Here is a 57,671-nt window from a genome sequence, read left to right as displayed (position 1 = left end):
ATTTCCTAGCTTCCACCACCTTCTCCAGCAAAGGTTACTATAAACCGATCGGCAGCCATGGCTGGCTGCTGCGTGATGGGCTGGCTGCACCCTATGATGAACAGCCCATTGAAGCCTGCGAGATGCTGCTGGCCTGCCGGGAAGCAGCTGTTGTTCTTGAGGACCCCGCCTATCTTGCGCAGGCAGAATTATGCTACAACTGGTATCTAGGGCATAATTCCTTGGCAATCCCTCTGATCGATCCGCAGACTGGTGCTTGTTATGACGGCATCCATGCCGCGGGGCTCAACCTGAACCAAGGCTCGGAGAGCATTATATCCTTCACAATTGCCCGGTTGGTGATGCATCATGAATAAATATGCTACGATCCTAGCCGGCGGGGGCGGAACACGGTTTTGGCCCCTGTCCAGACAAGAAATCCCAAAGCAGCTGCTGAATATTAGTGGCAACGACATTATGCTAAACGATACGATTGAACGCTTCAAAGGGATTATTCCTCAGGAGAATACAGTTATCGTTACTAATCGTACCCAAGCAGTATTGTTGGAGAGTATTATGCACAGCAGCGTTCTCAAAGCTAATATTCTAATTGAACCTGTGGCGCGAAATACAGCCGCTAGCATTCTTTTTGCAGCATTATCTATAGAGAAATCTCATGGCAATTCCTTAATGGTCGTCCTGCCTTCCGATCACTATATAACGGATGAGGAACAATTCCGTCTTACACTAGACGAAGCCTGTACTGTTGCCATGGAGTCAGACAAAATAGTAACCATCGGAATCAAGCCTACTTTCCCATCTACTGGCTACGGCTATATTGCCTTTGATAAGACGCCGATTGCGACAAGCCCAGTGGCTGTATATGATGTAGATGAATTTGTAGAGAAACCAAACTTTCAGAATGCACAGAGTTATCTGGCATCCGGTAATTATCTATGGAATAGTGGGATTTTTATTTGGCAGACCTCTGTCATTATTGATAATTTCAAACGTTATCTACCTCGACTCTACAAAACCATGCTGCCCATCAGTGATTGTTTGGGTACAGATCAGGAAGAGGAAGTTATTAATGCCATCTATCCAACGCTTCAGAATATTTCGATTGATTACGGCATTTTAGAACGCTCTGATGAAGTTGTCGTGCTTTCCGGGCAGTTTGGCTGGAATGATATTGGCAGCTGGGATGCACTGGGTTCAATCTTCCCTCCGGATGATGCAGGCAACATTATAAAAGCAAATCATGTGGGGATAGATACCCATAATTCAATCATCTATGGAAATGGCAGACTGATCACGACCATTGGTGTAGACGGGTTCATCATTGCGGATACTGGGGATGCACTATTAATCTGTCCCAAGGACAAAGCGCAGTCAGTCAAAGATATCGTGGAGCTTCTAAAGGAACAGGGAATGACCGAATATATCTAACTAACAAAGAATGTAAAAAGACGGGCCATTGCAGTACATGCATGGTCCGTTTTTTATCTCATTATATAAGTTGAACAGTTTATAAATTTTTTTAAGCGCGAAACCTAGGTCCAAGCCCACAAGAACCCGTCTCGATCCCAAGCAATTCTCCCGCCATGGAGTTTCCGGAAAGCTTTCTTCACTTCTTTGGAGAGTGAGGCATTGCCGTTCTCATTCACAAATACAAATTGTTCTCCAAAATTCTCTTTCACATATTCAATCGCCGCCGTCTGATGCAAGGTACCCGTAAAACGAATCTCCTTCACCATCCATTCTGCTACTTCTTGTGCGGTTATTTCCATATGGATGCGCCTCCTCTCTGTGCTTACTGCTAAAATGTGCCCTCATTATAACATGAATACAGCCCAACCGGACAAACGTCCGAATTGGGCTGTATTGAAGTCATTTTACATCATTGTGGATAGATATGGTTCGACGGATAACGGGACTTCTGTCCTCCACTCACCATCAACAGAATCCCAGTAATTAAGTGCAAGAACCAGCCCACAAAAGGAATCCATGCCAATAAAGAAGTTATAATTCCTAGCACTGAACCGTAGATAGACTCACGGTCTCTTGAAGATAAAATCAATGTAATCACATGTAGAATAAACATCAACCCCAGAACGGAATACCCCGTGCCAATAACAATAGCAGCACCCAGAATTGGAATTGCCAAAATAATTTCACAGGAACCCGTAATCCATTTCATAGCTTTAGAAGCGCTCAATAAACAACCTCCTAATTGGGTAAAATATATGATTTTTCTCGTGCTAATTATTTTATTTCATACCAACGGCAAAGGTTCTTCCACTTTGTCATGAGATTGCTTCTGCACAAGTGGAGGCAAGCCCTCCTTACTCATTGCTGCCGAAGGGGCCAGCCCCAAACAGTGGCACATTAAAGGAGCCATTCGCAGCTGTGGCAGCATTTCTTCCTCTTTTTCTGAAGATAATACATCTACCCCAAACGTATATAATGGCACATTTCGCTCGGAAGGGGTTATCCCGCCGTGGTACCCATTTGCGTTCATTCCGTGATCTGCCGTAATCATAATCTTATAGCCCTGTTCCATCCAAATAGGCAAAACAGTGGCCAGCAGACCGTCGGCATTACGCACTGAAAGCTCATATTCTTTACTCTCGCCGCCATAACGATGCCCGGCGTCATCTATATTCATGGAGTGAATGTATAGGAAATGCGGATCATAGGCACTCCGTAAATACACCGCGTCGGCAAACACATGACTGTCGGGATAGTGATCCTCGAAATAAAAGCTGCCATGCTGAATGGGCTTCATCACATTGTGCTGATGGCGATCAGCCAGCGGATCAAAAGGGGCCGAATTATAAAGCTCACTGACCCAATGATAGGCGACAGCAGCTGTACGCAAATTAGCGGTCACTGCCAGATGGAATACGCTCTCTTCATGGCTTGGTCTCACAATATGGTTAGCCGTAATTCCATTTTCGGTCACAGGTGTCCCCGTCAAGAGCACTTCATAAAGCGGGCGTGACAGACTAGGCAATTCCGACTTCACTCGGTGACATGATATTTTCCCCTGCTCCACCAAATGCTCCATATACCCCATATATTCACGTGCGGCCTCATATCTAAGTCCGTCCAACACTACCACAATAAGTTTATTGTTCATTTCAGTCATCTTATTACGCTCCCTCTCGTTCCAGATGCAGCAGCTCAGAAGGTTTCAGAGCCAAGGTGACGTTAGCCCCTTCCACCAGCCTCAGCCAGCGTCCGTCATTTAAAAGATCAACCGTTAAGCAAATGTCTTCTACCTCTACCGTACACCTAATAATATTGCCCAACACGGAGACAGATTTAATGATGCCATCCACCAGTTGCACTCCGGCAGCAACCTCGTGAAGTCCCGCACCCTCATGCAGCAGCGTAACCGCCTCAGGCCGAATAGCAAAGCGGTCCTTCGTGCTATCTATCCCCCGGAACAACGTCATCACTTCTGATCGGGTCAATACATTGTAACTGCCCATAAACCGGGCAACGAACTCTGTCCGTGGTGCGGAGTACAACCCCTCAGGTGTGCCATCCTGCACAATCCGGCCACCGTTCATAATACAGATGCGGTCAGAAAGAATCAGCGCTTCCTCCTGATCATGCGTCACGAATAGTGTCGTCATGTTAAACCTTTTTTGGATATCACGAATTTCTGCACGTAAATTCTTGCGTATCTTAGCATCTAGTGCGCTTAAGGGTTCATCCAGCAGCAATACTTTGGGCTGCACCGCTAGAGAACGAGCCAGCGCTACCCGCTGCTGCTGTCCACCGGAGAGGGACTGCGGATATACATCCCGTTTATCCTCCAGATCGACCAATGCCAGCAATTCCGCGCAGCGATGATGGCGGGCTGATTTCGATAATCCCCGCATTTTCATTCCATACTCGATATTTTGGCTCACCGTCAGATTGGGGAACAAGGCATAAGACTGAAACACCATTCCTACCTCGCGCTTACGGGGCGGCAAACTTCCCAGATCTTTATTTTCCAAAAGAATTCTGCCGCCATCCAGCTCTGAAAGACCGGCTATGCAGCGTAGCAATGTGCTTTTTCCACAACCGGAGGGGCCTAGCAGTGTCACAAGTTCACCTTCACGGATCTCCAAATCAACATCGTCTAACACACAGGTATTCCCAAACATTTTGCGTACAGCCTGCAGCTTTAGATAATCATTCATCCCTTAACGCCCCCTCCCATCTTTTTACCGAGCTTCATGAGTACCATCGAAAGAATTAGAATAAACAGAAAATAAGAGATCGCAATCGCGCTGGCTAAATGTCCACTTTCACCAACCCTTTGATATAGATATACCTGAATCGTCTGAATATGTCCGCCAACTAACATGTTCGTAAGGACAAATTCGCCGAATAGAACTGAAAATGATAACAGTGTAGAGACGATAACCCCAGGCCATATATTAGGCAAAATCACATTCACGAAGGCCGTTCTTCGGCGGGCACCAAGCAGCTCCGCAGCATGCAGCAGTTCAACGGCATTAACCGTTAACAGACTATTGCGAATGCCCTGATACATATAGGGAAGGATGACCACAAAATATGCCCCCACTAATAAATACGCTGTTCCAGCGATATCAAAGGGACCAGAGGAATAGGTACGAATAAGACCTACCGCAGCCACAACACCAGGCACCGCATAAGGCAAAACAACAATACCTTTCATAAAGCTCTCCCAACGCGGAAAATAGAGGGTGATGACAAAAACAGCTGGCAGCATCACGGCTAGACTCAGCACCACGCTGATCAGGCATAAATAAAGCGAGGTCCAAAGCGCCTCCAGAAAGCGAATATCCTCAAACATTTCCCCAAACCAATTCAGCGTCCAAGCTCGGGGCAGCAAGGTATTCTGCCAATCTTGTGCAAAAGCATAAATACCCGTTGCCAAAAGAGGAAGCAGCAAATACACCATGAGCAGCAGCATGAAGGTGCGTGGAGCAAAGCCTGCTTTACGTATATTCATTGCCCTGCCTCCTCACGAGCTGTCCATAAACGCCGGGAAGCTTTGATTTTCACATCCGGTTTACTGAGTGCTTTCGTTCCGAACCTCTCCGCACGCCGCACCATTAAATGGTTCAGATAAACCGCCAAAATCGTAGTCAGACCAAGCAGAACAGCAAGCGTACTCCCCATTTGTGGCTGTGTAACCACATCTCCGGCAACCAGTGAACCGATACGTACCGCCAACAGATTGTAATTTCCGCCAACCAATGCGTAAGCCGTGGCATAAGCCCCCATTGCATTAGCAAAAAGAATTCCAAGTGTGCCGAAGATCGCTGGAGTTAGAATAGGCAGGCCTATCGTCTTCCAGAACTGCCAAGGCCCAGCCCCCAGTAAGGACGCTGCCTCTCTCCACTGCTCACGAATTCCGTAAAAGGACGGGTACAAAAGCAGTAAGGCTAACGGAACCTGAAAGTATACATACACCAGTATTAGACCTGACCAGCTATATAGATCAAAATCGGCAAAAACACTCCAGCCCCACTGTTTAAATAAGAGTGTAAACACCCCATTATTTCCGAGCAAAATGATATAAGCAAAAGCCAGCGGAACACCTGCGAAGTTAGAGGTCATATTCGACAGCATCAGAAGTCTATCGCGTACTCTCGGGGTAAACCGGGTAATGCAATAAGCACAAAAAAGCCCGACAATGATCCCTATCAGACTTGAGATTATGGAGATTAGCAGACTGTTCTTAATCGCCTGCATGTAATAGGCACTTTGCAACGCATGCAGATAATTGCCTAACGTAAATCCCGTTCCGTCCGCTGTGCGAAAGCTTCCCGTCAGCATGGATAGTATAGGTACCAGTTGAAAGGCTAACACCATTAGTGCAAATGGAATAAGTGCCAGGATCACACCGCGGCTTCTTTGTTTCATCTTACTCGCTCCTTGTCGCGGGAATAGAACAAAGGCGCCTTACGGCATCATGACGAAGGCGCCCTGCTTCTTTTTTGGGGAGAAATGAATACTAATTCAAATGTACAAGCACACGTTCCTGCCACAATTGAGGAATGGTTTTTGCCGTCTCTTCCCATACCTTGTAATCACCAACAGGCTTAGCGTTAACATATTCCTCTTTTGGCAGTAGCTTAGCTGCAACATCATCCGGCAACGTTACACTGTCACGGATCGGACGAGCGTAACCTTTGGCAAGATTAATCTGTCCTTCATCGCTAAGGATGTATTGGCGTGTAAGCTTCGCCGCGTTAGGATGCGGCGCATATTTGTTGATGATCGTGGCATACCCGCTCACGACACTGCCTTCCTTCGGAATGGCTACCGCGAAGCCATCTTTGTTGATCTGGTCTCTATAGTTCAAAGCGTTGAAATCCCACAGCAGGGTAACTTCTACTTCCCCTTTTTCGATGTTGGCAAGGGAAGCTTCTGCATTGGAGAGACGTCCTTTTTTAGCTAAATCCTCGAAAAAAGCAATCCCCGGTTCAATGTTCGACTCGTCGCCACCAAAGGCAATTGCTGCGGCCAATACAGCCATCTGTGCTTGAGCAGCCTTGGTTACATCACCAACGATGATTTTGTAGTTACCGTTCTTCAGATCTTCCCAGCTCTTCGGTGGATTCGCCACGAGCTTAGTGTTAGTCAGAAAAGAAATGGTGCCTTGATAGCCGACGATCCAATTCCCGTCCTTATCCTTAGCCCAATCGGGGATTTCATCCCAGTAGGATGTTTTATAAGGCTGGGTTACCCCTTTATCCACGGCAACCGATCCAAACGCAATCCCCACATCTCCGATGTCGGCCGTTGGTTTGTCTTTTTCCGCATCAAACTTGGCAATTTCCTCCGCGCTCGACATATCGGTATCCGAATGTGTAAGACCATACTTACTGTTCATATCACTCCATGTATCTTTCCAGTTCGCCCAGGAATCCGGCATTCCTACACTGATGATACTGCCCTCTTCTTTAGCTTTACTCTCGATCTCAGTCAGACTTAATTCTTTGGTGCCAGCCTTTCCATTCGTTGTTTCTTCAGCCTTGGCCGAATTTCCACAAGCAGCAAGCAACAGGACGAGCAAGGATAACATTAGACCCATCGATAATTGATTGTTGATCCCTTTTTTCATGATTTCCCCTTCACTCCTATTTCTTATTTGCGGGCTCTTTATGCTCCAACTGTTAGGCACCCAATTGCAGTATAGGCGTGTACTATTTTCGCGGCATTAAGGAGAATAGGAATATTTGTAAATAAAAAGAAACGACCTGTCGTCTTTTTTAGATGACCGCCGTTTCCCTTAGAAATGTTTTTATGAAAATAATTACATTAATTACACTAAAATAGAACTTTACTGATGTATAGTAGTATTTATTCATAATAAGAAATGACCCTCAGAGGAGCTTGAAAAATGCTGTTTACAAAAATTCAGATGGTAACAGGTTTATTTCTATGTACTTTGCTTATCTCAGCTTGCAACAATGCAGCTACTCCTCCTAAAAATAACACGCCAGATACAAGTAATAAAATCATTCAAATAAACAGTGATCTTTACACCCTCCCATTACGTGATCAGAATACAGAACAATACAACTACGCTGTCAAAACCTCTGCCGGTATCGTATGGTTGCCAGCCCCAAAAATGAACATTGCCCCTGGAACAGAAGCAAATCCATTTTATTTTCCAACAGAGCCATTCACTTTCTATTTAAGTTCTCCTAATGAAAAATCACTAGCTGTAGAAAAGTCCAAGAAGCTATTGACGTTACCTTTAAATGATGGCGATGCTGTTCTGGTGGTTAGCGGCGTTTTTGGATTAGATGATTATATCCTCTATCATACCTTTTCCATTTTCACTGATGGAGCTCAGCCGATACGAGAACAAGCTTGGGTGATGAAGGTAGACGATCCAACATCTAATAAAGAAATTGCTCAATTCCATTCATCTGGAGGTAAATTTTATAGTTATGCAGTTGATGAAAAAGAAAAACTTTATCTATCGGTTTCCATACTTCCTGGAAATGCAGATGGTAGCTATAGTTACGAAGTTTATATTTATAATCTTCTGACTGGCAACAAAGAAAAAATAAATGATTATTCTCTTAATCCCTCATCACTGGATTCCATCCAATTTAATTACAATGACAAAAAATATTCGTATAAACTTCAGTCCAAGTAAAAAACTGCCCGACATTTCCAGGCAGTTTTACATGTATGAATATAACTACCGTCTACGCGCTGCCACACTGACAACACCGTATCTGTAAAGCACCTTCTTACCGAACCAGCCAAAAAGACGATCCGTAAAGAAGCCCATAAAGCCAAGGCAGAACAACCCGACAAAGATCCAATCCGTACGGAAAAACAACCGGGAATTCCAGATCAGATAACCTACACCTTCGTTCGAAGCAATCATTTCCGCGCCGATAATCGCCATATATGAGGTGCCCATCGCTAACCGGATACCCGTAAAAATATAAGGGATCGTCGCCGGAACAACCACATGAATCAGAATTTGCCACTCACTGGCGCCCATACTGCGGGCTGAGCGGATTTTGTCCTCTTCCACGGACATCACACCGGTTAAAGTATTCAGCACCACGATAAAAAAGGTGGCGTACATAATTAACGCAATCTTCGACTGCTCCCCAATACCAAACCATACTAAGAACAATGTAATGAATGCAATCGGCGGGATAAAACGGATAAAGTTCAGGAAAGGCTCCGCAAAAATACGGATCAAGTTCACCTTCCCAATGATTAGCCCTACGGGAATCGCCAGTAAACTACCGAGTACCCAACCAATGAGCACCCGGTAAAAGCTAATCCCGATATATTGCAGCAAGGTTCCGTCTTCCAGCAGCTCCCGTCCGCCCTTAAGTGTACTCCATGGTCCGGGGATCACATCGGGGCCATAGATTACAGCTCCAAGCTGCCAGACGCAGAACGTGGTAATCCATAGAAGGGTTACGGAAACCCACTTCTTCTCCACCCATTTTCTCATCTGTCTCACCCTATCCTATTCTTCGAAATGACCTTGAATTTGATTGTATAACGAGTAGAATTCCGGTGAGGTTACGTCCCGCGGATACGGCAGTGTATTATCATAAATATCCGTAATATTAGAAGACGGTCCTACGGACATAATGCCAATTCGTTCCCCCAGCAATAACGCCTCCTGAATATCATGAGTTACAAAAATCACCGTCTTATGTGTCTGGCGCCAAATGTTGACCAATTCCTTCTGCATCGTTCGGCGCGTCATCGCATCCAGCGCACCAAATGGCTCATCCATCAGCAGAATCGCTGGATCATTCGCCAGCACCCGAGCCAGCTGAACACGCTGCTTCATCCCCCCAGACAGCTCCTTCGGGAACTTCTCCTCATGCCCGTTTAGCCCAACAAGCCCGATGAACCTATCCGATATTGTGTGCCGTTCCCCCTTTGCGATTTTCTTCATCCGCAATCCGAACTCCACATTCTGACGGACGGTTAACCAAGGGAATAAGGAGGAATCCGCCTGCTGGAACACAACCGCCCGATCTCTGCCAGGCTTATTCACCTCTACATTATCCACCCGAAGATGCCCACCGGATTTGGAGACAAACCCGGCGATCATATTCAGCAGTGTTGATTTCCCGCAACCACTCGGCCCGAGTAGAACGAAGAATTGCCCACCTTTAATTACGAGATCTACATCTTTTATAATGTAGTGAACGTCCCCAGCAGTCGGTTCGCTGTAGCTTTTACGGAGCTGCTCAATATGAATGGTATGCTGCTTAGCAGGTAATGACATGCTGAACCCCCCTATTTCTTGTACGTAACCTCTTCTGGCAATGCCTTCGCCAGCGGCTCGAGATTCAGTTTACTATCCAGATCGAAATCCTTCTCAATGATTCCGTTGTCGACCATATATGTCTTCTGCTTGGTCAAACTGTCATACGCTGCTTGAGTAAATCCTAGTGCCCACGGATTATTCGGCAGATCTTTTATCGTTGATTCCTTAGGCTGCTTCACTTCCTTATACATCAGATCAGCAACCTCATCTGGGTGAGCCTGAGCATAGGCTCCGGCTTCATCCACCGCTGCTAGGAAATTCGCTATACCTTGCGGATTCTTAGCCGCAAAATCATTTCCCGTTACAATCCCCATCCCCAATCGAACCGTGGTTTTAGACATATCCGTCAGTTCATGAACACCTTTAAGTGCATAGAGCTTATCATTCAGAACCGAACCATAAAACCATGCTCCATCCACAGCACCTTGCTTCAAAGCGATATAAGCTTCATCAAAGGCACCCTGTCCTATTAACTCCACATCACCGAGAGCAGCATTATGCTCTTTCAAATATTCATCCCAAAGGTACGGAATGAAGGTGCCGCGTATGAAACTCAGCTTTTTCCCTTTCAAATCTTCAGCCTTCTGAATATCATCCTGTACGAACAATTTCCATTCAGTGGACGCTTCATCAGTCGCTAATCCCGCCGAGGCGATAATAGCATAATCGCCCTTCGCCACTGCGTTCAGCAAGGGGAAGTCTGCCCCGAAAGCCACATCCACCTGTTTAATAAAAAGGGCATTTACACCTTCCGCAGGGGAACCAAAGTTGACCAGTTCAGCGTCAATCCCGTGTTTGGCAAAGATGCCTTTATCTAGTGCCACCCGAAAAGTGGGATTCGTATTGATGTCAGCAATTTTTATCTTTAATGTCTCTGCTTTGCTATTCGCCGCTCCCTCTTTAGCGGCATTAGAGGCAGCCGCGTCGCCCTTGGAGCTGCAGCCCGATAAAAGGATAACCACTGATAAAGATAAGAGCAGAAAGCTTGAGCTGATCCATGATTTTTTCAACCGACCCATCTCCTCAAATTTGTTAATTTACCTTGCGGCTGCTGCCTTCATCCGTCGTCGCTACACAAGCAGCTCCTTCAACAAATGGCAGGGTTGTCGCCACACTTACCACAGAATCCGATCCTTTAGGTGCAGACCCCGGGACTCTGAACTGCGTTACGTCTATTGGCTCAATCGCTTGTTCAACTGGCGTTTCCAGCTGTGGTACCCATGCATATGGCACACGGTAGGAACGATAGACCATATTGGTATTTCTGGAGTCCGTAAATGGCGAAATATATTCCCATACCAGTTCATGTTCTGGCGTAACTTCAAAGAGTCTGCCGTTAGAACCTTCTGTAATTAAGGTGTTGCCATTCGGAAGCCGTTGAGCGGAGCTGATATATGGACTGTAGAATTTATAAGAATCGGTTGGGACAGAGAAACCTGCTTCTGCCGCTGTATATTGCCACTCTATCTCAAAAGTCACGGGATTAATCTCCAGAATTCGCGAGTGGTCGCGGAGTGCATTTTTTTGCCCAAAAGGAGAAGATGGATTTGGAAGACCATAACCGCCCCAGCCCCCGTTATCGAATACAAGTAAGTTGCCTTCTCCCGGCAAACCTTTCGGAATGATGTGCGCATGATGCTGGCCAATGATCCAGTCGATATGCTTCACTTCTGGCAGCGAGTAATCCGGACCGATTCTCCAAACGATGGCTCCGGTACGCTTATCCGTGATCGCAATAATATTTGCTTCACGCGCATCCCAGATCACGTTATCCGGATGGAAACGCTCATCCCCTGCATCGTAAAACTTATTGGGTCCTACATAAGAAGCCGAATTGATATGCAGCCAGTCTCCAACACCACCACCTAGATTTCCGAAAGAGCGTGAGTTAGGATCACGAAATAGTACATTTTTGGCCGCTTCATCAAAGCCTAGCTCATCAAAATGTTCATTTGGAGCCCACTCCCAGACGATATTCCCCTCCCAGTCCACCTCAAGGATCGTGTCATCAAGCAATTGTTTGTCGGAGATTTGAGGATTGTAGATGTTTTTATGAGCAAGAATTAGCGTTTTTCCACTGTCTACCTTGGGTTCAAGCCCCGGTGCAAAATATCCGACCGGATTGCCTTCGCGCTGATAGTCATGATGCTGGCGGGCATACCAGAGGGGTTCATAACCCGGATCTTCTATATGTTCATAGCTGTTATATTTCCACACGATGTTCCCATCCCAGTCCACCTGTACCAGATCTACATTATCCTGTATTCCGAATTTAGGATCTCTTCTTCCTGTGCTGCCCAGCACATAACCACCCGGGAAGATTTTAGCCGGAAATCCAAGCAGCCCCTTCCACAAATGCACCTCTTTACCGTTCATATCAATCAGTACAACACCTTCTTCACCAGCTTGAAATACGGTATAGCCACTCCAGGCTTTGTTAGGGTTATATACGGTTGCTCCAGTTGGATAAATGGTTGAATGTCCCATCGTTCATCTCTCCTACGTTCAATTTTTAGTAGCTAAGATAATTACTTTTTTTGGTGGTTGTTCGTGGCTTCTGTTCAAGGGTTGGAGAGGTCTCTGCATTCTCCTTGGCGAGCTTCAGCAGGATATCCGAGAATCCTTCCAAATTGCTAATGATCCGCTGATAAAAGTCATTTTGCTGCGCCAATTCCTCCTCCGTAAACCCCTCAAACAAAAGCGAAATACATCGTTCTCCGATGTTGCTGTTCTGCTCCGCCAGCTTGCGGCCTTTATCCGTAATATCCAGCATTACCGTTCTACGGTCGCCTTCTTTACGTCTGCGCACGGTATATCCACCCGCCTCAAGCTTATCGCTCAATGCGGTAATCGCACCTGAGGTGAAGTCTAGTTCATCCGCTAAGTCTCCTAGCCTTTGTTCACCATCGCGAATGATTTTGTGCAGAATCAGCATGCCTGGTAAGGAGATGCCTGCTACGGCGACCTTATCCCGCTCTTTCACGAATCTGCGAACCGCCTTGCGAAATGCCCAATCTGTCTCCTCCAGCTGTCTCCAATATTGTTCGCTCATGGCTTACTTACCTCTGCTTTCTCCCAATCAGCCCATAAAAAAAGACTCCCAGCACCTACCCCTGACAAGGGAAAAGTACGGGAGCCTTTGGTGGTCCAATCAGCTCAGTTGAATTATTTCACTGTTCATTTAATTACTGTTTAAGTATTGGTGATATCATATACCCCTTTATTCCTACCTGTCAAGTAAGTATTTTATATATTCAAAAAAAGAACACCTTCAAAGGTGTCCTCCAACTTGGAAGCTTATAGACCACTTTCCAGTACAAGCGCATGGCTGTCTTCATCATAAACCTGCATAAAAGATGATACGGCCGGTAAATAACGCTCTAACTGGTAAATATATTTTACCCGACTCCTGAATTGGCAGATTGGAGATATTTAATTTCACTTGCACTCCTTGCAATTTACCTTTTATTTTGAAAGATTCTGAAAATTTAAAATTAATTCAAAAATATTATATATGAAAAATCATATGAATAGTGGAAATTTCCTTTTTACATAGAAGAAAAAGGAGACTACACGCAAAAAAGACAAAAAGCAGGCCAGAGTCTCCTCAGCCTGCCTTTGCCAACCTATCTTATAATTTGATTATTCCATATAACAGTTTTGCGATTTCAGCACGGGTCACTTTGCCACGAGGGTCAAAGTTATTGTCGCCCTTGCCGTCAAGGATTCCCTTTGCTTGCAAATCAATTACCGCTTGCTTCGCCCACTCAGATACACTATTCATATCCTTAAAGCTTGCAGCAGCAGCAACGGAAGCTTGCAATCCTGCTTTATACTGCATCAGTTTCTGCAGGACAACTGCCGCCTCCTCACGAGTAATCGCATCTTTAGGTCGGAACTTGCCATCACTGCCTTGGATCAATCCAAGCTGGACAGCTTTCTCTATCGACTGTGCATAATAAGCATCTTTAGATACATCTGCAAAAGCACTCTGTACGATAGCCCCACTTGCTTCATCCAATCCGAGAGAACGAACGGCCAGTGTAACAAAATCTGCACGGGTTACATTCGCCTGTGGTCCATAATGCGTATCGTCGATCCCTTTAATCACATGCTTAGCCGTCAGCTTGGAAATATACGACTCTGCCCAGTGACCAGCAGTATCCCTAAATTGCTTATGGTATTCCAGTACCGCAAAGGAGGAAAAGTGATTTGTTGTGAAGGTAACGGTATTATCCTTAAACACTCCACCCAAATATTCCAACGTGCTGCCATTTACATAATAGACACCCGCAAAATCTGTATCGAGCTTAGCAAGCTGTTCCTTAGTCAGCGTCAAGGTAATCGTAACAACACCTTTAAGCTGGTGGATAGCCGTTTCTTTGCCTCCTGCAGATGTACTGAGGTTCAGCGTAACGTTAGCTCTGAATGGACTCATTCCAGCGTCATTGGCCTGTACAGATATCATACTCGTATCAATGCTTAGTAGCAGCATATCACTGCCTGCCGGAATGGCTGGTAAGGAGCTTGTTGGTACGCTCAAGGTAACGTTAGATGAAACAATATTCAAATTCAACTTCTTATCGACAGCCTGTTGAACAGCGGCTGCATCAAGAGCAATTCTAATCTGATCTTGAGCCGGGGTTGCTCCGCCTGCGCTAATCTTTAGGCTTCCCCCTGTAGCAGCTTCCTCTATCAGTTTCTTCAAGACTGACGGATCAGCTGTATACGTCCCATTACTTCCTAATGCCAGTTCAATGTTTCCTTTTCCCGCTCCAGGTGTGGCTGTAGGCGTCGGAGTCACTGTTGGCACTGGTAAAACTACCGGAGGTGCCGTTGTCACCTCTGGTGCTGGTGTCGGCGTCACTTCTGGCGATGGCGATACCTCTGGTGTCGGCGTTACCTCTGGTGTCGGCGTTACCTCTGGTGTCGGTGTTGGTGTTGGTGTCACCTCTGGTGTCGGCATCACATCCTCTTTTCCAGTGTAAAAGCCCCAGATATCTGAAAGCACACTACCGGAGTGATCATCCTCAACCTTTGTATACCATTGGTAGTAGCTATCCGGATTCAGCTTACTCCAAGTGACCTGAGTCTCCGCGCCACTCTCTACTTGTGGATTGGCCGCAATTTCCTGGTCGCTGTAAACCTTGACTCCGATATAGTCGGTAGCCACACGTTTAGTCACAGGCTGTAAATCCAGATCCAGAACGAACTCATCTTTGCCTGGATATTCGTCTTCATCATAGTAGTTATAATCATCCAAATAAGGCGAATAAGTCTTCACGCGAAGTTTGTTATTAGCAACATCGAACTGAAGCAGACGGATATAGCCGAGTCCCCCTTCTTCAGCGCCTTGGTAATCTGCCAGCATTTGATAGACACTGCGGTCTGGAATACCGTCACCGTTATCATCCAGCTCGTCTACCTTAAGCTCAGCATCATGATAATGGCCGGACAGTGCTGCGATTACGTTTTTGTTAGGTTTCACAACCATCTCAAAAATCTTATCTGCAATAGGTGCACGGTTATTAGAAACCAGCAAGTATTCATGGAGACAAAGAATCGCTTTACGCTCTGGATAACGGGCCACGATCTCATTCATCCATTCGATTTCTTCCTCAGCCAATCCCCAGCCCATGTATACAATAACAAAATCATTTCCGTTCGCAGACACTAAATCGTAATGGCCCCTGTTGTTGTCATAAGAGCCACCGAAGGTCGGCATATTCTTGAATCTCCACTCTCCAAAATACTCCCAGAATTTCGTGTAATCCCCGGTTTGATGGCCTACGTCATGATTACCCGCAAGAACACCATAAGGAATGTTAGCTTCCTCCAGAACCTTCATGTCCCGGTCAGCTTCCTTCCACTCATACTCCTGATAGGATTTATCCACGATATCTCCTGTATGAATAACGTATTTCAGGTTCAAGCTCTCTTTGTTGTCAGCTATCCATTCTACATTTTTACGGTAAATGTAAGGGTAGCTCTGTGAATAATATTGTGTATCAGACATCCATACAAAAGAAAAGTCATACGTATCTTGTGTTACTGTTAGTGCTGTCTTAGCCACCGAAGCAATTTCATCCTGAACCATTACTGCAATGCTATTTCCATTAGCATATTCTCCAGCTGTAACCGTGGATTTCAGCTCAAAATCCTCTGTTCCAGCGATTAAATGATCCAGCTGTACCCATGTTTCTTGAGCTGGACTCCATGCGTAGAGACTTACTTTACGTCCCGGCAACGAATTCCCTTTCCATTCAATATCTACACGATCTGACGCCTTAACCGACTCATCCAGCTTAATTTCATAACGCTGATAAGGGAATTGATCGACAGCATCATTAATTAAATATTGTCCGTCCACCGCACTTATTTTACTGTAGTCATCACTGCTAAGCGCTTGTTCGCCCGCAGGTACGGATTGTTTCGGCGGCTCTGTATCGGATGCATTTATAAACCCAGCAAAGCCTTGCTCCGGATGGTTAGCATCGTACTTAAATCCTCTAAAAAAGGTAACGTTTATATTATCCTGATTAGGATCTTCAACCTTAACCTTTAAAGTCGGATTAGTACCTACAGCGGTCTCCCAGTTTGTAGGAGAAATAAGCAGTGGCGCAAAGGGATTCTCATTCGGCACATGGAATGTAATTACCTTTTCTGCCTGATTGCCAATCCTGTCTAAGGCTGTGATAGAAAGCGTATGCTCCCCAGCCGATAACTTCCCGGATGAAGTAGCATAGGGCAGTTCAATAACATTACCATCCAGCTTCACGCTGACCTTATCTACACCCGCATAAGTATCCTTAACTTCAGCAGCAATTTCAAAATTGCCACGGTAAGTTTGTCCTTCTTCTATTAATGCTTTGATGGATGGTGGCGTGTTGTCAACAATTACGTTTGATGATACTTTCGTTCCACCTTCGGTAAGCGTTACTTTATGTTCTCCGTCAGTTGCTTCCTTAGTATTCCAGTTGTACGCCTTTGAACGGAACAAATCCGCTTTTAGATCAAACTGGAAGCCGAGGGATTCATGCTTACCTGCGCTGTCCCCCATCTTGATTTCCTTATCACGTTCTGCATAAGCCGGATCCCAAATTTCGGTACCATCTGCCAGCAGGAGACGAACATTTTTCACTTCAAAATCATCCTTATTCTCCTCAGGACGAGGATCAAATGGAGATGATTTAGAGCCCGCCCGAATGTAAATCACATTATCCGTACCCTTTTGTAAAGCGGCAGAAGAAATAGGAAAAGTCAATGTAGTATACGTAGTAATCGGGTCCATAAAGGTATACAGAATACTGGCATCTCCTAGTTCTTCCGGTCCCATCGTGATCGCATTTTTAAAATAATAGTCCACATTTTTAGCTTCAAATACAAAGTAGGCATCATTCTCCAGTGCATTATATGCCTCGTTATTGCCCAGTAACTTACTGTCAATGCTCAAGCCTAAGACATCAGCCTTAGCGGTGGCAGAGGTTCCCTTTACGGTCACGGAGCCATTGATCAACTGCCCTTCCTTCACATTCAAACGAAGGGGTGATTGATCCTGTCCTCCTGTAACTTTTACTTTTATTACTGGAGATTGTGTTTCATTCGTTCCATCAGAAACAACAAAGTAATACTGGATTTCATTTCTGCCAATCAAATCCGCAGAGGTCAATTTAAAGTGATACAAGCTGTCGTTGAAGTCTTGGGATAGATTGTGGCTAACAGCCTCCGGCTGCTTGTCCGAAGACACTCTAACTTCCACAGAAGTAACAGCTTTATTGTCATCAGCAAAAGCCTTCAAATCGAGACCCAGCGACTGATCAATCTCCGTTACGCCGGTCAGATCTTCTACTGTTGGTTTCTCTGTATCCGGCTCCACATGGATCGGTGTGTTTGGAAGTTGTGTTACATCCGTCTGGCCTGGTGACGGAACGGCTGACCCCGTACTGATCTTGAGCATTTTGCTCAGCCCATTCACAGGATACTTATATAGAAGGGCTTTATTCTCTTTGGTGTCATCACCTTTAGCTCCACCATCGTAGGTGAGGTCAGCATCATAATACGCGGAGGAAATTTCTTTTTCCGTGTTACTTTTGATTACGACTGCCCGGCGGCCAGAGTTCGCCATACCATCGCTTTTGATCAAAAAGAGATTGGTGCCTTCAATTAAGTTTGTGTTGAATTCTGTATTGAAATCATTAGCAGTGTAAGTACTATTGGCACTATTAATAACCCAGAACACCACGGACTGCTGTGCAGGAATAAGAAAGTTCTCTGGCGTCGAAGGCCACTTCACATCGGAAGCGTTACCTTTATCAGGATAACGATAATAGACCTTGTAGTCCTTGAAATTAACTGGTGCATCAGTATTGTTATAGACCTCAATGAATTCAAAAGCGTCGCTGCTCGTTCCTTTTACATTCGTCGAGTTTGGCAGCAGCTCTGTGATTAACAACGGCGGCACATTGTTCGGATCGAACGCCGGCACATTCACATGAACAAAATAACTCTCTGTCACATTGTTAACGCGGATGCTGTAATGCAGCTCCGGCTCTTCCAGCGCAGCTGCAGGAATCATTGCCGCATATTCATCCCCACCTTTTGAGGTCATGGTGATTACCGTATCTTTCGCCTGAGAAGGAGAGCCATACTGTAGCTTCACTACGGGTAGTGATCCATCTGCCCCGCTTTCCAGATTAGTAATCTTCGCACTGATAGGGAGATCGGCTGGATCGACACTACTCTGTGCAATATGTTCAATCACTGGCTGCTTGTTCCCAGGAACTAGCTCAGGCACTTGTTCTGCCTCTACGGTTCCAGGCGTAGCCACAACCGTTCCCGAATTCGCCATGAGGTTCATAACGGAGCTATCCGCTTGCAAATATTGATAGAAGATCCCGTTATTCTCCTTCACCTGTTCTTTTCCATAGGAAGCAGAAACAATTAGCGTATCTCCTGCTTTGCTTTTAATTTGTAAATTACGCGCAGAAGTGTTAGCCATCCCCCCGCCACCGTTGATCCGGAACAGATTCACTCCTTCCTGCAAAGCTGCAGAAGGATTAAAGTTTTTGATGAAATCCTCCGTAGGAACATTCAGATTATTGCCGTTCATAATCCAGAAAACAATATTTCCATGCGCCGGTATTACAGCATCACCATTAGGTGCCCATGTATCTTTGTCATTATAAAAGAAATAATAATCCTTAAAATTAACCGGCTTGTCCGTATTATTGTAGACCTCAACAAACTCGTAACCATCTACAGAGGTTCCATCTGTCCCTTTTACATTTTTAGTATCCGGAACAACTTCTGTAATCAGTAGCGCTCCTGGATTATTAGGTACCGCGTACACATCTGCCATTACAGTCGGTTGACTTAAAAGCGTGTTGAGCTCAACCTGTTCATCAAAATGCGCCTCTAATTCGGAAGATGTCTGCTCTGTCTCCAGCTGCTGCTCTTCGGCATACCCTGCTGGAGCCATTATTCCCAACATCAGACTGCTGGCAATTATGCTGGAAAATAAACGTTTAGCTTTTGCTGTTATTCTCAAAACTCCGAACACTCCCCATTTGTTTGATTGTGATTCAATGCATAAATATGCAATGAAGCTCATCTGGAAAGTATACCTGCGGTGTATTATCGCTATATCATAGCCGTGTTAAATCTTTAGGTTATTTTTAATATTGCTTAAGCTTCAGTTCAGCTTCGCGGGTTACAATATAACTAGTTAGAACCCATTTTAAACGATACTTTAGACGGATGCTTAAGCAAGATAAGTTATTGCAGAACAAGAAAAGAGGACTCTAATGGATATAAAAAGAGTGATCATAGTCGGAACGGTAGTTGTAGTGATGTCTTTCGGAAATGCTTGGACTAGTCTTACCGCTAATGCAAGTTCGCCTGTTAAATGGTCCACCGCAGAGGTCGCGGATCAAGACGAATTATTGGAGGTACTTAACCAGCCAACGGACGAGGATCTATACGAGGCCATATATGACGGTAAGTCACTTCAAGATATTGCATCAGAACAAGGCCAAGATATTGAAGCTGTAATCGATCTACAGGTTGCCCAGCTAACGGATCAATTGGATTCACGGTTAGCCGCTGGAAGCATAACAACCGAGCAGTATGCGGCATATAAAGCGGAGCTGAGGGACATCGTTTCAGATAGTGTCCATACTTCCTTCGGTTAAGGGAATACATACAGCGACGCTGTAACATACACACAAAAAAACCGGCTAAATGGATCTTCCATTTAGCCGGTTTTTGTATATTTAACACTTATTTTATAACAGAATCCCTAAGTTCCTATCTTGTTCTCTCTGTTAATCTCCAGAATATCAAGGAAGAATACAAAGATCGGAATCCCCAGAATCAGACCCCATACCCCGAGATAATGCTCAGAGAATAACAACACGATAAACGTATAGAACATAGGCAAATTCATTTTGGATGACATCAGTTTAGGATTTAGGAAGTAGCCTTCTACAAAATGCAGTACGGCAATCATTGCCAGTACGTATATCGTCATGACTAGGCCACCAATATTGTAACCAATAATACAAAGTGGGATTAGCGAGATAACAAAACCTACTACCGGAATTAAACTGAGCAAGAAGATCATAATGGATAATGCGAAAAGGTAAGGAAAACCTAAAATCCAGAGTCCGATCACCGTAAAGCATGTATTAAACAACGCGATCAGAATTTGTGCTTCGATCACTTTTCCGAAAGAGGAGATAAATTTTCTGCCAAAATACTCAAGCTCTACATAGAACCAAGAGATTTTGCTCTCTTTAAGGCGGGAAGTGAAACTAACGATCCTGTTCTTCTCAAGTATAAATACAAAGCTCAAAATGGTTGATAAAACAAAGCTGGTGCCCCAATTGCTTATTTTCAAGACATATTCAATACCGTCTTTCATGTACGACTGATAGTTCAAATCCTTAAGCTGGGCGAATATATACTGCACTATATCATTCTGCGGGATGTTCTCAGGGGTCAAATTGGTCAAAAAATTCGTTAACTGTTTAATCTGTATAAAAACCTTAGGCAGATAATTAACGAGGGTTATGACAACTACAGCGATTAAGGCAAGGTATAGAATAACAATAATCACTTTGCTGTTAACTGCTACATATTTGTTAATGCGCTTCGTGAGCAGCACTTGAAAGCTATTCATTACATACGCAATCAAAAACGTCAACAGTACCAAATTAAGCATATCTCTAATGCTGAATAGCAGCAGAGCAACCAATCCTAAAATCAAAAAACGCCGGACCGTTAAATTTGCGTAATAACGCTTAAACAATTCCATCAGTTCTCTCCATTCGCCTACCAATTAGTACTCTGTTTATAGTCTACAGTAAGGAATTCACTTATAGCAACTAGTGATTCGCCTAAAATGACGAATTTACTCACTTTTTGTAATCTCATCATCAATAAAAGTGACACTTTTTATGCTCCTGCATCCATATGAGTCAATTCAACGATTCGGCGTTTCGGATCATATTTCATATCTATATGCAGATCTTTGCATAATTGATGAAATGGAACCATCAAGGTTCCCTTCCTCATTTCAGGAGAATTCCTTACCATATTCACCTTTTGGTTGTTCAAGGTCAATTCCATAGGCAAATCGATATGCTTCATCTGATCAAGCGTCAACGCAGCGGTAAGTGTCTCACTTCCCCCGTTAATTCGTGCGGCATTCCGATCCGCTCTGGTGTTAATCCCATCCTCAATTTTGAAGGTCAGTGAAATCCCCAGCGAATCACAAACAGCCAGCAATCTGTCATTGTAGGACCCATAAGGAAAAGCAATCGCCGAATCCGTATTGCCCAATTCTTCCTTCAGCCTTTGCTCCGCCTTAGCCAGATCACGTGTAACTCTGCTGTAGTATTCGACATTCATCTCATTCCTGTTCTCATCATCAACATATAACAAGGCACTTGCAGCTGGCCGCTGCCCGCCCTCGGCATCGACAATCCCATAATGGTGCAAATCATAGGTATGACTATAAAATCCCATCCCAGCATGCTTCATTTCCCGCATTTGCTCCCAAGTGAGCTTCGGTACGCTATTCGGATCTGGGTGATCTATTGTAGATACGATAACAAAATTGACGGCTGTATATCCGTATTTTTGCAAAACGGGGAACGCCAATTTATAGAAACTCTCATATCCATCATCAAAGGTCAGCAGCACTGCATTGTCCGGAACTGCGCCGTTATTCAGCATAAATTCACGGTATTCCGCCATGGTGATCACATGAAAACCTTCCTGCTTCAGCAGATTCATTTGATCATCAAACCGATCAACCGATAACACCCAAGGAAACTGTGGCATGGGCTTCTCAGAAAGATGATGATACATCAGCACAGCCACCTGATCTCTGTAGTAAATACCTTTTGGAAGAGGTCCGGATTTCTGCCAGCCGATTTGTGTATTTAGTGCCTGTTCAGCTACCGCCTTCGGGATCATAAGATCATCAGGCGAGGCTGGATTGGCAGCTATCGTCTTTATCATTTGACCATTTACGTTAATAGTTATTGTTGAAGGTTCACGTTGTGTATTCAAAATAGCAGCAAGGCTCAGCAGTAGAACTATGACAACAAGCAGCATATATTTTTTTGTTTTCAATCTCAGAATCTCCTTAACAACATTTCTTGTCCCTATGTAACTATATATTTTATGGAAGTTCCACCTGCTATTGGTTACATTTTCTTCTTATTTTTGTTTCTTTATCATAAAAAAGAGGGCGAACCTCAAGCCTGAACCGGCTTAAGGAACACCCCGCAAAAATGGAGATCTATATACAATTATGTACATCTATATGTGATTGTAGACGGTCTAGGACCTTCTCTTATCTGCGAAGTAATTCTCTTCCCCAAGCTCGTCCACGAACTGCTGCAGCCAATGATAATATTGAACGGCATGCTCCAGCTTCTCCAGATCCTTCAGGCAGAATTGCCGCTCCTCCTCAGACGTATCCACGGCTTGAACCAATCCCTCCAGCTCAGGAATGACAACGTCTAAAGCGTGCTTCATGACATCAATCTCCCGCTGCAGCTTCATCCCAAAAAAGTTCTTAAAGGTCTGAAAGAAATCTGTTTCCACTGCATACAGATCCTTTCGGTCCCGCTTCTCCTCCAGCTTAGTGACCATCTTGGAGGCCATCAAAGAACGGACTCCATAGCTCATATTACTCTTGCTCATATTCATCACATTCTTCATCTCTTCAAGCGTCATCGGACGGTCTTCAAAGAACATAATTCCATACAGCTGCCCGAATGAATAATTCGCACCATATAGGTCCATCGTCTGAGCAATCGCATCGATCATCGGACGCAGCAGCTGCTCGCGTGGAGATAAGTCTTTATTCTCTTCACCAAAGGCTACCTGTTTCATAGCTGCACCTTCATTCCACTTAGAATCTACCCTTCTATTTTACACAAAATAGCAACTACCTGCGCTAATCTCTTAATTTTTTACATAATCTCGCATCGATCTTTACGTCCACTTGACCACGCAGCCGCTCGATGAGTGTACAATTTTTTTTGAACGGAAGAGCTTGCCTCAGAATTATACCGCAAAAAACAGAAGATGGAATGGGGTATCGACAGAATAATGAAACGTTCGAGATTTATAGGGGAGTTGAAACCGGTGCTCTTCACCTTGCCGGCAATGATTCCATTCGTTGTATTTTGGCTAGCGCCATTACTTTATGTATTTTATCTCAGCTTTACCGAATGGGACTTCATGAGCCCTGAGAAAACCTTTGTCGGACTAACCAACTATCTGGATCTTTTCAGCAATCCTGCCTTCTATAAAGCACTTAGAGTGACTCTGTTATTCTGTGCCGGAAGTGTGCTGCCCGTTATTCTGATCGGACTTGGACTAGCACTCCTGATGAACGGGAAGCTGAAAGGCTCCACCCTATATCAGGTATTGCTGTTCTCCCCTTGGGTCACGCCGACCGTGGCTGTATCCATTGTCTGGTCCTGGATCTATGAACCCGAAATCGGCCTTGCCAATACTGTACTTGACCTCTTAGGTCTAGAAAAAATCGGCTGGCTTCAAGACCCTAAATGGGCGCTGCTTGGCGTTCTGCTCGTGACAATATGGAAATCGGTAGGCTGGGCGATGATTTTTTATTTGGTGGCACTACGCAATGTCCCTACAGATCTGCTGGAAGCAGCTCAACTGGATGGAGCAAATGCTGTTCAAAAATTCAGCCGTATTACCTTACCGCTTATCTCACCAACGACACTGTTTCTGTTCATCGTACAGATCATTGGTGCCTTACAGGCATACGACCAGATTAATGTACTTACACAAGGTGGACCCTCAGGATCAACACGCACCTTGCTCTATATGTATTATCAGTCTGCCTTTGAAGCCTTTCAGATTGGAGAAGCCTCTAGTGTCGCAATAATTCTGGTATTTATATGTATGCTGCTCTCCGTAATCTCACTAGAGGTTAGTAAACGGACAACCCATTATCAATAACAACTGCTGTAAAGGAGAACGACTGATGAATGCAACGATCGTACGCGTGGGCAAGCTGACCCGCCATCTATTTTTTACAGCTATTGCACTGATCATGGCCTTCCCCTTCTATTGGATGGTCACCAGCGCCTTAAAAACCAATGATGAAATCTGGCAGTCTCCGCCCACAATCTGGCCTAAGGATGCGCTGTGGAGTAATTTTTCAGCCGCCTGGCACGAAGCCCCTTTCTTCAGATATATGGGCAATAGCATATTTGTCGCTGTGTCGATTGTTATTCTGCAGGTCATAAATTCCGGGATGATGGCCTATGCGCTTACGCATATGAAATTCCGCTTCAGAGGGCTGTTCTCAGGCGTTATTCTTTTCGGCTATATGGTTCCAGCCACCGCTGTTTATCTTCCCGGATATTTGGTATTGTCCCAGCTCCATCTACTGGATTCATATGCCGGATTAATTCTATCCAACTGTGTAAGTGTCTTCTCCATCTTTCTAATTCGCCAAGCCTTCCTTCAGGTTCCCCATGAGCTGGTGGAGGCTGGAGAAGTGGACGGTTCCTCACATATGCGGATTCTGTGGACCATTCTTGTCCCCATTACACGTTCTTCCTTTGCTGTGCTAGCCCTGATCACCTTCATTGATCAGTACAATAACTATTTCTGGCCGATGCTGATCACCAAAGACCCGAATCTACAGCTAGTCTCGGCGGGTCTGCGTAGTTTCTTTACTCAAGGAGGTGCCTACGGATTAAAATGGCCGCTGATCATGGCCGCTAGCGCATTCACCATCGCCCCGTTGCTGCTAGTATTTCTACTAGCTCAGAAAACGATCATGCAAAGTGTCAATATGACCGCTGGTTCCAGCAAAGGATAAGCTAACAATTCTATTTTAATAAGAGGAGAATGATGATGAACGTATTGAAGAGACTGTCTACCCTGTCTTTAGTTGCCGGATTTACAATGTTAACAGCTTGCGGAGGAAATGCGAATACAGGCAATGTTACAGCGGCGAATGGAGCTTCTTCCTCCCCCTCCACAGAGGCTGCGCCCACACAAAATGCACCGGTACCAATTGAATTCTGGTATGGTCTCGGCGGCAAGCTTGGTGAGAATATGGAGGCACTGATTCAGAAATTTAATACCTCTCAGCAAGAGGTCATCGTCAAAGGTATCGCGCAGGCAGACTACACGGAAACCGAACAGAAGCTGCAAGCAGCTATCGCTACAGGAAAAGTACCTGCGGCTGCTCTCTCCTCCAATGTAGATTGGGCCCGTAAAGGATATTTCGCTCCGATAGACGAGCTTATGGCACTGCAGCCAGATTTTAATAAAGAGGATTTTGTCCAAACCTTTCTAAATCAGGGCCAGGTTGATGGTAAGCAATACTTCCTGCCGATGTATGGAACAACGCAGGTCATGTACTACCGCAAAGATGTTTTTGAGAAGAATGGAATTGATGCGAGCACATTAAAGACTTGGGAAGATCTGGCTGCCGCAGCTGCGAAAATGACAGTGAAGGACGGCGGCAAAACCACCCTTTATGGTTGGGAGCCTATGTGGGGTTCAGGGAACATGATTGATGCCGTACTCAGCAAAGGAGGCACTATCCTTAGTGAGGATGGAAAACAAGTTATGGTCGACTCTAAAGAGTGGATTGAAACCTGGGATTTGTTCCGCAAGTGGATTCACGAGGATAAGATCATGCGGATTCATTCCGGCGGTCAAGGCTGGGAGTATTGGTACAAGACGATTGACGATGTAATGAAGGGTCAAGCCGCAGGCTACACTGGCTCCAGCGGCGATCAGGGCGACTTGGACTTCAGCATTGTTTCGGCTATGGAGCAGCCAGGCTGGGCAGGGATCGGTGAGGGCAAACCCGTAGCCCAAGCCCTTATGGCCGGCATTCTATCCAAAGCCAGCGACAGTGAAAAGGAAGCAGCTATGAAATGGCTAACCTACTTCACGAATGCTGAGAATACTGCGTCCTGGTCCATTAATACGGGATATATTTCGGTGCGCCAATCCGCATTGCAAGACCCGGCGTTTGTGTCATTCAGCGAAAGCAATCCACAGATTAAGGTTCCATTGATGCAAGCTTCTCATGGTTCTGCACCTTTCCAAGACCCAACTGGCGGCAAAATTAACGATGCGTTGACAATCGCCGCAGATAAGGTGCAAATTGAGAATATCCCAGCAGCACAAGCACTTAAGGAAGCACAAGAAACGGCACAAGCAGCGCTTGATAAATTAAAATAAAGGGCGGTGGACTTCATGTCTGAGCTCATCACTCCACAAGGCAGATATGCTGTAGCAGCTATTCTATTCGATAAGGATGGTACGCTGCTCCAGTTCGTATCCCTCTGGGGCAGCTGGGGCGAATGTTTTTTAGAGAGATTCACGAAGTATATGAAGGAAAAAGGACTACAGATTGCAGAAGAGCAGCTCCCTGCATTAATGGGAACTGTACACAATGCCCAGGGGAGCATTACCGATTATGATCGCAACGGACCGCTGGCTATGGGGACTATGAGTGATCTTTATGCCATTCTGTCATGGCAGGGTTATCTGCAAGGTTTATCTTGGGCGGAGTCCATGGAGCTTGTCCATCAATGCCGTCTCGAAGCGGATGTTAGGTTAGAAGAGAAACGCCCCGTTCACTCCCTTCCGGGACTTCATCGTTTTCTTGATGAGTGTGTGAGTGCAGGCATTCCTCTCGCCGTGGTGACCGCAGATGAAACAGAGGCCGCAGACAAACATCTCCAATGGCTGGGCATACGGCATTATTTCTCCGAGGTAATTGGAACAGATCTTGTGGATCAGGGTAAACCTTTCCCCGACATGGTGCAGCTTGCCTGCGAAAGGTTGGCCGTTGAACCCGCGCACACAGCAGTTATCGGTGATACTAACGGGGATATGCGAATGGCTAAAGCAGCGGGTGTACAGGTAGCTATCGGCCTAGCAGAAAGCGACGGTACTAGTGCTTCAACACATATTCTCCCGGATGCAGATCTCATTGTACAATCTTACGCTGAGCTCAGAATTGAGGTTACTTCCCTGTGAGAATAGAAGGAATATGGGCATGGATGTTTCTGGCGCTGGCTATTGTGTTCGAACTCTCAGGGACCCTCTCAATGAAAATATCTCAAGGGTTCACCCAGCTCTGGCCTTCCGTGCTTATGTTCCTGTTCTATGGAGCCAGCTTCACCTCCCTGAATTATGCTCTCACCTCTATTAAGGTAGGCGTAGCTTATGCGATATGGTCAGGAGCGGGAATCATCCTGATTTCCTTCATAGGAACCCTGTTCTTTGAAGAAAAGCTAACCCTATCCTCACTACTTTGGATAGCCGTCATCATTGTCGGGATCATAGGACTGAATATTAGCGGCAAGACGCATTAGCGAACAGCAACAGTATTGGATAGGTTCATAGATGAAGGAGGATGCCCAAACATGAGTACGAACACATCACCTGAAGATAAACCAGTTATCACCTTTCAGATCATTACGGATACCCATGTCACTGCTGACCGCAATCATGAGTACAATCTTAACTTCGAGCTGGCTCTCCGTGATATAGCAGCGCATGGGGAAGGCAGCAGCGGGATTATGCATATCGGTGATGTCACAGACCACGGCTTCCCTGCTGAATACGAAGAAATGCTTCGTATCCTCAAACAATACAAAACCGAACTGCCCGGGATTACCTTTACCTTAGGCAATCATGATGTGGGCCTCGGAAATTGGGAATCACGTTTAGGAATGTATACGTCACAGACCGGAATGTCCGGACCCTATCATGATCACTGGGTCAATGGCTATCATTTTATTATGCTAGGGACAGAACAAGGATTGCCCAAATTCTGTGATCTTTCTTCTGAACAGCTTGATTGGCTGGAGCATAAGCTTGGAGAACAAGCTTCACCAGATCAGCCTATCTTTCTCTTCCTGCATCAACCGCTTAAAGACACCGTAGCCGGATCGCTGGAATCGCAAGATTGGTATGGTGTCACACAAGATAAGGAATTAAAAGAAATCCTGTCGAGATACCCTCAGACCTTGTTATTCACTGGACATACCCATTGGGAGCTGGAGGTAGACAACACTATGTTCCCTGGCGATGGAGAGATCGCAACGATGTTTAATGCTGCTTCTGTCGCCTATCTTTGGACTAATGAAGATAAACATAAAGAGGGCAGCCAAGGCTTCTATGTAGAAGTGTATAGCGATAAAGTGCTTGTCCGGGGCAGAGATTTTAAGACAGGAAGCTGGATTGAGGCTGCACAATATGAGGTAGCTTACCCAGCGGTAAACGTATATTAACGATAAGCATTTAAGCGAGAATTATAACAAAAAAACGATTGTGCACAGGGAGTCCTTCCCCGCAACAATCGTTTTTTACTGTAGCTATTCAGCTTAACGTCCAATCGGTGCAATCTGGTAGACAGCTGTATCTCCAACCGCTGCCTTCGTATCGCTCTCGATCTGCCAACCGAAGGATAACACAGAAGCCAAACGTTCCTTCTCGGCCAAGGTTAAAGCCACCTCAGCGGCTTCCTTACCTTCCTCAAGCTCCAGAGCCGCTTCTTTGCCCAGAGCTACCCATATCCAGCTGCGAATCCCACGAATCGTGTTGTATTTAATCTGATAGCCTGTCTTCACCGCTTGCCCGAACAACTCCGGCTGCTCTGACTGCAACGTAGTCAGCTGCTTATAATCAAATTGGTATTCGCTCTTGTCAACGGGCAAATCGCCCTCTGCCACTTTACGAAGAATATCCTCATCAGACCACCCCAAGGAGCGGAGTGATTCCACCAATAACGCATCCCACTGGGATAACTTTACCCGGTTTAAGTTCTCTGACATTCTGATCCCTCCCAATCTATATATAGAGTCTAATCATACCGTAAAATCATAAGCAACATAATGGCCCGGACTTACTTCCTGTAGTGTGGAAGTCTCAGCTCTGCCATACTCTTGCGAATATCCGTCTAAAATAATTCTCTGATTGGCCCGCCGGGGATCCGTCTCCAAGATGGAAGACAGCAGCGCCTTTGTATAAGGATGAATAGGATTCTCGTACAGCTCATCACTTTCGGCTACCTCTACTAGACGACCGCCATACATCACGCCGATCCGGTCAGAAATATGCCGTACCATCGACAGATCATGTGCGACAAAGAGATAGGTCAAGCCGAATTCGGACTGCAAATCCTCCAGCATGTTCACTACCTGAGCCTGGACAGACACGTCCAGCGCTGAGATCGGTTCATCACACACGACAAACTCAGGTCTTACGGACAATGCTCTGGCAATCGAAATCCGCTGGCGTTGGCCACCGCTGAATTCATGCGGGAAGCGGTAGAGATGTTCTCTTTTTAAACCTACCTTTTCCAGCAATGCCGCAACAGCTTCTTTGCGTTCTTCACCTTCGTGGATGCCGTGGATTTTCATCGGCTCACTGATCAGATCAAGCACACTTAAGCTTGGATTAAGTGATGAATAGGGATCTTGGAAGATCGACTGAATGCGTCTGCGAAAAGGTTTTAGCTGCTTCTCTCCAAGCTTGCTCAGCGGCTGCCCGTCAAAAGACACTTCACCGTCTGTGTAGTCATATAAGCGCAGCAAGCAGCGTCCAACCGTGGACTTGCCGCTTCCCGACTCTCCAACCAGCCCAAAGGTCTCTCCCTGACGAATCTGAAAGCTTACGCCATCTACTGCCTTAAGCACCGATGTATCGCGTCCCCACATATCCTTGCCTTTGGAGAAATGTTTTTTGAGATTATTTACGTCCACTAGAATCTTATTGTCACTCAACCGAACCGCTCCCTTCAACGCCAGCTACAGCTGGAGTCTCCTGCACACCATCTGCTAACCAGCACATCGAACGGTGACCGGGCGATAATTCGATTACCGGAGGACGTTCGCTGCAACGGGCAAAAGCATTAGGGCAACGTTCCATAAAGGGACAGCCAGAAGGAGGATTCAACAAATCCGGAGGTGTGCCTTCGATTGGAATTAGACGTTCACGCGATTTGCCGTCACGTTTCGGAATGGAGCGAAGCAGACCTTTCGTGTAAGGATGCTGTGGGCGATAAAAAATATCCTCCACCGTACCTTCCTCCATCACTAGTCCACCATACATTACGATAACCCGTGTACATACCTGAGCCACCACACCCAAATCATGAGTGATCAGTGCTATAGCTGTACTGGTATTATTTTTTAGCTCTTTAAAAAGATCAAGAATTTGGGCCTGTATTGTTACATCAAGCGCAGTTGTCGGCTCATCCGCAATCAATAGCTCTGGCTGGCAGGAAAGAGCCATAGCGATCATGACCCGCTGCCGCATCCCGCCGCTGAATTCATGCGGATACTGCTGCAGCCGCTGCTCAGGATTATTAATGCCCACCTGCCGCAGGATACTTGCTGCCTCTTTAAACGCTGCTTCCTTATTTAAGCCGCGATGCCGCCGGATGACCTCCGTAAGCTGCTGGCCGATTTTTTTCACAGGATTAAGAGAAGTCATGGGGTCCTGAAACACCATCGCTATGCGGTTACCGCGCAGTTTTCTCCACTCTTTTTCCGAAAGGTTAGATAAATTGTCACCACGAAAATTAATATTTCCAGCGATAATTTTACCCGGAGGTGTAATCAACGACATAATCGCCTTCGCAGTTACACTTTTCCCGCTTCCGGATTCACCAACAATCCCTACCGTTTCTCCAGCATCTATATGAAAGCTAACGCCACGAACTGCCTGATTCTCTCCATCCCGAGTTTGGAAGGAAACCTTCAAATTCTCAACAGACAATAGCCGTTCCGTCATGATGTCTTCACACTCCTATCTTCGGATCAGCTTCGGTTCAAAGCCAACCCGCAAAATATCGCCCAGAACATTAAAGCTCAGAACCGTTAATAGTATCAATAACCCCGGGAACAATGCCAAATAAGGTGCCTGAGCGATATATCCCTGCGCATTGTTAAGCATACTGCCCCAAGTGGCATTCGGAGGTTGTACCCCGAACCCAAGGAAGCTTAGGGACGACTCCATCATTATCGCGGAAGCGATATTATTCGTCGCACCTACAATCACAACAGGTACTAGCCCCGGAAGAATATGACGCCAAATAATTCCGAAGTTGCTCTGGCCGGAAGCTTTTGCATACAGTACATATTCCCGTTCTTTAATCGTCATCGTCTCCGCACGAATCACACGGGCAATGTTCATCCACATTAATAGAGCAATGATTAAAATGATGTTTCCTACACTCGGCTTCAAAAATACGCTGAGCAGCAGCAGCACAAGGAAAGATGGAATGGACATCACTACATCAAGCATCCGCATCAATAGATTATCAATCCATCCGCCAAAATATCCACTGATTACGCCCACCGTCACACCTATACCCGTGGCGATGATCATTGAAGCAAAACCAACTAGCAAAGATACCCGGCCACCATACAAAGCTCGGGCAAAATAATCCCGGCCGTAATCATCCGTACCAAACCAATGATCCGCCCCGGGTGCCTTCAAACGTGCCAAAACATCCATTGCATTCGGATCATGTCCGGATAAAAAAGCAAATATAGAGCCTAGTGTGAAGACGATTAAAGTAATGAGGGCTGCGACACCCAATTTATTCGTAAATAGCTCATCTCCAACACTTTTCCATTTACTGCGATTCATGAGGTCACCTCGTTAATTTAATTCGTGGGTCCACGAAGCTATATAGAATATCCGCGACCAGATTGCCGATGATCAGCATTAAAGAAGAGAACAAAGTTATTCCCATAATTACGGGATAATCCATCCCTTTAACCGCAGTCATCCCTAAAGAGCCAATACCCGGCCATGAAAATACCGTCTCCGTTACAATTGCACCCGCCACCAGATCACCCATCGACATCCCGAGCAATGTAATTACTGGCAACAGTACATGCTTAAGCACGTGACGGAACAGAATCGTTGTCTTGCTGGATCCAAAAGCATATTGAATCTGCACATATTCTTCTTTTAGCTGTCCAATCGTACTAGAGCGGATGTATCGTACGTAACCGGCCAGAAATCCAAACGCCAATACGGCGCAAGGCAAAATACCATGCTTCAATACATCAACCGCTGATTCCACACCAATGGTTCGCATCCCCATTATAGGCAGCAGGTGCAGCTTAATTGCGAATAAGTACATAAGTAAGATGGCCAGCCAAAATAAAGGCACTGAAATTCCGATATAGGATAAAAAATTAATTACTTTATCCACCCAGCGGTTCCGGTTAGCTCCAGCAAGCAGACCCATCGGGATCGCCAACAGAACGGCTAAGCCGATTGCACTGCCCATCAAACCTGCTGTTGCAGGTAAACGTTCTAGAATTTGCTCCAATACAGGCTGATGATTCACAAGGGAATAACCGAAGTTGCCCTGCAGTACTTCTTTGATCCATATAAAATATTGAATGTAGGCTGGCTTATCCAGCCCAAGGTTATGCCGGATGCGCTCAATATCATCCGCGTGCATATTCGGCGTAACGAAGGATAGTACCGGATCCCCCGGAGCCAGCTTAATCATCGCAAAGCACACAACCGAGACAAAAAACAGCATCGGCAGGGTTTGCAGTAATCTTCGGACGATAAGTTGTCTCATACGTATATTCTCCCAGTTCTATATCGGTAAAAAAATAAGCTGGATTGACCAGCTTATTTTTTCCCGTTCTTATTTAAGGTAGATTTTCGATAAATCTTCAAAAATAACGACAGGCTTCAAGACTGCTTCTTCTAGACCGCCGTAGTTCTTGGAGACAGCTACAATAGTCTTAGTATTAGCAATTGGATAAATCGGTGCATCGTCAGCAATGATCTCTTGGATCTTCTTATAGATCTCACCACGTTTAGTTGCATCTGCTTCTCCTGCACCATCATTGAACAACTTATCGACTTCAGCATTATTATAATGCGAGTAGTTAGAGTCTGCAGTAGAAGTATACAAAATTCTGTAAGCATCAGGATCGTAACCCATAATATAACCTGCAATCGCAAGTTCAAAATCTGTTGAATTCATATCACTGAACTTCTGGCCATATGCCGAGGCATCCATATTTTGCAGTTCAACTTCAGCGCCAATGGCCTTTAGCTTTTGCTGCACGTATAGTGAAATGGCTTCCTGAGCTTTATTACCGCTCGATACAATCAATCTCAATTTCAGATCGCTAACCCCTGCCGATTGCAGAAGCTCTTTGGCTTTTTCTACATCATTATCAAAAGAAGGTACGTCATTAGTATAGAACAATGCATCCGGAGTCAAAAAGGACTTCGCCGGGTCTGCATACTCGTTAGAAGTATAAGCAGCCTGAATGATTTCATCACGATTTAGGGCTAAAGACAAGGCTTGACGAACTTCTTTTTTAGCAAGAGCACCTCTATCACTGTTTGCATTGAACAACAGGTAGGACAATCGGCCTTCACTATAAGGCAGGATTTCGAAATTGTTCGAAGCCTCAATCGTTCCAACATCCTGTGGATCTAGATACTTAATGTTGATCTCACCATTCTGAAGTGCGAGATTCGCAGCATTCGTATCTTTAGCAATCCGGTACGTTATAGAATCAAGATGTGGTTTGCCGCCAAAGTAGTTATCAAATCTCTCGAGTGTAACATATTCGCCTGCTTTGTATTCTTTAAATTTAAATGGGCCAGATCCAACCGGAGCAGCATTCTTGGTGCTTTTCTCTAGATCCGTCTCATTCTCGAAAATATGCTTTGGAATCGGAAACACTTGCACTAGTGTAGCTTCAAAAGCTGGGCTGACCTGCGGAAGCTTGAACTCTACAGTCAGATCATCCACCTTAACTGCCTTAACGGGTTTATCACCGATGAATAAGTTCGCTCTCAGCATGCTGTTTTGCTTCTCATCGAGGATGCTATCAATCGTGAACACGACATCGTCAGCTGTAAGCTTTTCTCCGTCATGCCAAGTTAGTCCACTTTTCAGTTTCAATGTATAAGTCAGGTTATCTTCGGAAAGTGTCAGGCTGTCTGCCAAGTAGAAGGTCTTCTCTCCGTTATTCACTTGGAACAATGGCGCGTAGAGCGCTTGGTCAATCGTCAGACTGACACGATCACCTGCATAGTTCGGATTTAGAATGACAGGATCTGCAGCGACCCCAATAATTAAGTTGCCGCCATCTTTTGGTTCAGTGCTTGCTGTCGATCCTTCAGTAGCCGTAGGCGTCTGATTTGTATTTGTGGAAGCGGCGTTATTTCCCCCGGAGCACGCGCTAATCAAAAATGTTAACAAAACCAAAGTAATAACTCCAGATAATCCTCTACGCATAAGTTTCTCCCCCGTGTCTATATTGTCTTTGTTTGTTTTTATATTGTATATCGGGATACTAGGAATTACAATGGATAGCATTTCACATTAATGTAATATTGAGGGAACTGATAGTTTCGACCTTTTTCATGACATCCCCACGCCTTAAAGTATCCACAGGGTCCATACCTGAAATGACTCTTCCGAATACAGTATGCCAAGGGTCGCAATAATCAAACTCTGTTCAGCCACCAATATGAGCTTCAGTCTTCGCTTTCTCTTCCGGTGCAATCAATTTCCTCAGCATCCTCATTCAGCAGAGGTCGGTATTCACCCTTTCCATCATCCCAGAACACATCCGCACGAGGATTCATGGCCAGTAACAGATTGATTAACTACTGAACTTTTAGTGGTGATTTATCCATAGTCTCATTCCTGTGCTCATCTGGCTGCATTCTTATCTAATTATCCGGTAATTGTACAGCAGATTCATCAAAATTAATATATCTAAAAAGTTCAATTTATCCAACTCTCATTTCTCATTTACTATAAGAACTTTGCGAAATAAGGATTATTACTCTCTCACTGTAAATATATTGAGAACATACCTATACCTCTCGGAAGAAAGGGAGAGTCCCCCAAGGAGGCCGCAATGAATAAGACACGCGTATTAATCGGCAGCCCGATCCATCAAAAGCCCAATGTATTACGGGAATTTCTGAATTCCCTGCTGCGCTTGAATATCGAGCAAATCGAACTGGATTTCCATCTGATTGATGACAATGATGATGAGGAATCCAGCCGGCTGCTCCAGGAATTTAAAAGCAAGGGCGAGCATATTTTTATTCAAAGCTCCGGCTTTAACGATGCGTACATTCGCAATGATACGACTCACTATTGGAATTCTGATTTAGTCTGGAAAGTCGCCAACTTCAAAAACCTCATGATTAACCGAGCGCAAACCCTGAACTATGACTACCTGTTCCTGATCGACTCTGACCTCATCCTCCACCCAGATACGCTAAGACATCTAATAGGGACGAACAAAGATATTATTTCAGAGGTATTTTGGACACAGTGGCAGCCAGATACCATGTTTCAGCCGCAGGTCTGGATGCATGACGAATATAATCAGTGGGAGATACTTCCCGGCGAAAAACTGCAACCCGAGGAGATCAACCGCAGATTTCATGAATTCATAGCCAAACTCCGCAATCCTGGAATCTATGAAGTGGGGGGTCTCGGCGCTTGTACATTGATTAGCCAGCATGCGATAAAAGCCGGGGTGAGCTACAATCAGATCCGGAACATATCATACTGGGGCGAGGATCGCCATTTCTGCATTCGTGCCGCGGCCCTTGGCATCCCGCTATTTGTTGACACCCATTATCCTGCCCTTCATTTGTACAGAGATAGTGATTTGAACAAGGTTGAAGATTTCATCAGAGAAACAACAGGAGTAAAAGCTGAATCGGCACCCACACCCATCGAGGAAAATTCCAATGAGGCTGCAGCTGCTCCTATAATCAAAAAGCGTCCCAAGCTAACCCTTACCATGGTTGTAAAAAATGAAAGCGGGCGCTTCCTGCGACAGGTTCTGGAGGAACACCGCAAATATATCGATGAGGCTGTCATTATTGATGACGGCAGCACCGACAATACAGCAGCTGTCTGTCTGGAAGCACTTGACGGCATTCCCGTTCATCTCGTGCATAATACCGAATCCAAGTTCAGCAATGAAATTGAGCTGCGAAAACAGCAGTGGGAGGAAGTCCTAAAGACAAATCCCGAGTGGATTCTGAGTCTGGACGCGGATGAGATCTTTGAAGCCAGCTTTGCAGAAAATATAGATTCCTTGCTGTATGCAGATGGGGTCGATCTGTTCTGCTTCCGCCTTTACGATTTATGGAACGCGAACCATTACAGGGAGGATACCTACTGGCGCTCTCATCTGAACTACCGCCCTTTTTTGCTTCGCTATAAAGAAGACTTCAACTATGTATGGAATGAATCCCCACAGCACTGTGGGCGGTTCCCGGAAAATATTTTCGAGCTGTCTCATCAGCTAAGCAATCTGCGGCTCAAGCATCTCGGTTGGTCCAAAGCCGAGTTCCGGCTGGAAAAATATCTGCGTTATATGCTCCTCGACCCCGACGGCAAATACGGCTGGAAAGAGCAGTATATGTCCATCTTGGATGAACAGCCTCATCTAATCCCTTGGGTGGAGTGAGGCTTACAATAAAAAGGGCGTTCACAAAACCGTTAGGGTTTTATGGACGCCTTTTTTTTATTCAGAACTCAATTCAGAACTCTGTGGCCCATCGACTTCTGGCTTCAGAATGGTTACTGTCAGCCCGTTGCCGGATTCATCCACCTGAATAACTGATCCCTCTGCGGCTTCACCAGCAATAATCGCACGCGCCACACGTGTCTCCAAGCTTCGCTGGATAAATCTTTTCAACGGTCTTGCCCCATACACAGGATCAAAACCTTCCTTAGCGATAAAACGCACCGCCGATTCAGTTAATGCCAGCCCGATCTCCCGTTCTGCCAGACGTAGACGCAATCCATCCACCAGTTTGTCCACAATTTTCTCGATCTCACCCAGTGTCAGCGGCTTGAACATTACAATGTCATCCACCCGGTTCAGGAACTCTGGACGGAAATGACCACTCAGTTCCTTCATCACTCTATCCTTTGCAGCTTCCGTGAGCTGACCGTTTTCATCGGTGCCTTGAATCAGATAAGGTGAACCGATATTGGAAGTCATAATGATGATTGTATTCTTGAAGTCAACCATTCGGCCTTGTGAATCAGTCAGCCGTCCATCATCAAGCAGCTGCAACAGAATGTTAAACACATCGGGATGCGCCTTCTCCACTTCATCGAGCAGCACTACAGTATAAGGCTGACGCCGCACAGCTTCCGTGAGCTGCCCGCCTTCCTCATATCCAACATATCCTGGAGGTGCGCCGACGAGACGGGAGACACTATGCTTTTCCATATACTCCGACATATCTATACGGATCATGCCATCTTCGCGGTCAAAAAGAGATACCGCAAGCGACTTAGCGAGCTCAGTCTTCCCTACCCCCGTCGGGCCAAGGAACAGGAATGAACCAATCGGGCGATTCGGATCTTTGATTCCCGCTCTTGCCCGAAGCACGGCATCGGCCACCAAGCTGACAGCTTCGTCTTGGCCCACTACCCGTTCATGCAGCGTATCCTCCAGACGCAGCAGCTTATCCCGCTCGCCTTCTACCAGTCGGCTAACTGGAACGCCGGTCCAGCGGGAGACAATATCTGCGATTTCCTCTTCAGTAACAGCCTCACGTAGCAATCTTGTATCCTGGTCTTGCTGTGCCGCTTCTTCCGCTGTTTTCAGCTGACGCTCCAGATCAGGAATAATGCCGTAGCTCAGTTCGGCTGACTTATTAAGATCATATTCCTCCTGTGCATCGACCAGATCCTTACGTGCTTGCTCCAGCCGTTTTTTGAGGTCGCGAATCCCTTGGATGGCCGACTTCTCTTTCTCCCAGCGCGCCGTCATTCCTAGCTGCTTCTCCTTCAGGTCAGCGAGCTCGCGCTGCAATATTTCGAGACGGCGTTTGCTGGCGTCATCGGTTTCTTTTTTAAGCGCTGCTTCTTCAATCTCCATCTGCATCAGGCGGCGGGTCACTTCATCCATCTCACCCGGCATGGAGTCTATCTCTGTGCGGATCATGGCGCAAGCCTCGTCCACTAGGTCAATCGCCTTATCCGGTAAAAATCGATCCGTAATATAACGATTGGACAATACCCCTGCGGCTACTAGGGCGCTGTCATGGATTTTGACCCCGTGGTGGACTTCAAACCGCTCCTTCAGACCACGCAAAATGGAGATCGTATCCTCTACATCGGGTTCGCTCACGAGCACCTGTTGGAAACGGCGCTCCAGCGCAGGGTCCTTCTCTATATATTTGCGATATTCATTGAGCGTTGTGGCACCGATACAGTGCAGCTCACCCCGGGCCAACATCGGCTTCAGCATATTGCCCGCATCCATCGAGCCTTCGGTTTTACCTGCGCCCACAATCGTATGCAGCTCATCAATAAAAAGAATAATGCGGCCGTTACTTTCGCGAACCTCCCTCAATACCGCCTGCAGGCGTTCTTCGAATTCACCACGGAACTTGGCGCCTGCCACAAGTGAACTCATATCCAGTGAAAAAATCGTCTTATCCTTCAGCCCCTCTGGCACGTCTTTGCGCACGATCCGGTGGGCCAAGCCTTCCACAATGGCTGTTTTCCCTACACCTGGTTCACCGATCAGCACAGGGTTATTTTTCGTTTTACGGGACAAAATCCGGATTACTCGGCGGATCTCGCCATCACGACCAATGACTGGATCAATCTTGCCCGCGCGAACCTCTGCTACAAGATCACGGCCGTATTTCTCCAGCACCTCATAAGTAGCTTCTGGCTCCCGGCTGGTTACCCGCTGATGTCCACGAATCTCAGCAAGCACCGACATCAGCTTCTCACGGGTCAGCCCACGGCGGACAAAAAGATCCCTTAGCTCACGATTCTCCCCGCTCGAATCCGACACCATGGCCAGCACCGCATGCTCCACAGAAACAAACTCATCCTGCATCTTCGCCGCTTCCTTCTCCGCCTGCTCCAGCAGATGGATCAGCGATTGCGAGGCGTAACGCCGTACCGTGCTTGCTCCTGACCCGCTGATGCTCGGCTTGCGTTGAAGCAGTTCATCTGTGCTGCGCATCAGCTCAGCCACAGGGATATTCATCTTTTGCAGCAATCTTGGCAGCAAACCTTCTTGCTGCTGGAGCAACGCTTTTAACAGATGGAGATTATCGATCTCCTGATGACCGCTGTCTGATGCCAGCGACTGCGCCGCAGCTACTGCTTCCTGCAGCTTTTGAGTTAATTTATTGAAATCCATAGCTCTCTCACCTTTCTATTTAAGAGTGATTATATTAAATCGGCCTTTTTGGCCGGGGATAGGTTAATTTAGTGGGATTTATCCCGCTTATTTCGAGTAACTAGTTGGTTTGCACTCATTCTGCGGGATTTTTACCGTTCTTTTCGAGTAACTAACTGGTTTGCACTCATTCTACGGGATTTATACCGTTCTTTTCGATTAACTAGTTGGTTTGCGCTCATTCTACGGGATTTTTACCGTTCTTTTCGAACAACTGGCTGGTTTGCGCTCATTCTGCGGGATTTTTACCGTTCTTTTCGAGTAACTATTTGGTTTGCACTCATTCTACGGGATTTTTGCCGCTCTTTTCGAGTAACTAACTGGTTTGCGCTCATTCTACGGGATTTTTACCGTTCTTTTCGAGTAACTAGCCTAATTCAGCGCTTTCTAAGGCACTTTTGCCTTTCTTTTCGCACATCGAGCCCAATTCGGCGCTTTCTAAGGCACTTTTGCTTCTCTTTTCGCACATCGAGCCTATTTCAGCGCTTTCTAAGGCATTTTTGCCTCTTTTTTCAACTATCGAGCCCTCTCCAGTACTTTCTAAGGCACTTTTGCTTCTCTTTTCGACCATCGAGCTCCATTCGGCGCTTTCTAAGGCATTTTTGCTTCTCTTTTCGCACATCGAGCCTAATTCAGCGCTTTCTAAGGCACTTTTGCCTTTCTTTTCGACCAACGAGCTTAATTCAGCGCTTTCTAAGGCATTTTTGCCTTTCTTTTCGACCATCGATCCCAGTTTGGCACTCTCGAAGGCACTTTCGAAAGCACTTTTGACTCTCTTTTGACTCTCTTTTGACTCTCTTTTGACTCTCTTTTCCCACCATAGTTCCGACTTTCACCGTTTGAGCGAAACGTTCATTTATAGTTAGTGGCTAAATAAGTTACTGTTCTGCAACTAGCATTCAAATCACCTTATTCACCAACCAGAGTTGATCACAAACGAGTGAAATCACCTCACCTCTACCTCTTCTACCTATCTATTAATTACCCACTTTCGCCTTCTGCCGCTGGGTGCCAGTGCTTTGACGTTTAGCTCTGGCTTCGAAAGGGCTGGAGTCTGCCAGCTTTCCGTAGAGATTTTTCTCCGCTTCGCTGATAGGTTCAGGGATAACAATCTCAATTCCAAATAAAATATCGCCGTTCGCACCATTCTCACGTTTTAAGCCCTTGCCGGGGATACGTAGCGTTTTGCCGCTCTGAATTCCTGCTGGAATCTTCAATTTCACGGCGCCGCCCCCCGGTAATGGAACCTTCACTTCTCCACCCAATACCGCTTGCCAAGGAGCGATTTCAACCATGCCATATAAGTCGCCATCGCGAATCTCATAAATATCATGAGGAAGAATATGAAGTGCCAGCAACACGTCGCCACCCGGAGTGTTTCCCGCGATTTTAATAATTGTACCCTCATAGGATCTAGGCGGAATGTTCACATCCACCGTTTTGTCACTGACCTGTACTCTTACAGTGGCACCTTTATAAGCCTGCTCCAAGGTAATATCCAGCTGCGCCTGCATGGTACTACGGGCCTCGCCCCACGGATTGCCATTCGCACGCCCCGTTCCACTTCCCGAGAAAAAATCAAAGCCAGCCCGATCCGCCGAGCCCCGATTCCCAAAAAACATCCCGAATAAATCTTCCTCCGAAATACCAGAACCTCCTGTTGAATAAGTTCCACCGTTCCAGCTTCCACTTCCACCAAAGTTTGAATCCCAAGAGGAGGCTCCACTCGCCGCCCCTCCACTAGCTCTGCCACGTTGAGCTCCATAAAGCAGCTCTTCATCATAGAGTTTCCGTTTATCCTCATTACCAAGCACTTCATAGGCTTCAGCTGCTTCTTTGAATTTCGCCTCTGCCTCAGGGGCTTTGTTAACATCGGGATGCCACTTCTTGGCAAGCTTCTGATAAGCCTTTTTAATTTCCTGTTTAGTAGCTTTTTTGCTCACACCCAAAGCATCATAATAGCTTTTACTAGCCACTCGCGCTTCCTCCTTTCCATCCCTATTCTCATATTGACCACCATTGCACTCCGAGAAAAGACGCACCATAGCCGGAATCCTCCACTACAATGCGCCTTCTATTCATAACACTATATTAAAAGCCCGCTGCCATCTCTAAAAGACTGAGCGGAAGTTCATTCCGCTTAATTTATGCTTATTCAGACTGCGAACCCGTAGAATTAGAATCTCCGTCTTGAATCTCGATGCGTTTACCTTGCATTTTTTGCCGTTTGGGAACTTCCAGCTTCAGCACTCCATCTTTCAAAGACGCGCGAATTTCTTCCTCGGCAATATCTTGAACATAGAATCTGCGCACATATTCACCATATCGGCGTTCTCTGCGTACAATCTGATGTTCACTGTTCTCCTCGGCATTTTCTTCCTTACGTACCGCTTTAATCGTCAAATAAGGACTGGCATAATCAATGTCGATTTCTTCTTTTTTCAAACCAGGAAGTTCAGCTTCAATCAGGTAAGCCTGCTCACTCTCACGAATATCTGTTCTGAAGGACATCGTGGAGCTCTTAATCGGTGCAAAAAAATCATCATTAAAAACATCATTCAAGGACTTAGCCAGCACACCAAAAGCATCATCTCTACGTTTACCAAAAGGAACCATATCAAACATTATCCATTCTCCTCTCATTGACTTTGACTTTATTTGACCTATGACCTTATTATAGTCCCCTACCCGAGGAATAACAAAACCGATTTAAGCCGATTATCGCTCAAATTCAGGCGAATTAGCTGATTTTCCACAACAAAATTAGTTCTTTTTATTTATTTGACCAATTTTGACCTTTGTTTGATCTTTCGTAAATGACACCTATATAATCATGATCCAACTTGCAGTACGATTATTATATGTTCAGACCTTCCGTTCAATACAAGCCATTAGCTTCTAATCATCTTCACGCCAGCTTTTAAACAGAGTTTTCTTACGATCTATCAAAATTTAACGATTTAAAGATGAAGCCAGCAGAAGTGATATAATGAAAGACAACTAAAGACCATTTTCGTTACAGGAGACCAATTGTATGCAACCAACCTATCCTATGGATGATACGCAGTGGAGTAAGCTCATCCAAAATGTCGCCTATTATTTCGATGATCTTACCCTCAAGCGGGGGTTCCAATATTATAAACAAAATCGAGTGCAGCCGTTTACTATGACGGAGCCTCGTAAGATTAACGCTCTAGTTGAAGGTAGAGAGGATTACCGCGTCACCATTGATCTCGACGGCTTCACCAATTGTCATTGTAATTGTCCAGTATCAGGTCATTGCAAGCATATGGCTGCCGTGCTGTTGAATTATGCCGAACAACAAAATAGATCTGTACAGGTTTTGGCTAACGCTAAAGCTGCATCCTTTTTGCCTAAAATATCAAGTACAGCAACAAGTACTTCTATTGGAGCCGATGCAACTCGTCAGCAGCAAATGAAAGAGATGGCCAACCGCATCGCTAGCGGAAAAATAATGGAGTGGCGGGAGTATTTTGAATTCTGTATCTCCCCTCTAGCCCATACTACCCGAAATCCTGAATATGTGAGTCGGGCCTTGTCTGCAATTAATAAATTCAAACCAAAAATGCTTCCGGAAACGGAGAAGCTGTTCACTCTGCATGCTCATCTTTATCTGTTGGAAAAGCTCGCTAAGCCTTCCACGCAATCCGTCGGTCAGGCCGCTTACGCCCCTTCTCTTGGTTATTACACACAGGTAGCAGTCTCAGAGCTACAGGAAGTAATCACAGGTCTTTTAAAAAAGACACTTCCGCTGTCCCCCGAGCAAGAGCAGGATCTATGGCCATACGTCATCGATACTTTATCGTATCTGCGGCGCGAGATGTTGACGGAGTCGCGGGATCGCTCACGGGATCAACCCTCTTTTTCTCTTAGCTATGATCTGCTGTGGAGAAATTGGATTTATCCGAATACAGGTGGAACTAAGCTTTACCTGAATGAAATCGAACAGCTGCAGCAAGCAGAAGGTGAATTAGGCGCTTCCCTGTCACAACATGCTTGGCTGTTAGCTCAGAGCCGCATGTATTACTATCTGATGGATGACCAGAAGGCTTGGGACTTACTGAATAAGGCTGCCGAACGCCCGGGTCTCCATCCCGATGAGCTCATGAGCTTCACCTCTCCGCTGCTGGATGCAGGGGACTGGTCCCGGTTGGTGGATTGGCTTGTTCAGATCGGTCCACTGCTGAGCAGCAGACTCTATAATCTCAATAGCTATTCAACCAGTTGGGAAGAAGCTGTTCGCCACCTGCCTGAAGCTGAGCCACAAATGTGGGATACACTAGCCACCATGTTACCTATCTCTGGCGAAGTCTATGAAGAGAAGCTAATCACCTATGAGAAATGGCAGACCTGGATGGATTATCAGCTGTCCATCGGTAAACAGCCCTCCGAATTTCGTGTCAAAGACCTCCAACCGGTGGAAAAGAATGCACCTGAGGTTCTGCTGCCCTTTTACCATCAGGCCGCCGAAAGATTCGTGCTGGATAAGAACAGACATAGCTACAAAGCGGCTGTGAAATTATTGAAACGATTATCCAAGCTGTATAAAAAGCTGAAACAAGAAGAACGCTGGGAAGAGTTCCTCACTGCCTTCGCCATTAGGCATAGCAGGCTCCGTGCGCTGCAAGAGGAGCTTCGGAAAGGAAAGCTAATACCATGAACATGCATTTACGCACGCTAACCATCCGGCTTGCATTAAGCCAGTATGGCGATGCTTTAATATTTGGAATGAATGAGCGCGAAGATCTCGTGCCGGGCTTGCAGCTTAAGCAGCGGCTTTTCGCCTGGCATGAGGCGTCTTTTTATGGTACGGAGTTAACCGTGCAGCCCGCTGGCGAAGGCGTGGAGCTAGTGATTCTTCCTGCTGAGCAGGTCATCCCCTTCTTTGCCGAGCAGAAGCTTTTGGCGCATATCGAATGGAGCTGGGAGGGCGATGCCGCCCACCTCACAGAACTGGCACCACTCATGGCTATATGTCTGGAGCACAAACAGTATATTCCCGACATCTCCGCCTACCGCGCCGGGAGGCTGCAATGGACTTGGGACGAGGGGGCTCTTGCGCAGGTGGCAGTGGACAGTGACACTGCTAAGGGAGCCCTTGAGGCGCTAAATGGCGGCAGCGAATTTAGCCGTGGATTACGTGCGGCGTTCTCTGCCGCCGTATCGCAGCGCTATTACAGCACGGAGGCCGAGGCCGGCGACCTCCGCAGCGAATTTCCGCTTCTCTTCGATAGAAGCGGAGCACTTGCAGCGGGCATGGATACCGCTGCGTGGCTTATCGCCATTGGCTGGAAGGCGGACACCGCGCCTTTCCGGCCCGCTCTACAGCTGCTGGAGCCCGATGAGGATGAATCCTATTGGCGGCTGCAGCTGATCCTTCAGGACAAGCGCGATGAATCCGCGCTTGTTCCCATCAGGCTCGCCGATAACGGCGAGCCGTACGGCTTGTGGCCGACCGCGTGGTCGGCTCACGTGCATGAACGGGCCGCGGGATGGCTGGAGCGCCTCCGCGGCAGTCTGCCGCCCGAGCGCTTCGCGGCGGGCGGCGATGTGCTGGCCGAACCGCTCAGCGATGCCATCGCCTGGCGGTTCTTGACGGCCGAGAGCCAGCGACTGCTGGAAGCAGGCTGGCAAGTGCTGCTGCCGGCGTGGTGGGAAGCCGCCAGCCGGAAAAAGCCGCGCCTGCGCGCGAAGATCAGCTCCGGCGAAGACAAACGCAGCGGCGGCGAGTCGCTGTTTGGTCTCGATTCGATCATCGATTTCGATTGGCGAATCTCCATCGGCGATGCGGATCTCACTGAAGCCGAATTTGCCGAGCTGGTCGCAAGAGGGGAACGGCTCGTCCGCTTCAAGGGCAAATGGGTCTCACTCGATCCGGCTCTGCTGGCGCAAATCCAAAGAGCCATGGCGGGAATGGACAAGTCGCAAGGCTTGTCCTTCCAAGACGTGCTTCAGCTCCACTTGCTAGGAGCTGGTGAAGAGGCAGACGCTGAAGCTACGGAAGAGCAGCTGCAAGAAGATGCCGCGCGTCTGCGTCTGGAGGTAGAGCTGAACGAGCATTTGATCAGCCTTATCGGTCAGCTGGGCCAGCGCTCAGAATGGCCTAAGCCGCCCGTACCCACAGGCCTTAAGGCGGAGCTGCGCACCTATCAGCATGAAGGATTCGCTTGGCTGACCTTTCTGCGCCGCTTTGGGCTGGGGGCCTGTCTAGCCGATGATATGGGACTAGGCAAAACAGTACAGCTCATCGCCTATCTGCTACACATCCAAGAAAACACGGATGCAAGCTCAGCCCGGCGGCAGACCGACCCACCAGGCTGGCCTTCATTGATCATCTGCCCGACCTCCGTGTTAGGCAATTGGCAGAAGGAGCTGGAACGCTTCGCGCCTTCGTTGAATGTTATGCTTCATTACGGAAGCCGCCGTCTGGACGCGGGATTCTTCTATGGCGCAGCTTCGCAAGCCGATGTGGTACTGACCTCTTATGCGACTGCTGCGCTTGACCAAGAGCTACTGAAGGAATTTACTTGGGCGACGATCTGCCTGGATGAAGCTCAAAATATCAAAAATGCCCAAACCAAACAATCCGCAGCTGTACGTAGTTTTCCAGCTCTACACCGGGTCGCCTTAACAGGGACGCCGATAGAGAACAGATTATCCGAGCTGTGGTCCATTTATGATTTTATAACCCCAGGTTATCTGGGCAGCGCCAAATCTTTTAATGACCGATTCACGAATGCTATTGAAAAGGAACGCGACGCGAAACGTACAGCGGACCTACAAAATCTAGTAAAACCCTTCATGCTGCGCCGCAAGAAAAAAGACCCTAATATACAGCTCGATCTACCTGATAAAAATGAAATGAAAACCTATGTTCATCTGACAGCCGAACAAGCGGCGCTTTACGATCAAACCGTAAACGGACTGTTGGAACGGATGAAGAAGCTGGAAGGCATTGAGCGCAAAGGGGCAATTCTCGGAGCTCTGACCGGGCTTAAGCAGCTATGCGATCACCCGATGCTTGTGACAAAAGAAGCTATCCCTGAGCTTGATACGGACAATAAACTGGATACCAGCTTTCTTATTAACCGCTCCTCCAAACTCGAAAGACTGCTGGACATGGTTAAGGAGCTGCGCGCGGAAGACGAGCGCTGCCTGATTTTTACTCAATATGTGGGTATGGGAAAAATGCTTCAGGCGGTTCTCCAGCAGGAGCTGGGCGAACCCGTCCTTTATTTGAACGGAAGTACCTCCAAACAGGCGCGCGACCGCATGATCGAGCGGTTTCAGACACCAGCCCCTTCGGCGGAAGATGGGTCTACACGCCCAGACACATCGCCGTCTGATCAGCCGAATGTTTTCATCCTTTCACTCAAAGCTGGGGGAGTTGGCCTGAACTTAACTGCAGCCAATCACGTATTCCACTTCGACCGCTGGTGGAATCCAGCGGTGGAGAATCAAGCAACTGACCGCGCTTACCGCATGGGCCAGACTCGTGATGTGCAGGTGCATAAATTCATCGCCCTGGGCACACTCGAAGAACGGATTGATGAGATGCTGGAGAATAAACAGCAGCTCAGCGATAATGTGATCTCCAGCTCGGAAGGCTGGATTACCGAGCTGTCCACTGAGGCTCTGAAAGATCTCTTTACCTTGCGTAGAGACTTAAATGACTAGCAAAAAGGAACATTCGCGTAAATGCGAATGTTCCTTTTTCACAAGAATAATTACCATTGCTCGGACATTTTAAAGGTGACTGCGAGATCGTCCCCGCCCGAGAGGGAGTTTACCACCAATGTGACCGGTTCATCATGGAACTCGTATGAGAGTCGCTCATTAAGCAAATTAACCGCCAGATTCGCATACGCACCAGAAATCCCTGATCCTGTACCTTGCATAATAACTTTTCCACCCGTGACCGTAGTGCAGGTGTAGTTCACCAGCAGTGCCGTGTCCGTGACAGGAATAGCCGTAGTCGGTGTAGGATAATTCTCGAAGGTCCCATCAAGGGTCCCGCCTGCAACGACCATATAACGCACAGGTCTTTTGGACATAACATCTAAAGCTGCCGGTCGAATCTCAGCCGCAAGACCTTGTGGAATAGCAAAGCCAGGACGTCTCATAAAGCTGATCGCTGCGAAGTCAGTCGATGTAACGGTCACGTTATCACGTATTTCCGAGGTTATTCGGCTCACTTGAAACACTTCAAGATCAACGGCCGTCCATACACCGTCCACATCAACAAGGAAAACCTGAATCTTCATCTGCTCCTGCGAATATACAAAATTAAATTGGAATAAATCCTCTACCATGACATAGGTCTTGCTTAAGGTCTCCTGATATTGCAGCTCAAATAACTCTTCAACAAAAATGGCCTGGGGACTGACACTATTGGATAAGCCCGTAATATAACAAAACGCGCCAGCCGATCCATTGTTGACAACTTTGATCACTACTTGATCTATTGGCCGAGTACCGTCGACTGGTAAATTAATAATGGTGTTTGTGGACAGAACAGGCAATGTCATCACACCTCCTATATATCAATTCATATATGATATGTAAACATTGTTTAGAATTATTGGGTGTAATTAAAATACAAGAGATGTTCCAGAGCATAAATAGAGATTTGCCACTAAATAACGAATGTGGTAAACTCGACTTAACTTTTTATGAACGGAGGGTTACGTGTGATAGACTTTATCCGAGTTAGAACTTTGCGCGGCTAATTGAATAGCGCTAAAGCTCTGCCCATGTGCAGAGGACTCAGGATTGGTCTACCCATTTTTAAAGGTAACCCGATAATTTAACAACAGCGTGTAGGGAGGATTCTCTTCACCTCCATTCCTTTAAGAATTGAACATCCATAGAAGCCGATTAGCCAACTGCTGCTCGCAAGGGATCAAAGTGCCTCTTCCCTGCGACTGGACTGTTGTTTAATTCATTCTACCTATGGAAGGCCCTAACTCTGACGTCCTCTAACGAACCGTAAGCACAGGCAGATTGCCTGTGTTTTTTTGCGTTTATTATTTACTATTGGAGGATGAATAAATATATGGAACAAATACGAGAAAAAGCAATTATAGTCGGTGTCCAGCTTCAGAACGAAACGAATTTCGCCTATTCGATGGAAGAGCTGAGCAATCTGGCAGTTGCCTGTGACCTTGAAGTCGTAGGAGAGCTTAGTCAAAAGGCAAGTCGAATTAACCCCTCCCATTATATCGGGACAGGTAAAATCGAGGAATTATCGGCACTTTTAGAAGCACACGATGCTCCTATTGTTATTTTTAACGACGAACTGTCACCTTCACAGATCCGCAATTTGGAGTCCGCACTGGATCGTCAGGTCATTGACCGGACCATTCTGATCTTGAATATTTTTGCGGAAAGAGCGAAGACCAAGGAAGCCCAGCTGCAAGTTGAAGTAGCCAAGCTGCAATATATGCTGCCGCGCCTCACAGGTCTTCGTGAGTCGCTGGGCAGACAAGGTGGCGGAGCTGGACTTAAAAACAGAGGTGCTGGTGAAACCAAGCTAGAGCTGGACCGCAGAAGAATTGAAGAGCGGATTACTGCTTTACAGGTTGAACTGCAACAACAAGTAGCAAGACGTCAAATCCAGCGGAAACAACGGCATAAAAATGAAGTTCCCGTCGTCTGCCTGGTAGGCTATACGAACACCGGAAAATCCAGCTTAATGAATGTCATGGTAGAGACTTACCATCCGGGTTCCCATAAACAAGTATTCGCCAAGGATATGCTGTTCGCTACACTAGAGACATCGGTTCGCAGCATTGAGCTGCCTGATCACAAAACCTTTTTATTAACAGATACTGTCGGATTCGTCAGCCAGCTTCCCCATCATCTGGTCAAAGCGTTCCGCTCCACTCTTGAAGAGGTTACCGAAGCGGACTTATTGATTCACGTAGTCGATATTTCCGATCCGCAGCATCAACAGCATATGGCGGTTACAGATGAGACGCTCAAAGCACTCGGCGCTGACCAGATTCCAACGATCTATGCCTATAATAAAGCTGATCTGACTGATTTGCCTTACCCGCAAATTGAAGGTGACAATGTCTACCTTTCCGCCAAGAAAAATAGCGGAATGGCTGAACTTACCGCTCTGATCCGCAGCCATGTTTTTACGGACTATGTCCAGTGTGAGATTCTGGTTCCATTTGATCGGGGTAATGTAGTCTCTTATTTCAATGAACACGCCCATGTTCAATCTACTAGCTATGAAGAAACAGGCACACGCCTTGAGCTGGAATGCAGAAAATCTGATTTTGAGAAATTCCGCAACGATTTTATTGAGCTATAACAAATTAGAAACGACGTGGTAATCCTTAATTAAAAAAGAGGGATAGAGTTTTCAGAGTTATCTGAAGCTCTATCCCTTTCTTTTGTGAATAAAAAATGAACAATACAAAAGAGCCCTCTCTTTGCATTGCTCAGTAAGTATAAAATAGGCAGACGCTAGATCTTATAAATATAGTTTCTAGACCCTATTCTTGAACATACAGTGTATCGGAAGCTTCTATTGTTGGCTGCCGGTAAAACCGTTCCTGCAGATAACCGCTGTAAGTAATTAAAGTCTGGATGCACCGATTCATCCGTTAAATAGGCCGAGATATCACTCCCATATACTCTTTCCTGATTCAGAGAGTCTATGATAATCTCTCCAGTAGTAATCCCTATGCCATGGCCGTAGAACAGATCATTTTCGAGTTTAATTGCATTCTCGCCCTGCCATTCTGGCTTGCTCGGAGCATGATCGGGATTCTTGAAATATACAACGTCTCCACGCTGCGTTAGTTCCTTGTTGTAGTTTGTGATTAAGCGTAAATTCTCGTCATAATTCCAGTCCCATAAGAACAAGTCCTTGAAATACTTATTAAACGCTTCTTCACCTATAGCTTCAATCGTCGCCCGATACATAACAATGACCATGGCTGTCGCGCATTCAAAGGCATATAAATGACCATTCCGAAAAATATCTTTAATCCCCACTGTGGGCTCTACGCCAGCGTTCAGCTGAAGCCCACCAATCTCTGTACGTGTCCAAAACTGCGGATTGCAGCGGGAATCATCAAATGTTGCAAAATCCACTCCACTTTCATTTAAAGCTTCAGCCGATTCCACGATGCTTTCTCTCATTTTGCGCTCAAAGTCAAGGGCATCGGGTGAACGAACTTCCTTCACCATGCTTAGTCCCTCCAATGTTATAGGTTCTAAATATAGGTTATTGTACGTGTTCGTCACCGGGTTGGTGCTTAATTCTCATGATTCCCTGGCATCCACGAACCACTGGTTAAGCTGCCGTGTCTCTTCCGTCAAAATATCCAGGAAAATAGAAGTGCGATAACCCGTATCCTTCAAGCTTTTGCCCGTAATCTCTGCAATTCGGTTTAATCTATAAAGCAATGTATTAGTGTGTATATGTAAAAAAGCCGCGGATTCCTTTAAATTGCCGCTTAATGATAAATAGACAGCGATGGTTTTGAGAAAATCACTTTTATGCTCGCGATCATGTTCTTTTAGCGGATATAGCAACGGGCTTTTACGAATTCGACTGCGCTTTTGCTCCATAATAACCGGTATATATGCCCAAAATCCAATTTCCTCGTACAATAGCAGCTCCCGCCCATGAAAAGGCAGCAGCTTTTTGATCTCCACAATGGACACCGCTTCCCAATAGGCAATAGCCGCGGACATATATTCAGTGTAATCGAGACTACAGCCAGCAGCCAGTGTGCAGCCTTCACTCTTATACATATCCTCCATTGTTTTATGCAGGAATGAAGATAATCCACCCGCCCCCTCGATCACAAAGCTGAAGGAAAACAAAATAATCAGCCGATTATGCTCAGCCGTCAGAAATAGTAATTGCAGTCCGGAATAAGATGCCATAACCTGCCGAAACCGGAGTATTAAATGATCATCGATTACCTTGTCACTTTCAAACACGCTAATATAATATTTTTCCGGCAAAAGAATGGACCAAAATTCCGCATCCTTTTTAATATTTGCTTCGTTGTCGTAGTGGGAGGTAATCAGCTTCCAGAAAAAGTCCTCATGCGTTTTGTCCTGCTTCGTTTTCCAGCCTCGCTGCTTAAGTAAATAACGGCCTACGATACCTGCCGCCTTCTCAACGATATTTTCGGCATGCCCTTCTACCAGGTTGCCTGTATCTACTACCCATATGTACCCGAGAATTTCCTTTTGATGTTTAATACAAATGGCCAGCCGGGGACCAAGTCCCACCTCCAGCACTGCAGGAATTCGAATGGGATGTGCCGAGCTCTCCAGCTGCTGCATAATCCCTTTTTTGCGCAAGCCAATAATCACAGCGTTAGGTACACGCTTCCCGATAATCGTTGAAATCCGCGCGGAGTCACTCTCAAATTCATGCGAGCTGTAGCCAATCACATGATGATTGCTGTCCTCGATGGTAACTTGAGACTGTAGCGATTCACTTATCGTATCCGCCAATGATTCCATACTGTCGAAGAAACGATCAAATAATGGATCCTTATCTGTCACTAGCTTCACTCCCACCTGAAGAATAACCAAATCCTGTACTCTAGAGTGATTTCATTATAGTATGCATCCCCCTAGCTGACTATAAGATAAATAGCTGGTTTAGGTGAGGGGCGAGATCGGCTTGTTGAGGAAGGTGTTTGGGACGGGGATGATTGGTGGGGGTTTTGTTGAGAGTTTTGTCGGGGTATTTGGGAAGGTTTAATAGTTGTTGGTGATTACCAAATGTTATAAGTGGTTTTTAGGGAATAACCCCCGGAAATTCTGTTTTTTAATCATCACATGATCATAATTAGGGAAATTCTCCCTAATATTCTGCACTTTAAGCATCACACGATCATAATTGGGGATATACTCCCTGATTTTCTTCTGTTTTGCGTATAAACAGGCGTATTCCTCGTTTTTTAGGGAGGAATTCCCTAATAACAGCATTTTTAAGCTATTTTCGCGTTTTTTTAGGGAGAATTTCCCTAAAACATCTCTCATCAAAGCTTTCACCCTATCCATCCAACTTCACTACGTAATCTATCCACCATAGCACCGCACGAGCAAACATCTACTGCATCTAATTACACTGAAACGCAATCTATTTACTTTAACGCCGTACTGACCAACTTCCACCCGGTCTCCACCGCAAGAAACGCCAAACAGCAAGCTCCCCGCAGAGAGCTTGCTGTTTGGCTCATTCCATTATGGAACGTGTCTATTTTAGATCAATGTGAATGTCTGCTCCATGGCTTGCTCAACCGAATAAGGTGTCTCACCCAACGCTTCGGCAACAGCTTGGCAGGTGATTCTGCCATTGGCTACATTCACGCCGCTTCTTAAGCCGTCATTATCCTGAATCGCCTTGATCACACCTTTATTGGCAATTTGCAGGGCATATGGAACTGTAACATTTGTTAAGGCAATAGTTGAGGTCTTAGGAACAGCGCCTGGCATATTAGCCACGGAATAATGCAGCACGCCGTGTTTCACAAACACGGGATTATCATGTGTCGTCACTCTGTCGATGGTTTCTACAATACCACCTTGGTCAATGGCCACGTCAACGATCACTGATCCCGGCTTCATGGTCTTGACCATTTCTTCAGTAACCAGCTTCGGTGCTTTAGCACCCGGAATTAACACGGCACCTACCAGCAGATCCGCTTCAGCCACTGCTTTGGCAATATTATAAGGGTTAGAGATCAACGTATTAATCTGTGCTCCAAAAATATCATCTAATTGACGTAGTCTCTCCGCACTGAGGTCAACTATCGTAACATCTGCGCCTAAACCAATAGCCATCTTAGCTGCATTAGTACCTACTACACCGCCGCCAATGATACTCACTTTACCTCGACTAACGCCAGGAACTCCGGAAAGAAGAATACCTTGTCCGCCGTAGTTCTTTTGCAGGAACTGCGCGCCCAATTGGACGGACATCCGGCCAGCTACTTCGCTCATCGGTGTTAACAGCGGCAAGGTGCGTCCATGAACAACCGTCTCATATCCGATCGCAAAGACGCCTTTGTCTTTTAGCGCAGCAGCCAAGGCAGGCTCTGGAGCAAGATGAAGATACGTAAATAGAATAAGGCCTGGACGGAAATAGGGGTACTCAGTTGCTAATGGTTCTTTTACCTTCATCACCATTTCAGCAGAGCTCCAGACCTTTGCTGCATCCTCAATCAATTGTGCTCCGGCAGAGACATACTCTTCGTTAGGAAATCCGCTGCCCACACCGGCTCCAGCTTCTACGAGCACTTGATGACCTTCAGTAATTAAACTAACTACACCCGCAGGGGTTATGGCAACACGATTTTCATTGTTTTTAATTTCTTTAGGTACTCCGATAATCATCATTCATCTCTCCCATCTAATGTAGATCCCTTATGTAAAGAATGATAACATATGATTAGCATTCCCATTTTGTTAAAAAATTAAAATATTATCTACCATGATTGTGTTTTTACACAAAGGATCAGACTTAACTGCCCATTAATCTTTAACCATTTTGGTACTCAACACAACCATCTTTATTATCTCATAAAAAAAGACACCCTATAGAGTGCCTTTTTGACGATTTTGTATGAAATTAAAGCGACTACCTTATCGCATTATGTTATATTAAGTGACATTACCTATCTTGATAATAACAACATCACTGTTTCTAACACTACATTTACCCCTTTTTCGCAGTCTTCATAAGAGGTTAGTTCCTCTTCACAATGGCTTTTACCCTTCACGCTAGGCACGAACACCATTGCGGATGGCAGAAAGCTGGCTACGAATTGTGCGTCATGCCCTGCACCACTTGCGATCTTTCGACTGGAATAACCCAAGGTTTGAGCCGCTTGCTCCACCAAATCACACACATTCTGATCAAACCACACCGTATCTCGGCCCCAAAGCTTAGTCTTGCTTACTTCACAATCCAGCAGTTGCTCTGGCAAACCGTTGATAATGGCTTCCACTTCACGCACAATCTCCATCTCTTTATGTCTGGCTTCAATGGTGAAAATCACTTTATTGGGAATGACGGTATGGATATTAGGAAGCACATTCATTCTGCCCATGGTATACACAAGCTCGGAATCGAGCGCCCCCAGCTTGCTCCGCAGCTCAATAATCATATCTGTGGCAGCAAACAAAGCATCTTTGCGCATCGCCATAGGGGTTGTGCCCGCATGATCGGATTCTCCCGTCACCTCAATCTCGTAACAGGCCATACCAACTACACAGTCAACCAGCCCAATCGTCAGCTCCTCTTTTTCAAGAACAGGCCCTTGCTCGATATGAAGCTCCAAATAAGCGGTGGCTTCGGTGATACGATTGCTCATTTCTCCCTTATATCCACTCTTCTCCAGCGCTTCACCAAAGGTGATGCCTGCTGGATCTTTTTTGTTCAACATGACACTTTTATCAAACTTTCCGGACAACACACCAGAGGCCATCATCGATGGCTCAAAACGTGCCCCCTCTTCATTCGTAAAATTCATAATCGTCACCGGAAACTTCGGCTTAATCCCGTAATCTACAAGCGTCCGCACCACCTCTAGACCCGCGATAACCCCTAGAACGCCATCGAATCTGCCCCCTTTTTTCACAGTATCCATATGCGAGCCAATCACAATCGGAGGCCCGGAAGTTTCGCCTGCCAGTGTGGCATACATCGTCCCCATATCATCCATCTTCACAGACATTCCGAGCTCTTCACAACAGGCACGAAAATAATCCCGAACTTTAAGATCCTCTTCCGTCAGCGATAATCGGGTCACGCCATTTTTATCTGTACGCCCATAATCGGCAAATGCCTCGATTGTATTCTTCAGTCTCTCACCGTTCACGAATATTTTTTGCAGCTGCATCCCAGATCCCTCCGCTTCGAACGTTTTGTTGGCTTTCTATCTATGTTAAACCAAACCATAATATTTTCATTTTACATATTGTAATAATTATTATTCACATGATGCTACAACGAGTAGAGCCAGCAATAAGTAAACTAAAGTAGTATATACAATCTTTTCATACGAGGGGTAAGCTTAAGATAGCTTATCATCCAGTTCTACACAGGAAAGGAGCGAGCCCATGAATCTAAGCCTTGTGATCCCGGTATACAATATAGAGCAGTATATAACCCCTATGTTTAATTCACTGCTTGATCAAAGCGATCCGCATTTCGAAGTCATCATCGTAGATGATGGTTCTACGGATAACACTTACAACGTTATAGAAAAGATTCTTTCGCGTAATCCCGCCCTTTTCTGTAAAGTCATTCGAACGGAGAATCATGGAGTAAGCGCGGCTAGAAATAGGGGTTTAGCTGAAGCCACAGGTAACTATGTTCTTTTTGTAGATGGAGATGATTATGTCTCCGCAGACTTGGTCTCAACCCTTCAGTCATATACTCAAGATGAACAACCCGAGATTATTTGCTGGGGTTATAATCATGTCTCCGAAGGCAGAGAAACTCTATTGAGCTGTACCTCTGATTTCAGCGACGTGACGGGAAGTCAAGCACTGGCGCGGATTTTCGTGAACAAAAGCTTGCGAATATGGACAGGGAGTATCGCTTATAAGCGAGAATTCTTACTTCTCCACGGGCTAGGTTATACAGAACGCTGTGTGAATGGAGAGGATCAAGAGTTCATCTACAAAGCCTTGTCCAGAGCAGCCAGAGTCATCTCAATCCCGGATATACTATCCTTTTATTTACAGAGAAACTCCTCCATCTCCAACAGCTATAACGTGAATAAATTCGATGTAGTGGATGCTTTCAAAAGGGTGGACGAATATTTCAAAACCTATCCCTTTGCTGAACTAGATACGATCTCCCCTTTGTTAATGAACCGTGAGCTGATCGAGAACTACTTTTTCAACCTCAAAACCTGTCTAAATGGTACGGAAGGGGTAAGCATTCAGGAATTACTTCGTGACATCAACCATACCTATCCAAAGCTCAATCAAGAAATGGATGAACTCATAAGACGTTATAGAGGAGATAATCGCAGATTAACCCTTTATATCAGAACATTTTTAATCTCCCCGCTTCTATATCACAGATTCATCTCTGTGGAGAGAGGCTTATCCAGGTTCAAGCGAAACCTACTTAAAGGGAACGGAACCCGAAAGGAATCTAGAATATGAAAAAGATGCTGATATACGCCTATACCGAATTTAATCTGGGCGATGATCTATTCATTAAGGTGCTGTGCGAAAGATATCCGGATACCAAATTCAGAATTTGCGCACCACGCCTCTATAAACAATGTTTCAAAGAGCTCCCTAACCTCAAAGTGTATCCTTCCGATTCCCTTCTTCTAAGAGGCATTGGCTATATTTGCAGGAAGCTAAAGATACATAATGTAGCTCACAAATATCTGGCAGATCACTCAGATGGCGTCGTTCATATCGGCGGCTCGATTTTCATGGAAGCAGACCACTGGGCAGAGCATTTCAAGAATGCAGAAGTCATTCGTAATCAAAATAAGCCTTACTATCTGTTAGGATCTAATTTTGGCCCTTTTACAAATCAAGAATACTATGATGAGCACAAGCGGATTTTCAAGGATTATACAGATATATGTTTCAGAGAACAGTACTCTTATGATTTATTTAAGGATCTGGATAATGTCCGCTTAGCCCCAGATATTATTTTTCAGCTAGACCCGCCAGATATTCCAAACGAACCGGAGGATTACATCGTCTTATCCGTTATTAAACCTTCAGCGAAAGGTCTGAACGGTTTTGACAACCTCTATTATGAAAAAATGAAAGAACTCGCAATTTATTTCATTGAAAAAGGTTACGCGGTTCATTTCATGTCATTTTGCGAACACGAAGGCGATCAACTGGCGATTGAAGAGATTCAGCGCCTTATCGGTCCCTCCTACAAGGATGCTATTCAAGTGCATTTATATAAAACGAACATGGAAGAAGTGTTGTCCGTGTTAGCTAATGCCAGTTCTATTGTGGCTTCAAGATTCCATGCAATGATTCTGGGCTGGGTATTTAATAAACCGGTATTCCCT

Annotated in this window: 48 protein-coding genes and 1 pseudogene (2 of these 49 cut by a window edge); 16 read left to right on the top strand and 33 right to left on the bottom strand. The window is 45.9% G+C overall.

Annotated elements, in window-relative coordinates:
• Together NST94_RS01540 and NST94_RS01535 are read left to right on the top strand one after the other, a co-directional pair.
• Nucleotides 1-356, top strand: partial view of a glycosyltransferase gene (locus tag NST94_RS01540; RefSeq protein WP_339281565.1) — the 3' end only. The gene continues 751 nt to the left of window position 1, outside the view; only the last 356 of its 1,107 coding nucleotides appear in the window; its start codon lies off the left edge, out of view; it ends in the stop codon at nucleotides 354-356.
• Complete coding sequence (locus tag NST94_RS01535; RefSeq protein WP_036687341.1) at nucleotides 349-1,428, top strand: mannose-1-phosphate guanylyltransferase; 1,080 nt, start codon at nucleotides 349-351, stop codon at nucleotides 1,426-1,428. The genes NST94_RS01540 and NST94_RS01535 overlap by 8 nt, the downstream gene beginning before the upstream one ends.
• 104 nt (nucleotides 1,429-1,532) lie before the next feature.
• On the opposite strand, the gene NST94_RS01530 is transcribed toward NST94_RS01535, so the two are convergent.
• The 7 genes from NST94_RS01530 to NST94_RS01500 all read right to left on the bottom strand — a co-directional run bounded on the left by NST94_RS01530 (nucleotide 1,533) and on the right by NST94_RS01500 (nucleotide 7,099).
• On the bottom strand, nucleotides 1,533-1,769 hold the full coding sequence (locus tag NST94_RS01530; protein WP_036687339.1) for a hypothetical protein: 237 nt from the start codon (nucleotides 1,767-1,769) through the stop codon (nucleotides 1,533-1,535).
• Between the two features lie 110 nt (nucleotides 1,770-1,879).
• Nucleotides 1,880-2,197, bottom strand: coding sequence for a hypothetical protein (locus tag NST94_RS01525; protein WP_036687337.1), 318 nt, complete (start codon nucleotides 2,195-2,197; stop codon nucleotides 1,880-1,882).
• 57 nt (nucleotides 2,198-2,254) lie between these two features.
• On the bottom strand, nucleotides 2,255-3,130 hold the full coding sequence (locus NST94_RS01520) for an alkaline phosphatase family protein (RefSeq protein ID WP_248549153.1): 876 nt from the start codon (nucleotides 3,128-3,130) through the stop codon (nucleotides 2,255-2,257).
• Nucleotides 3,131-3,134: 4 nt separating this feature from the next.
• Complete coding sequence (locus NST94_RS01515; protein ID WP_248549154.1) at nucleotides 3,135-4,178, bottom strand: ABC transporter ATP-binding protein; 1,044 nt, start codon at nucleotides 4,176-4,178, stop codon at nucleotides 3,135-3,137.
• Entirely contained in the window at nucleotides 4,175-4,978 is an 804-nt protein-coding gene (locus tag NST94_RS01510) for an ABC transporter permease subunit (protein ID WP_076186152.1), read from the bottom strand. The genes NST94_RS01515 and NST94_RS01510 overlap by 4 nt, the downstream gene beginning before the upstream one ends.
• The gene (locus tag NST94_RS01505; RefSeq protein ID WP_248549155.1) at nucleotides 4,975-5,895 is read right to left on the bottom strand and encodes an ABC transporter permease subunit; all 921 of its coding nucleotides are present in this window, start codon (nucleotides 5,893-5,895) and stop codon (nucleotides 4,975-4,977) included. The genes NST94_RS01510 and NST94_RS01505 overlap by 4 nt, the downstream gene beginning before the upstream one ends.
• Before the next feature lie 91 nt (nucleotides 5,896-5,986).
• A complete protein-coding gene (locus NST94_RS01500) occupies nucleotides 5,987-7,099 on the bottom strand; it encodes an extracellular solute-binding protein (protein ID WP_076127039.1) in 1,113 nt (370 codons plus the stop codon).
• A 279-nt stretch (nucleotides 7,100-7,378) separates the two neighbouring features.
• Between NST94_RS01500 and NST94_RS01495 the strand changes: the two genes are divergently transcribed.
• Nucleotides 7,379-8,146, top strand: coding sequence for a hypothetical protein (locus NST94_RS01495; protein ID WP_076127037.1), 768 nt, complete (start codon nucleotides 7,379-7,381; stop codon nucleotides 8,144-8,146).
• Between the two features lie 45 nt (nucleotides 8,147-8,191).
• Here NST94_RS01495 and NST94_RS01490 read toward each other — a convergent pair whose 3' ends face one another.
• The 6 genes from NST94_RS01490 to NST94_RS01465 form a co-directional block, all read right to left on the bottom strand.
• The gene (locus NST94_RS01490) at nucleotides 8,192-8,971 is read right to left on the bottom strand and encodes an ABC transporter permease (protein WP_076127036.1); all 780 of its coding nucleotides are present in this window, start codon (nucleotides 8,969-8,971) and stop codon (nucleotides 8,192-8,194) included.
• 15 nt (nucleotides 8,972-8,986) lie between these two features.
• A complete protein-coding gene (locus NST94_RS01485; protein WP_076127034.1) occupies nucleotides 8,987-9,763 on the bottom strand; it encodes an ABC transporter ATP-binding protein in 777 nt (258 codons plus the stop codon).
• A gap of 11 nt (nucleotides 9,764-9,774) precedes the next feature.
• A complete protein-coding gene (locus NST94_RS01480) occupies nucleotides 9,775-10,815 on the bottom strand; it encodes an ABC transporter substrate-binding protein (RefSeq protein WP_076127032.1) in 1,041 nt (346 codons plus the stop codon).
• A gap of 22 nt (nucleotides 10,816-10,837) precedes the next feature.
• The gene (locus NST94_RS01475) at nucleotides 10,838-12,292 is read right to left on the bottom strand and encodes an aryl-sulfate sulfotransferase (RefSeq protein WP_076127030.1); all 1,455 of its coding nucleotides are present in this window, start codon (nucleotides 12,290-12,292) and stop codon (nucleotides 10,838-10,840) included.
• 25 nt (nucleotides 12,293-12,317) lie between these two features.
• A complete protein-coding gene (locus tag NST94_RS01470) occupies nucleotides 12,318-12,857 on the bottom strand; it encodes a MarR family transcriptional regulator (protein ID WP_036687318.1) in 540 nt (179 codons plus the stop codon).
• Nucleotides 12,858-13,436: 579 nt separating this feature from the next.
• Nucleotides 13,437-19,352, bottom strand: a complete 5,916-nt coding sequence (locus NST94_RS01465) for an S-layer homology domain-containing protein (protein ID WP_339281564.1) — start codon at nucleotides 19,350-19,352, stop codon at nucleotides 13,437-13,439.
• Nucleotides 19,353-19,608: 256 nt separating this feature from the next.
• Between NST94_RS01465 and NST94_RS01460 the strand changes: the two genes are divergently transcribed.
• Nucleotides 19,609-19,995 (top strand): hypothetical protein, encoded by a 387-nt coding sequence (locus NST94_RS01460; RefSeq protein ID WP_038568262.1) that lies wholly within the window; start codon nucleotides 19,609-19,611, stop codon nucleotides 19,993-19,995.
• Nucleotides 19,996-20,102: 107 nt separating this feature from the next.
• Here NST94_RS01460 and NST94_RS01455 read toward each other — a convergent pair whose 3' ends face one another.
• The 3 genes from NST94_RS01455 to NST94_RS01445 all read right to left on the bottom strand — a co-directional run bounded on the left by NST94_RS01455 (nucleotide 20,103) and on the right by NST94_RS01445 (nucleotide 23,212).
• Nucleotides 20,103-21,119, bottom strand: a complete 1,017-nt coding sequence (locus NST94_RS01455) for an AI-2E family transporter (RefSeq protein ID WP_076101160.1) — start codon at nucleotides 21,117-21,119, stop codon at nucleotides 20,103-20,105.
• A gap of 140 nt (nucleotides 21,120-21,259) precedes the next feature.
• Complete coding sequence (locus tag NST94_RS01450) at nucleotides 21,260-22,444, bottom strand: polysaccharide deacetylase family protein (RefSeq protein ID WP_248549159.1); 1,185 nt, start codon at nucleotides 22,442-22,444, stop codon at nucleotides 21,260-21,262.
• A 210-nt stretch (nucleotides 22,445-22,654) separates the two neighbouring features.
• Nucleotides 22,655-23,212 (bottom strand): transcriptional regulator, encoded by a 558-nt coding sequence (locus NST94_RS01445; RefSeq protein ID WP_076101159.1) that lies wholly within the window; start codon nucleotides 23,210-23,212, stop codon nucleotides 22,655-22,657.
• 195 nt (nucleotides 23,213-23,407) lie between these two features.
• Between NST94_RS01445 and NST94_RS01440 the strand changes: the two genes are divergently transcribed.
• Genes NST94_RS01440 through NST94_RS01415 form a run of 6 tightly spaced genes read left to right on the top strand, consistent with a single transcriptional unit; the run spans nucleotide 23,408 to nucleotide 28,629 of the window.
• Entirely contained in the window at nucleotides 23,408-24,313 is a 906-nt protein-coding gene (locus NST94_RS01440; protein ID WP_339281563.1) for a sugar ABC transporter permease, read from the top strand.
• Nucleotides 24,314-24,338: 25 nt separating this feature from the next.
• Nucleotides 24,339-25,184: a carbohydrate ABC transporter permease gene (locus NST94_RS01435; RefSeq protein ID WP_076127021.1), complete on the top strand. Its 846-nt coding sequence runs from the start codon at nucleotides 24,339-24,341 to the stop codon at nucleotides 25,182-25,184.
• Between the two features lie 35 nt (nucleotides 25,185-25,219).
• Nucleotides 25,220-26,566: an ABC transporter substrate-binding protein gene (locus tag NST94_RS01430; protein ID WP_339282117.1), complete on the top strand. Its 1,347-nt coding sequence runs from the start codon at nucleotides 25,220-25,222 to the stop codon at nucleotides 26,564-26,566.
• 15 nt (nucleotides 26,567-26,581) lie between these two features.
• Nucleotides 26,582-27,370 (top strand): HAD family hydrolase, encoded by a 789-nt coding sequence (locus tag NST94_RS01425; protein ID WP_280753352.1) that lies wholly within the window; start codon nucleotides 26,582-26,584, stop codon nucleotides 27,368-27,370.
• Nucleotides 27,367-27,708, top strand: a complete 342-nt coding sequence (locus NST94_RS01420) for a multidrug efflux SMR transporter (protein ID WP_248549163.1) — start codon at nucleotides 27,367-27,369, stop codon at nucleotides 27,706-27,708. The genes NST94_RS01425 and NST94_RS01420 overlap by 4 nt, the downstream gene beginning before the upstream one ends.
• Nucleotides 27,709-27,759: 51 nt before the next feature.
• Entirely contained in the window at nucleotides 27,760-28,629 is an 870-nt protein-coding gene (locus NST94_RS01415; RefSeq protein ID WP_076192526.1) for a metallophosphoesterase, read from the top strand.
• Between the two features lie 93 nt (nucleotides 28,630-28,722).
• Here the strand turns inward: NST94_RS01415 and NST94_RS01410 are convergent, their stop codons facing one another.
• The 7 genes and pseudogenes from NST94_RS01410 to NST94_RS01380 all read right to left on the bottom strand — a co-directional run.
• Nucleotides 28,723-29,172, bottom strand: coding sequence for a hypothetical protein (locus NST94_RS01410; protein WP_076127012.1), 450 nt, complete (start codon nucleotides 29,170-29,172; stop codon nucleotides 28,723-28,725).
• 33 nt (nucleotides 29,173-29,205) lie between these two features.
• The gene (locus tag NST94_RS01405) at nucleotides 29,206-30,123 is read right to left on the bottom strand and encodes an ATP-binding cassette domain-containing protein (RefSeq protein ID WP_280753353.1); all 918 of its coding nucleotides are present in this window, start codon (nucleotides 30,121-30,123) and stop codon (nucleotides 29,206-29,208) included.
• Nucleotides 30,116-31,135: an ABC transporter ATP-binding protein gene (locus NST94_RS01400; protein ID WP_076127008.1), complete on the bottom strand. Its 1,020-nt coding sequence runs from the start codon at nucleotides 31,133-31,135 to the stop codon at nucleotides 30,116-30,118. The genes NST94_RS01405 and NST94_RS01400 overlap by 8 nt, the downstream gene beginning before the upstream one ends.
• A 15-nt stretch (nucleotides 31,136-31,150) precedes the next feature.
• Nucleotides 31,151-31,996 carry an ABC transporter permease gene (locus NST94_RS01395; protein ID WP_036687295.1) on the bottom strand — a complete coding sequence of 282 codons (846 nt, stop codon included), beginning with the start codon at nucleotides 31,994-31,996 and terminating at the stop codon, nucleotides 31,151-31,153.
• A gap of 4 nt (nucleotides 31,997-32,000) precedes the next feature.
• Nucleotides 32,001-32,951, bottom strand: coding sequence for an ABC transporter permease (locus NST94_RS01390; RefSeq protein ID WP_076127007.1), 951 nt, complete (start codon nucleotides 32,949-32,951; stop codon nucleotides 32,001-32,003).
• 69 nt (nucleotides 32,952-33,020) lie between these two features.
• Nucleotides 33,021-34,637 (bottom strand): ABC transporter substrate-binding protein, encoded by a 1,617-nt coding sequence (locus NST94_RS01385; protein WP_076282388.1) that lies wholly within the window; start codon nucleotides 34,635-34,637, stop codon nucleotides 33,021-33,023.
• An 82-nt stretch (nucleotides 34,638-34,719) separates the two neighbouring features.
• A pseudogene (locus tag NST94_RS01380) lies at nucleotides 34,720-34,833 on the bottom strand (peptidylprolyl isomerase); the annotation flags it as partial.
• A gap of 435 nt (nucleotides 34,834-35,268) precedes the next feature.
• Between NST94_RS01380 and NST94_RS01375 the strand changes: the two are divergent.
• A complete protein-coding gene (locus NST94_RS01375; protein WP_280753354.1) occupies nucleotides 35,269-36,846 on the top strand; it encodes a glycosyltransferase in 1,578 nt (525 codons plus the stop codon).
• A 57-nt stretch (nucleotides 36,847-36,903) separates the two neighbouring features.
• Here NST94_RS01375 and clpB read toward each other — a convergent pair whose 3' ends face one another.
• The 4 genes from clpB to NST94_RS01355 all read right to left on the bottom strand — a co-directional run bounded on the left by clpB (nucleotide 36,904) and on the right by NST94_RS01355 (nucleotide 42,222).
• Nucleotides 36,904-39,558, bottom strand: a complete 2,655-nt coding sequence (gene clpB, locus NST94_RS01370) for an ATP-dependent chaperone ClpB (protein ID WP_339281562.1) — start codon at nucleotides 39,556-39,558, stop codon at nucleotides 36,904-36,906.
• 406 nt (nucleotides 39,559-39,964) lie between these two features.
• Complete coding sequence (locus NST94_RS01365; protein WP_280753356.1) at nucleotides 39,965-40,321, bottom strand: hypothetical protein; 357 nt, start codon at nucleotides 40,319-40,321, stop codon at nucleotides 39,965-39,967.
• A 253-nt stretch (nucleotides 40,322-40,574) separates the two neighbouring features.
• Nucleotides 40,575-41,573, bottom strand: coding sequence for a DnaJ C-terminal domain-containing protein (locus NST94_RS01360; RefSeq protein ID WP_280753357.1), 999 nt, complete (start codon nucleotides 41,571-41,573; stop codon nucleotides 40,575-40,577).
• Nucleotides 41,574-41,748: 175 nt separating this feature from the next.
• The gene (locus NST94_RS01355) at nucleotides 41,749-42,222 is read right to left on the bottom strand and encodes an Hsp20/alpha crystallin family protein (protein ID WP_076220418.1); all 474 of its coding nucleotides are present in this window, start codon (nucleotides 42,220-42,222) and stop codon (nucleotides 41,749-41,751) included.
• Between the two features lie 409 nt (nucleotides 42,223-42,631).
• On the opposite strand from NST94_RS01355, the gene NST94_RS01350 reads away from it, so the two are divergent.
• Together NST94_RS01350 and NST94_RS01345 are read left to right on the top strand one after the other, a co-directional pair.
• Entirely contained in the window at nucleotides 42,632-44,278 is a 1,647-nt protein-coding gene (locus tag NST94_RS01350) for an SWIM zinc finger family protein (RefSeq protein ID WP_339245780.1), read from the top strand.
• Nucleotides 44,275-47,295 carry a DEAD/DEAH box helicase gene (locus tag NST94_RS01345; protein WP_339281560.1) on the top strand — a complete coding sequence of 1,007 codons (3,021 nt, stop codon included), beginning with the start codon at nucleotides 44,275-44,277 and terminating at the stop codon, nucleotides 47,293-47,295. The genes NST94_RS01350 and NST94_RS01345 overlap by 4 nt, the downstream gene beginning before the upstream one ends.
• 50 nt (nucleotides 47,296-47,345) lie before the next feature.
• Here the strand turns inward: NST94_RS01345 and NST94_RS01340 are convergent, their stop codons facing one another.
• Entirely contained in the window at nucleotides 47,346-48,146 is an 801-nt protein-coding gene (locus NST94_RS01340; RefSeq protein ID WP_076186200.1) for a hypothetical protein, read from the bottom strand.
• A gap of 527 nt (nucleotides 48,147-48,673) precedes the next feature.
• Here NST94_RS01340 and hflX point away from each other — a divergent pair.
• Complete coding sequence (hflX, locus tag NST94_RS01335) at nucleotides 48,674-49,939, top strand: GTPase HflX (RefSeq protein ID WP_076186202.1); 1,266 nt, start codon at nucleotides 48,674-48,676, stop codon at nucleotides 49,937-49,939.
• Nucleotides 49,940-50,094: 155 nt separating this feature from the next.
• Here hflX and NST94_RS01330 read toward each other — a convergent pair whose 3' ends face one another.
• From NST94_RS01330 to NST94_RS01310, 5 genes are all read right to left on the bottom strand, one after another.
• Nucleotides 50,095-50,823: a protein-glutamine gamma-glutamyltransferase gene (locus tag NST94_RS01330; RefSeq protein WP_076186204.1), complete on the bottom strand. Its 729-nt coding sequence runs from the start codon at nucleotides 50,821-50,823 to the stop codon at nucleotides 50,095-50,097.
• 75 nt (nucleotides 50,824-50,898) lie between these two features.
• Nucleotides 50,899-52,161: a helix-turn-helix domain-containing protein gene (locus NST94_RS01325; RefSeq protein ID WP_339281559.1), complete on the bottom strand. Its 1,263-nt coding sequence runs from the start codon at nucleotides 52,159-52,161 to the stop codon at nucleotides 50,899-50,901.
• 225 nt (nucleotides 52,162-52,386) lie between these two features.
• The gene (locus NST94_RS01320) at nucleotides 52,387-52,665 is read right to left on the bottom strand and encodes a hypothetical protein (RefSeq protein WP_339281558.1); all 279 of its coding nucleotides are present in this window, start codon (nucleotides 52,663-52,665) and stop codon (nucleotides 52,387-52,389) included.
• A 201-nt stretch (nucleotides 52,666-52,866) separates the two neighbouring features.
• Entirely contained in the window at nucleotides 52,867-54,000 is a 1,134-nt protein-coding gene (gene ald / locus NST94_RS01315; RefSeq protein WP_038568222.1) for an alanine dehydrogenase, read from the bottom strand.
• A 281-nt stretch (nucleotides 54,001-54,281) separates the two neighbouring features.
• The gene (locus tag NST94_RS01310; protein ID WP_339281557.1) at nucleotides 54,282-55,508 is read right to left on the bottom strand and encodes a Zn-dependent hydrolase; all 1,227 of its coding nucleotides are present in this window, start codon (nucleotides 55,506-55,508) and stop codon (nucleotides 54,282-54,284) included.
• A gap of 220 nt (nucleotides 55,509-55,728) precedes the next feature.
• Here NST94_RS01310 and NST94_RS01305 point away from each other — a divergent pair, with 220 nt between their 5' ends.
• Complete coding sequence (locus NST94_RS01305) at nucleotides 55,729-56,787, top strand: glycosyltransferase family A protein (RefSeq protein ID WP_339281556.1); 1,059 nt, start codon at nucleotides 55,729-55,731, stop codon at nucleotides 56,785-56,787.
• A protein-coding gene (locus NST94_RS01300; protein WP_076126981.1) for a polysaccharide pyruvyl transferase family protein crosses the window boundary here: on the top strand, nucleotides 56,784-57,671 show its 5' portion. The gene runs 240 nt beyond the window's last position; only the first 888 of its 1,128 coding nucleotides appear in the window; its start codon is at nucleotides 56,784-56,786; the stop codon falls past the right edge of the window. The genes NST94_RS01305 and NST94_RS01300 overlap by 4 nt, the downstream gene beginning before the upstream one ends.

It is taken from the genome of Paenibacillus sp. FSL H8-0282, from assembly GCF_037963825.1.
Classification (GTDB): Bacteria; Bacillota; Bacilli; order Paenibacillales; family Paenibacillaceae; genus Paenibacillus_AQ; species Paenibacillus_AQ odorifer.
This window is presented reverse-complemented; position numbering and strand designations above follow the sequence as displayed.

Coding starts and splice junctions, on each gene's coding strand:
- NST94_RS01535 (WP_036687341.1), top strand. CDS start 349: ATGAATAAATATGCTACGATCCTAGCCGGCGGGGGCGGAACACGGTTT.
- NST94_RS01530 (WP_036687339.1), bottom strand. CDS start 1,769: ATGGAAATAACCGCACAAGAAGTAGCAGAATGGATGGTGAAGGAGATT.
- NST94_RS01520 (WP_248549153.1), bottom strand. CDS start 3,130: ATGACTGAAATGAACAATAAACTTATTGTGGTAGTGTTGGACGGACTT.
- NST94_RS01515 (WP_248549154.1), bottom strand. CDS start 4,178: ATGAATGATTATCTAAAGCTGCAGGCTGTACGCAAAATGTTTGGGAAT.
- NST94_RS01510 (WP_076186152.1), bottom strand. CDS start 4,978: ATGAATATACGTAAAGCAGGCTTTGCTCCACGCACCTTCATGCTGCTG.
- NST94_RS01505 (WP_248549155.1), bottom strand. CDS start 5,895: ATGAAACAAAGAAGCCGCGGTGTGATCCTGGCACTTATTCCATTTGCA.
- NST94_RS01500 (WP_076127039.1), bottom strand. CDS start 7,099: ATGAAAAAAGGGATCAACAATCAATTATCGATGGGTCTAATGTTATCC.
- NST94_RS01495 (WP_076127037.1), top strand. CDS start 7,379: ATGCTGTTTACAAAAATTCAGATGGTAACAGGTTTATTTCTATGTACT.
- NST94_RS01490 (WP_076127036.1), bottom strand. CDS start 8,971: ATGAGAAAATGGGTGGAGAAGAAGTGGGTTTCCGTAACCCTTCTATGG.
- NST94_RS01485 (WP_076127034.1), bottom strand. CDS start 9,763: ATGTCATTACCTGCTAAGCAGCATACCATTCATATTGAGCAGCTCCGT.
- NST94_RS01475 (WP_076127030.1), bottom strand. CDS start 12,292: ATGGGACATTCAACCATTTATCCAACTGGAGCAACCGTATATAACCCT.
- NST94_RS01470 (WP_036687318.1), bottom strand. CDS start 12,857: ATGAGCGAACAATATTGGAGACAGCTGGAGGAGACAGATTGGGCATTT.
- NST94_RS01460 (WP_038568262.1), top strand. CDS start 19,609: ATGGATATAAAAAGAGTGATCATAGTCGGAACGGTAGTTGTAGTGATG.
- NST94_RS01455 (WP_076101160.1), bottom strand. CDS start 21,119: ATGGAATTGTTTAAGCGTTATTACGCAAATTTAACGGTCCGGCGTTTT.
- NST94_RS01445 (WP_076101159.1), bottom strand. CDS start 23,212: ATGAAACAGGTAGCCTTTGGTGAAGAGAATAAAGACTTATCTCCACGC.
- NST94_RS01440 (WP_339281563.1), top strand. CDS start 23,408: ATGGAATGGGGTATCGACAGAATAATGAAACGTTCGAGATTTATAGGG.
- NST94_RS01435 (WP_076127021.1), top strand. CDS start 24,339: ATGAATGCAACGATCGTACGCGTGGGCAAGCTGACCCGCCATCTATTT.
- NST94_RS01430 (WP_339282117.1), top strand. CDS start 25,220: ATGAACGTATTGAAGAGACTGTCTACCCTGTCTTTAGTTGCCGGATTT.
- NST94_RS01425 (WP_280753352.1), top strand. CDS start 26,582: ATGTCTGAGCTCATCACTCCACAAGGCAGATATGCTGTAGCAGCTATT.
- NST94_RS01415 (WP_076192526.1), top strand. CDS start 27,760: ATGAGTACGAACACATCACCTGAAGATAAACCAGTTATCACCTTTCAG.
- NST94_RS01410 (WP_076127012.1), bottom strand. CDS start 29,172: ATGTCAGAGAACTTAAACCGGGTAAAGTTATCCCAGTGGGATGCGTTA.
- NST94_RS01400 (WP_076127008.1), bottom strand. CDS start 31,135: ATGACGGAACGGCTATTGTCTGTTGAGAATTTGAAGGTTTCCTTCCAA.
- NST94_RS01395 (WP_036687295.1), bottom strand. CDS start 31,996: ATGAATCGCAGTAAATGGAAAAGTGTTGGAGATGAGCTATTTACGAAT.
- NST94_RS01390 (WP_076127007.1), bottom strand. CDS start 32,951: ATGAGACAACTTATCGTCCGAAGATTACTGCAAACCCTGCCGATGCTG.
- NST94_RS01385 (WP_076282388.1), bottom strand. CDS start 34,637: ATGCGTAGAGGATTATCTGGAGTTATTACTTTGGTTTTGTTAACATTT.
- NST94_RS01375 (WP_280753354.1), top strand. CDS start 35,269: ATGAATAAGACACGCGTATTAATCGGCAGCCCGATCCATCAAAAGCCC.
- clpB (WP_339281562.1), bottom strand. CDS start 39,558: ATGGATTTCAATAAATTAACTCAAAAGCTGCAGGAAGCAGTAGCTGCG.
- NST94_RS01365 (WP_280753356.1), bottom strand. CDS start 40,321: ATGGTCGAAAAGAAAGGCAAAAATGCCTTAGAAAGCGCTGAATTAAGC.
- NST94_RS01355 (WP_076220418.1), bottom strand. CDS start 42,222: ATGTTTGATATGGTTCCTTTTGGTAAACGTAGAGATGATGCTTTTGGT.
- NST94_RS01350 (WP_339245780.1), top strand. CDS start 42,632: ATGCAACCAACCTATCCTATGGATGATACGCAGTGGAGTAAGCTCATC.
- NST94_RS01345 (WP_339281560.1), top strand. CDS start 44,275: ATGAACATGCATTTACGCACGCTAACCATCCGGCTTGCATTAAGCCAG.
- NST94_RS01340 (WP_076186200.1), bottom strand. CDS start 48,146: ATGACATTGCCTGTTCTGTCCACAAACACCATTATTAATTTACCAGTC.
- hflX (WP_076186202.1), top strand. CDS start 48,674: ATGGAACAAATACGAGAAAAAGCAATTATAGTCGGTGTCCAGCTTCAG.
- NST94_RS01330 (WP_076186204.1), bottom strand. CDS start 50,823: ATGGTGAAGGAAGTTCGTTCACCCGATGCCCTTGACTTTGAGCGCAAA.
- NST94_RS01320 (WP_339281558.1), bottom strand. CDS start 52,665: ATGGATAGGGTGAAAGCTTTGATGAGAGATGTTTTAGGGAAATTCTCC.
- ald (WP_038568222.1), bottom strand. CDS start 54,000: ATGATTATCGGAGTACCTAAAGAAATTAAAAACAATGAAAATCGTGTT.
- NST94_RS01310 (WP_339281557.1), bottom strand. CDS start 55,508: ATGCAGCTGCAAAAAATATTCGTGAACGGTGAGAGACTGAAGAATACA.
- NST94_RS01305 (WP_339281556.1), top strand. CDS start 55,729: ATGAATCTAAGCCTTGTGATCCCGGTATACAATATAGAGCAGTATATA.